This is a genomic window from Hyphomonas jannaschiana VP2 (genome assembly GCF_000685215.1).
GTDB classification, from domain to species: domain Bacteria; phylum Pseudomonadota; class Alphaproteobacteria; order Caulobacterales; family Hyphomonadaceae; genus Hyphomonas; species Hyphomonas jannaschiana.
Map to the genome: position 1 here is coordinate 113,385 of NZ_ARYJ01000007.1, position 56,658 is coordinate 170,042.

At 59.2% G+C, this 56,658-nt stretch carries 51 protein-coding genes, 1 tRNA gene and 1 pseudogene (2 of these 53 running past the window's edge); 23 read left to right on the plus strand and 30 right to left on the minus strand.

The genetic code is table 11. The features are described 5' to 3' along the window. On the minus strand, positions 1–808 hold the 5' portion of the coding sequence (locus HJA_RS18070) for a GIN domain-containing protein (RefSeq protein WP_051597632.1). 125 nt of this gene lie to the left of the window's left edge; 808 of the gene's 933 nt are visible here — the first part of the coding sequence; it begins with the start codon at positions 806–808; its stop codon lies beyond the left edge, outside the window. Positions 809–885: 77 nt separating this feature from the next. Then, positions 886–1,872, minus strand: coding sequence for a GlxA family transcriptional regulator (locus HJA_RS12065; protein WP_035582603.1), 987 nt, complete (start codon positions 1,870–1,872; stop codon positions 886–888). A 67-nt stretch (positions 1,873–1,939) separates the two neighbouring features. Here HJA_RS12065 and HJA_RS18775 point away from each other — a divergent pair, with 67 nt between their 5' ends. Beyond that, complete coding sequence (locus HJA_RS18775) at positions 1,940–2,644, plus strand: DJ-1/PfpI family protein (protein WP_035582606.1); 705 nt, start codon at positions 1,940–1,942, stop codon at positions 2,642–2,644. A gap of 61 nt (positions 2,645–2,705) precedes the next feature. Here the strand turns inward: HJA_RS18775 and rimO are convergent. After that, positions 2,706–3,974, minus strand: a pseudogene (rimO, locus tag HJA_RS12075) (30S ribosomal protein S12 methylthiotransferase RimO); the annotation flags it as partial. A gap of 53 nt (positions 3,975–4,027) precedes the next feature. Between rimO and HJA_RS12080 the strand changes: the two are divergent. Next, positions 4,028–4,432, plus strand: coding sequence for a hypothetical protein (locus HJA_RS12080; RefSeq protein WP_035582608.1), 405 nt, complete (start codon positions 4,028–4,030; stop codon positions 4,430–4,432). Between the two features lie 4 nt (positions 4,433–4,436). Here HJA_RS12080 and grxD read toward each other — a convergent pair whose 3' ends face one another. From grxD to HJA_RS12095, 3 genes are all read right to left on the minus strand, one after another. Then, positions 4,437–4,775, minus strand: coding sequence for a Grx4 family monothiol glutaredoxin (grxD, locus tag HJA_RS12085; RefSeq protein WP_035582611.1), 339 nt, complete (start codon positions 4,773–4,775; stop codon positions 4,437–4,439). 82 nt (positions 4,776–4,857) lie between these two features. Further along, entirely contained in the window at positions 4,858–6,714 is a 1,857-nt protein-coding gene (locus HJA_RS12090) for a M2 family metallopeptidase (protein ID WP_035582613.1), read from the minus strand. Positions 6,715–6,782: 68 nt separating this feature from the next. Continuing rightward, positions 6,783–7,013 carry a BolA/IbaG family iron-sulfur metabolism protein gene (locus HJA_RS12095; protein ID WP_035582615.1) on the minus strand — a complete coding sequence of 77 codons (231 nt, stop codon included), beginning with the start codon at positions 7,011–7,013 and terminating at the stop codon, positions 6,783–6,785. A gap of 126 nt (positions 7,014–7,139) precedes the next feature. Between HJA_RS12095 and HJA_RS12100 the strand changes: the two genes are divergently transcribed. Then, entirely contained in the window at positions 7,140–8,162 is a 1,023-nt protein-coding gene (locus HJA_RS12100) for a M28 family peptidase (RefSeq protein ID WP_051597633.1), read from the plus strand. Positions 8,163–8,441: 279 nt separating this feature from the next. After that, complete coding sequence (locus HJA_RS12105) at positions 8,442–9,050, plus strand: outer membrane protein (protein ID WP_035582617.1); 609 nt, start codon at positions 8,442–8,444, stop codon at positions 9,048–9,050. Positions 9,051–9,119: 69 nt separating this feature from the next. Here HJA_RS12105 and purL read toward each other — a convergent pair whose 3' ends face one another. The 7 genes from purL to gltX form a co-directional block, all read right to left on the minus strand. Further along, the gene (purL, locus tag HJA_RS12110; protein ID WP_051597634.1) at positions 9,120–11,381 is read right to left on the minus strand and encodes a phosphoribosylformylglycinamidine synthase subunit PurL; all 2,262 of its coding nucleotides are present in this window, start codon (positions 11,379–11,381) and stop codon (positions 9,120–9,122) included. 159 nt (positions 11,382–11,540) lie between these two features. After that, positions 11,541–13,961 carry a TonB-dependent receptor plug domain-containing protein gene (locus tag HJA_RS12115; RefSeq protein ID WP_035582619.1) on the minus strand — a complete coding sequence of 807 codons (2,421 nt, stop codon included), beginning with the start codon at positions 13,959–13,961 and terminating at the stop codon, positions 11,541–11,543. 238 nt (positions 13,962–14,199) lie between these two features. After that, on the minus strand, positions 14,200–15,201 hold the full coding sequence (locus tag HJA_RS12120) for an adenosine deaminase (RefSeq protein WP_035582621.1): 1,002 nt from the start codon (positions 15,199–15,201) through the stop codon (positions 14,200–14,202). Then, entirely contained in the window at positions 15,185–16,663 is a 1,479-nt protein-coding gene (locus HJA_RS12125) for a tetratricopeptide repeat-containing sulfotransferase family protein (RefSeq protein ID WP_051597635.1), read from the minus strand. Before HJA_RS12125 ends, HJA_RS12120 begins: the two co-directional genes overlap by 17 nt. Before the next feature lie 40 nt (positions 16,664–16,703). Continuing rightward, entirely contained in the window at positions 16,704–17,372 is a 669-nt protein-coding gene (gene purQ / locus HJA_RS12130; protein ID WP_035582623.1) for a phosphoribosylformylglycinamidine synthase subunit PurQ, read from the minus strand. Positions 17,373–17,492: 120 nt separating this feature from the next. Next, positions 17,493–18,797, minus strand: coding sequence for a citrate synthase (gene gltA / locus HJA_RS12135; protein ID WP_035582624.1), 1,305 nt, complete (start codon positions 18,795–18,797; stop codon positions 17,493–17,495). A gap of 30 nt (positions 18,798–18,827) precedes the next feature. Continuing rightward, positions 18,828–20,303, minus strand: a complete 1,476-nt coding sequence (gene gltX, locus HJA_RS12140; RefSeq protein WP_035582626.1) for a glutamate--tRNA ligase — start codon at positions 20,301–20,303, stop codon at positions 18,828–18,830. Between the two features lie 21 nt (positions 20,304–20,324). Between gltX and HJA_RS12145 the strand changes: the two genes are divergently transcribed. Next, on the plus strand, positions 20,325–22,403 hold the full coding sequence (locus tag HJA_RS12145; RefSeq protein WP_051597636.1) for a ComEC/Rec2 family competence protein: 2,079 nt from the start codon (positions 20,325–20,327) through the stop codon (positions 22,401–22,403). Here HJA_RS12145 and lexA read toward each other — a convergent pair. The 6 genes from lexA to HJA_RS12175 all read right to left on the minus strand — a co-directional run bounded on the left by lexA (position 22,400) and on the right by HJA_RS12175 (position 28,949). Next, complete coding sequence (gene lexA, locus HJA_RS12150) at positions 22,400–23,083, minus strand: transcriptional repressor LexA (protein WP_035582628.1); 684 nt, start codon at positions 23,081–23,083, stop codon at positions 22,400–22,402. The two genes, HJA_RS12145 and lexA, sit on opposite strands and share 4 nt — an antisense overlap. Before the next feature lie 62 nt (positions 23,084–23,145). Further along, positions 23,146–23,949 (minus strand): indole-3-glycerol phosphate synthase TrpC, encoded by an 804-nt coding sequence (gene trpC / locus HJA_RS12155; RefSeq protein WP_035582630.1) that lies wholly within the window; start codon positions 23,947–23,949, stop codon positions 23,146–23,148. Further along, the gene (gene trpD / locus HJA_RS12160) at positions 23,946–24,983 is read right to left on the minus strand and encodes an anthranilate phosphoribosyltransferase (protein WP_035582632.1); all 1,038 of its coding nucleotides are present in this window, start codon (positions 24,981–24,983) and stop codon (positions 23,946–23,948) included. Before trpD ends, trpC begins: the two co-directional genes overlap by 4 nt. 50 nt (positions 24,984–25,033) lie before the next feature. Then, on the minus strand, positions 25,034–25,612 hold the full coding sequence (locus tag HJA_RS12165; RefSeq protein ID WP_035582634.1) for an anthranilate synthase component II: 579 nt from the start codon (positions 25,610–25,612) through the stop codon (positions 25,034–25,036). After that, positions 25,609–27,036, minus strand: coding sequence for an anthranilate synthase component I (gene trpE, locus HJA_RS12170; protein WP_051597637.1), 1,428 nt, complete (start codon positions 27,034–27,036; stop codon positions 25,609–25,611). Before trpE ends, HJA_RS12165 begins: the two co-directional genes overlap by 4 nt. Further along, positions 27,033–28,949: a peptidylprolyl isomerase gene (locus HJA_RS12175; RefSeq protein ID WP_035582637.1), complete on the minus strand. Its 1,917-nt coding sequence runs from the start codon at positions 28,947–28,949 to the stop codon at positions 27,033–27,035. Before HJA_RS12175 ends, trpE begins: the two co-directional genes overlap by 4 nt. 83 nt (positions 28,950–29,032) lie before the next feature. On the opposite strand from HJA_RS12175, the gene tpiA reads away from it, so the two are divergent. From tpiA to HJA_RS12190, 3 genes are all read left to right on the plus strand, one after another. Beyond that, the gene (gene tpiA / locus HJA_RS12180) at positions 29,033–29,776 is read left to right on the plus strand and encodes a triose-phosphate isomerase (protein ID WP_035582639.1); all 744 of its coding nucleotides are present in this window, start codon (positions 29,033–29,035) and stop codon (positions 29,774–29,776) included. Between the two features lie 86 nt (positions 29,777–29,862). Then, positions 29,863–30,330, plus strand: a complete 468-nt coding sequence (gene secG, locus HJA_RS12185; protein WP_035582794.1) for a preprotein translocase subunit SecG — start codon at positions 29,863–29,865, stop codon at positions 30,328–30,330. A gap of 64 nt (positions 30,331–30,394) precedes the next feature. After that, positions 30,395–32,032 carry a CTP synthase gene (locus HJA_RS12190; protein ID WP_035582641.1) on the plus strand — a complete coding sequence of 546 codons (1,638 nt, stop codon included), beginning with the start codon at positions 30,395–30,397 and terminating at the stop codon, positions 32,030–32,032. Here the strand turns inward: HJA_RS12190 and HJA_RS12195 are convergent. The 3 genes from HJA_RS12195 to HJA_RS12205 all read right to left on the minus strand — a co-directional run bounded on the left by HJA_RS12195 (position 32,029) and on the right by HJA_RS12205 (position 35,577). After that, entirely contained in the window at positions 32,029–32,742 is a 714-nt protein-coding gene (locus tag HJA_RS12195; RefSeq protein WP_035582643.1) for an SDR family NAD(P)-dependent oxidoreductase, read from the minus strand. The genes HJA_RS12190 and HJA_RS12195 overlap by 4 nt on opposite strands. A gap of 12 nt (positions 32,743–32,754) precedes the next feature. After that, positions 32,755–33,981 carry an SAM-dependent methyltransferase gene (locus HJA_RS12200; RefSeq protein ID WP_035582645.1) on the minus strand — a complete coding sequence of 409 codons (1,227 nt, stop codon included), beginning with the start codon at positions 33,979–33,981 and terminating at the stop codon, positions 32,755–32,757. Between the two features lie 99 nt (positions 33,982–34,080). Further along, positions 34,081–35,577: a cryptochrome/photolyase family protein gene (locus tag HJA_RS12205; protein ID WP_051597639.1), complete on the minus strand. Its 1,497-nt coding sequence runs from the start codon at positions 35,575–35,577 to the stop codon at positions 34,081–34,083. Between the two features lie 133 nt (positions 35,578–35,710). On the opposite strand from HJA_RS12205, the gene rfaE2 reads away from it, so the two are divergent. After that, positions 35,711–37,177 carry a D-glycero-beta-D-manno-heptose 1-phosphate adenylyltransferase gene (rfaE2, locus tag HJA_RS12210; protein ID WP_035582647.1) on the plus strand — a complete coding sequence of 489 codons (1,467 nt, stop codon included), beginning with the start codon at positions 35,711–35,713 and terminating at the stop codon, positions 37,175–37,177. Then, complete coding sequence (locus HJA_RS12215) at positions 37,174–37,359, plus strand: hypothetical protein (RefSeq protein WP_035582649.1); 186 nt, start codon at positions 37,174–37,176, stop codon at positions 37,357–37,359. Before rfaE2 ends, HJA_RS12215 begins: the two co-directional genes overlap by 4 nt. Before the next feature lie 3 nt (positions 37,360–37,362). Here the strand turns inward: HJA_RS12215 and hspQ are convergent, their stop codons facing one another. After that, entirely contained in the window at positions 37,363–37,734 is a 372-nt protein-coding gene (gene hspQ / locus HJA_RS12220) for a heat shock protein HspQ (protein ID WP_051597656.1), read from the minus strand. 132 nt (positions 37,735–37,866) lie between these two features. Here hspQ and HJA_RS12225 point away from each other — a divergent pair, with 132 nt between their 5' ends. Together HJA_RS12225 and HJA_RS12230 are read left to right on the plus strand one after the other, a co-directional pair. Beyond that, positions 37,867–39,015, plus strand: a complete 1,149-nt coding sequence (locus HJA_RS12225; RefSeq protein WP_035582651.1) for a Ppx/GppA phosphatase family protein — start codon at positions 37,867–37,869, stop codon at positions 39,013–39,015. Next, complete coding sequence (locus HJA_RS12230) at positions 39,012–39,731, plus strand: RlmE family RNA methyltransferase (RefSeq protein WP_035582653.1); 720 nt, start codon at positions 39,012–39,014, stop codon at positions 39,729–39,731. The genes HJA_RS12225 and HJA_RS12230 overlap by 4 nt, the downstream gene beginning before the upstream one ends. Before the next feature lie 18 nt (positions 39,732–39,749). Here HJA_RS12230 and HJA_RS12235 read toward each other — a convergent pair whose 3' ends face one another. Together HJA_RS12235 and HJA_RS18075 are read right to left on the minus strand one after the other, a co-directional pair. After that, complete coding sequence (locus tag HJA_RS12235; protein ID WP_162177056.1) at positions 39,750–40,703, minus strand: sulfotransferase; 954 nt, start codon at positions 40,701–40,703, stop codon at positions 39,750–39,752. Between the two features lie 224 nt (positions 40,704–40,927). Then, complete coding sequence (locus HJA_RS18075) at positions 40,928–41,230, minus strand: dodecin family protein (RefSeq protein WP_051597640.1); 303 nt, start codon at positions 41,228–41,230, stop codon at positions 40,928–40,930. 142 nt (positions 41,231–41,372) lie between these two features. Between HJA_RS18075 and HJA_RS12245 the strand changes: the two genes are divergently transcribed. Then, positions 41,373–41,780 carry a GFA family protein gene (locus HJA_RS12245; RefSeq protein WP_035582657.1) on the plus strand — a complete coding sequence of 136 codons (408 nt, stop codon included), beginning with the start codon at positions 41,373–41,375 and terminating at the stop codon, positions 41,778–41,780. Then, complete coding sequence (locus tag HJA_RS18080) at positions 41,777–42,199, plus strand: hypothetical protein (RefSeq protein WP_155839958.1); 423 nt, start codon at positions 41,777–41,779, stop codon at positions 42,197–42,199. Before HJA_RS12245 ends, HJA_RS18080 begins: the two co-directional genes overlap by 4 nt. A 3-nt stretch (positions 42,200–42,202) precedes the next feature. On the opposite strand, the gene HJA_RS12255 is transcribed toward HJA_RS18080, so the two are convergent. Then, entirely contained in the window at positions 42,203–43,372 is a 1,170-nt protein-coding gene (locus tag HJA_RS12255) for a PrnB family protein (protein WP_051597642.1), read from the minus strand. Positions 43,373–43,533: 161 nt separating this feature from the next. On the opposite strand from HJA_RS12255, the gene guaB reads away from it, so the two are divergent. Both guaB and HJA_RS12265 read left to right on the plus strand, forming a co-directional pair. Further along, the gene (gene guaB, locus HJA_RS12260) at positions 43,534–44,991 is read left to right on the plus strand and encodes an IMP dehydrogenase (RefSeq protein WP_035582804.1); all 1,458 of its coding nucleotides are present in this window, start codon (positions 43,534–43,536) and stop codon (positions 44,989–44,991) included. Between the two features lie 360 nt (positions 44,992–45,351). Next, a complete protein-coding gene (locus HJA_RS12265; RefSeq protein WP_035582661.1) occupies positions 45,352–45,945 on the plus strand; it encodes a hypothetical protein in 594 nt (197 codons plus the stop codon). A gap of 51 nt (positions 45,946–45,996) precedes the next feature. Here HJA_RS12265 and HJA_RS12270 read toward each other — a convergent pair whose 3' ends face one another. Continuing rightward, positions 45,997–46,614 (minus strand): GNAT family N-acetyltransferase, encoded by a 618-nt coding sequence (locus HJA_RS12270; protein ID WP_035582663.1) that lies wholly within the window; start codon positions 46,612–46,614, stop codon positions 45,997–45,999. Between the two features lie 73 nt (positions 46,615–46,687). Between HJA_RS12270 and HJA_RS12275 the strand changes: the two genes are divergently transcribed. Further along, positions 46,688–47,992 carry an RsmB/NOP family class I SAM-dependent RNA methyltransferase gene (locus HJA_RS12275; protein WP_035582665.1) on the plus strand — a complete coding sequence of 435 codons (1,305 nt, stop codon included), beginning with the start codon at positions 46,688–46,690 and terminating at the stop codon, positions 47,990–47,992. Here HJA_RS12275 and HJA_RS12280 read toward each other — a convergent pair. Beyond that, positions 47,989–49,053: an aspartyl/asparaginyl beta-hydroxylase domain-containing protein gene (locus HJA_RS12280; RefSeq protein ID WP_051597643.1), complete on the minus strand. Its 1,065-nt coding sequence runs from the start codon at positions 49,051–49,053 to the stop codon at positions 47,989–47,991. The genes HJA_RS12275 and HJA_RS12280 overlap by 4 nt on opposite strands. A gap of 100 nt (positions 49,054–49,153) precedes the next feature. Here HJA_RS12280 and guaA point away from each other — a divergent pair, with 100 nt between their 5' ends. The 4 genes from guaA to HJA_RS12300 all read left to right on the plus strand — a co-directional run bounded on the left by guaA (position 49,154) and on the right by HJA_RS12300 (position 52,913). Beyond that, positions 49,154–50,716: a glutamine-hydrolyzing GMP synthase gene (guaA, locus tag HJA_RS12285; protein ID WP_035582667.1), complete on the plus strand. Its 1,563-nt coding sequence runs from the start codon at positions 49,154–49,156 to the stop codon at positions 50,714–50,716. Between the two features lie 10 nt (positions 50,717–50,726). Then, complete coding sequence (gene rpiB, locus HJA_RS12290; RefSeq protein WP_035582669.1) at positions 50,727–51,176, plus strand: ribose 5-phosphate isomerase B; 450 nt, start codon at positions 50,727–50,729, stop codon at positions 51,174–51,176. 64 nt (positions 51,177–51,240) lie between these two features. Continuing rightward, positions 51,241–52,032, plus strand: a complete 792-nt coding sequence (locus tag HJA_RS12295) for a TIGR03084 family metal-binding protein (protein WP_035582673.1) — start codon at positions 51,241–51,243, stop codon at positions 52,030–52,032. A gap of 83 nt (positions 52,033–52,115) precedes the next feature. Next, positions 52,116–52,913 carry a crotonase/enoyl-CoA hydratase family protein gene (locus HJA_RS12300; protein WP_035582675.1) on the plus strand — a complete coding sequence of 266 codons (798 nt, stop codon included), beginning with the start codon at positions 52,116–52,118 and terminating at the stop codon, positions 52,911–52,913. A gap of 3 nt (positions 52,914–52,916) precedes the next feature. On the opposite strand, the gene HJA_RS12305 is transcribed toward HJA_RS12300, so the two are convergent. Then, positions 52,917–54,116 (minus strand): CaiB/BaiF CoA transferase family protein, encoded by a 1,200-nt coding sequence (locus tag HJA_RS12305; protein WP_035582677.1) that lies wholly within the window; start codon positions 54,114–54,116, stop codon positions 52,917–52,919. Positions 54,117–54,268: 152 nt separating this feature from the next. Between HJA_RS12305 and HJA_RS12310 the strand changes: the two genes are divergently transcribed. Then, positions 54,269–54,358 (plus strand) — tRNA-Ser (locus HJA_RS12310). Positions 54,359–54,395: 37 nt separating this feature from the next. Here HJA_RS12310 and HJA_RS12315 read toward each other — a convergent pair. Next, positions 54,396–55,415, minus strand: coding sequence for a DUF2804 domain-containing protein (locus HJA_RS12315; RefSeq protein WP_035582679.1), 1,020 nt, complete (start codon positions 55,413–55,415; stop codon positions 54,396–54,398). 257 nt (positions 55,416–55,672) lie between these two features. On the opposite strand from HJA_RS12315, the gene HJA_RS18085 reads away from it, so the two are divergent. Beyond that, positions 55,673–56,658: the 5' portion of a septal ring lytic transglycosylase RlpA family protein gene (locus tag HJA_RS18085; protein ID WP_051597644.1), read on the plus strand. The gene runs 316 nt beyond the window's last position; 986 of the gene's 1,302 nt are visible here — the first part of the coding sequence; its start codon is at positions 55,673–55,675; the stop codon falls past the right edge of the window.

Here is a 56,658-nt window from a genome sequence, read left to right on the forward strand (position 1 = left end):
TGACATCTGCGCTGCTGGAGGCCGAGATGTTGGCTGTGCTGCAGAGCAGCTCATTCGCTTCGATGTCTGCGCTCGACGAGGCTTCGACCGCGATGCTGGTGCATGCGCCGGACAGTTCAATATCTGCGCTGGAAGACGCATCGATGATGAACTCCGCCGCGCCGCGGGATTCCAATTCAATATCGCCGCTCGATGAGGCTTCAATCCGGATTGGTCCGGTCCCATACGACACGGCCTCAATGTCCCCGCTGGAGGAAGCGTGCAGGTCCAACGTTTCAGCACGGAAATCCTTTGCAAAGATGTCGCCGCTGGAAGACGCGTGGAGTTTGGTTGTGGGGGCTGCGCCGGCCAGAATCAGGTCACCGCTGGAAGAGGCACGGGCGTCGAAACTCTCGCTGTCTACACCCGTCGCGGTGAGTTTGGCTGAGTTCTTGGAGGTAACCCCGGTCAGATCCGGACCGGATACGCGAACAATGTAGTAGGGCACCCGCTTGCCGTTTACCTTCACGATTTTCCGGTCGTCCTTCACACGGACCGACACATTGTTGAACCAGCCGGAACGGTCGCGCACGCTGTTGCGGGATACGATCAGCGTATCGCCATCGAAGTCGAGATAAACATCACTGAAATCACCTTCCGCCTGTTCGACGACAATTCCTGGTGTCGCGGCAGGTTCGTAAATGACATCGATCGGGCCAGCCGCTTCAATGGACGAGAAGGATTGTGCGGAATAGGTCTTGGTGTCTGCAAATGCGGCTGGTGCGGTCAGCATCGAAAAAGCAGCGAGACAGATAGCGGTGCGGGTCATGAAGGGCTCCTTGAGTTGGAGTCACTATGAATTATCGAAATACGATATGTCAATCGTCGAATTTCGATAATTTTTCTTCAGTTTTCCCGCGCAAGGTCTCCACCCCGTACTTGTCTGCGTAGAGCCATGGGGGGCTGGCCATATGCGCGGATGAAGGAGGTGCGCATCCGCTCCGTATCGCCGAAGCCAGTATCTTGTGCGACCTGAAGAAGTGAGCGCGAAGACGTTTCGACCTGCCGGCGAGCAGATTCCAGACGCAGTTTTTCGACAAACCGCGCCGGCGTGGTCCCTGTTTCCGAACGGAAAACCCGCGCAAAATTCCGGGAACTCATGCCTGCTTTGTCAGCCAGTTCCTCGACATTCAGGTCATTGGCCAGATGGGCACGGATCCAGTCGATCAGGGAATCGAATCTGCCGGAGGCCCTTTCGATGTCCTGCATCACCGAGAACTGAGATTGGCCCCCATAGCGGCGATGGTGCACGACGAGCTCGCGAGCGGAGCGGCGTGCGACCTCCTCGCCCAGATCATCTTCAACGAGTGCCAGGGCGAGGTCGATGCCAGCCGTAATTCCCGCAGACGTCCAGAACTTCCCATCCTGTACAAAGATCCGGTCCGGCTCGACGATAACGTCTGGAAAATGCCGCTGCATGTCAGCGCAACGGCGCCAGTGCGTGGTGGCACGGCGCCCGTTCAGAAGGCCGGCTGCGGCAAGCAGAAATGCACCGGAACAGACGGAAGTTGTCCGTCTGGTATTGTGCGATAACTTCCTGATTGAATTGAGGATTCTTTCATCAGTCATTGCTTGCCGTGTGCCTTCACCGCCAGACACGATCAGGGTGTCCAGCTGCAGGTCCGTAGACAATTGCTCGGAGTGCATGGAGACGCCGCAGGACGCCCGGACGGGGCCGCCCTCAAGCGAATAGACCGTCAGCCGGTAAGGCGACGGATCCAGGCCGCGAGTAGGCATTTCGAATACGGATATGGGCCCGGCCGCATCGAGCAACTGGAAGTTCTCGAAGACGAGGACACCGATTTCACGAGGAACTGGATTGGCGGAAATCATGGAAACTATGTCCTTTCTGCCAGTCGGTACTTAGGCGAGAAAGAGCAGGCCAGCAAGGAGGCCGACCATGAGCCAGCCATTCACCACCGTATTTGCCGTCTACGATAACATGACTCATCTGGACTTTACCGGACCACACCAGATCTTGTGCCGACTACCGGATGCGCAGACCGTGATCGCCAGCCGCGACGGAGGAGACGTCGTGGCCGAAGGCAACCTCGTTATTGGCCGCACTCAGAAACTCTCCGACATCGACCGATGCGATCTGCTCTGTGTTCCCGGCGGTGTGACGGCGACCCAGATTGCTCTGGACGAGGCCTTCGTCGCCGAGGTCCGCCGTCTGGGGCGGGGCGCGAGATATGTTACCTCGGTCTGCACAGGATCGCTCATCCTCGGGGCCGCCGGGCTGCTGCAGGGCAAGCGCGCAGCGTGTCACTGGGCGTGGCGGGAGTTGCTGTCGGAATTCGGCGCGAGCGTCGACGAAGGCAGGGTCGTGCGCGACGGGAACATCTTTACGGGTGGCGGCGTGACAGCAGGGATCGATTTTGCGCTCACCATGGTGGCGGAGATCGCCGGGGAGGCGTACGCCAAGGCGCTCACCCTGGGGTACGAATATGCACCCGCTCCACCTTATCCCGGCGGCCGGCCCGAACTGGCCGAGCCAGAGACACTCGAAGCCTATAACCGCATGATGGCGAAGCTGATGGATCAGCGCCGGGCCGAAGCGCGGAAGGCTGGTGAGCGGATGCGCGCTCAGGCAGGCGTCGCGTAAAGGTGTAATCGTCGGCGCCGGTGATCTTCGCCGGCACGATGTCGCCTGGCCTCAGATGGGTTGCGTTGTCGAGATAAACGACCGCGTCGACGTCTGGTGCATCGGCCTTCGTGCGCGCGATCATGATGCCGGGCTCTTCATCAGCTCCATCGACGATGACGTCCTGAACCGTGCCGACCTGCGCTTTCGCGCGAGCGGCTGAGACTTCGGCCTGGACCTGCATGAAGCGGTGCCAGCGGTCTTCTTTCACTTCGTCCGGCACGTGATCCGGCAGAGTGCGGCTGTCAGCGTGCGCGACGTTCTCGTACTGGAAGCAGCCAGCGCGATCGATCTTCGCCTCGCGAATGAAGTCGAGCAGGATTTCGAAGTCCTCCTCGGTCTCGCCCGGGAAGCCGACAATGAAGGTGGAACGGATTGCCAGCTCAGGCACATCGCGCCGCCATTGCTGGATGCGTTCCAGAACCTTGTCCTGTTTTGCCGGACGCTTCATCGCTTTCAACACATTCGCCGAGGCGTGCTGAAACGGAATGTCCAGATAGGGCGTGATCAGGCCTTCTGCCATCATGGGAATGACGGCGTCGACGTGCGGGTAGGGATAGACGTAGTGCATCCGCGTCCACACGCCGAGACTTCCGAGGCCCTTCGCCAGATCAAGGAAGCGGGTCTCGTATTCCGTGCCGCGCCACGTTTCCGGCTTGTAGCGGACATCGAGACCGTAAGCGGATGTATCCTGGCTAATGACGAGGAGCTCTTTGACGCCCGCTTTCACAAGCTGTTCGGCTTCGGTCAGCACGTGGTGGATCGGCCGGGAAACGAGATCCCCGCGGAGCTTCGGAATGATGCAGAAACTGCAGCGATTATTGCAGCCTTCAGAGATTTTGAGATAGGCATAGTGGCGCGGCGTGAGGCGCAGCCCAGCTTCTGGCACCAGGTCCAGATGCGGGTTGTGCGGCGGCGTCAGGTGCGTATGCACCGCGTCCATTACGGCTTCGTACTGGTGCGGTCCGGTGATTGCGAGCACCTTGGGATGGGCCTTTTCAATGACATCCGGTTCAGCCCCAAGGCAGCCGGTCACGATGACTTTGCCATTGGCCTCGATAGCTTCGCCGATGGCCTCAAGGCTTTCATCCCGGGCGCTGTCGAGGAAGCCGCAGGTGTTCACCAGCACAAGGTCAGCGCCAGAATAATCCGGCGCGATCTGGTAGCCTTCAGCCCGCAGGCGCGTGATGATCCGCTCAGAATCAACGAGCGCTTTGGGGCAGCCAAGCGAGACGATGCCGACTTTCGGCTGCGTCGGGCGGATCGGGGCGGGGCGGGTGGTCGTGTCCATGTCCGCTCTGCTATATTGAAAGTGTGGGACAGGAAAGCGGGAGGACGCACCGCATGACTGACAACTCAGACCAAGGGCCGGATTTCAGGCGTCTCAGGCTGATCCAGATCGCCGCCCTGATTGTGGGAGCAGGCGTCCTGATCCTGTCGCTCTGGCTGATGGGGCAATTCCGGAAGCCGGAAGTCGCACCAATCGTCATGGCCTTTGCGTTTGCGAGTATCAGCTTCAGCGGTCTCTTCTATTTCGGCGCGCTGCTGCTGGAAGGATCACTTCAGAAATACATCCTGTCGGACGATACAGTCATCAAGGGCGACAATGTCGAGATGGTCACGCGGACAGCGAAAAGCGGCGATCCGGAAATTGACAAATGGATCGGCACTTACGCCTTCACGCGTAATCTTTTCGGCATGTCACTGGTCCCGATCCTGATCCTGATCGGGCTGTACTTCTTAGCGTGACCTATCAGGCGTCTTCCAGCTCGATACCTTTTTCCTTCAGGAAATCGCGCAGTTCGCCGCTTTCGAACATCTCCTTGACGATGTCGCAGCCGCCGACGAACTCGCCCTTCACATAAAGCTGAGGGATGGTCGGCCATTCGGAATAGACCTTGATGCCTTCGCGGACGGCCTGGTTTTCCAGAACGTTCGTCGCGACATACTCAACGCCCAGATAGTCCAGCACCTGCACCACTACGGATGAGAAGCCGCACTGCGGGAAAGTCGGTGTGCCCTTCATGAAGAGGACAACATCATTGCTTTCTACGGCCGTCTTGATGGCGTCGAGTGTGGCTTGGTCGGTCATGGTCGTATCTCCGGATTTCCCGTGATGTGTGGTGGATAAGGGGCGGCGTCAAGCGCGCCGCCCCATCCCGTTCAGCTTAAACCTAGTCCCAACCGCAGGACTGGCCTTTGTTCTGTTCGTCCAGATATTCGGTCAAGGGCTCGAAATACTCGACCATGGCGCTGGCATCCATCTCACGCGTGCCGGTGAATTTCTCCAGCGTTTCCGGCCATGGGCGGGACATGCCGGCTTCCAGCATTTCGTTGAAGCGTTCCCCGACTTCCTTGTTGCCGTAGATCGAACAGCGGTGGAGCGGGCCTTCCCACCCGGCCTGCTCGCAAGCGGCCTTGTGGAACTGGAACTGCATCACGAAGGAAAGGAAATAGCGCAGGTAAGGTGTATTTCCGGGGATGTGATACTTGGCACCAGGGTCAAAGGCGTCAGCCGGGCGCGATGCGGGCGGAACGATGCCCTGGTTTTTCAGGCGCAGGTCCCACCAGGCTTTGTTATAGTCTTCAGGCGGTGTCGTGCCGTTCAGAACGTCCCATCGCCAGCTGTCGACCGTCAGCGCGAAGGGCAGGAAGGCGATCTTGTCGAGCGCGGTCTGCATCAGCAGCGCCGTATCGGCGTCCGGGCCGGGCTTCTCTTCTTCGCTGATCAGGCCAATCTGCTCCAGATATTCCGGCGTGATCGACAGGGCGATGAAATCCCCGATCGCCTCGTGGAAGCCGTCATGAGCGCCATTCTTGTAGAGGTAAGGCTGGTCCTTGTAGGCGCGCTGGTAGAAATTGTGGCCGAGCTCGTGGTGGACCGTGAAGAAGTCTTCCGAATTCACCTCGGTGCACATCTTGATGCGCACGTCTTCTTCGTCGTCCAGGTCCCAGGCAGAGGCGTGGCAGACGACTTCCTTGCCTTCCGGACGCACGATCATGGAGCGCTCCCAGAAGGTTTCCGGCAGCGGCTCCAGACCGAGTGATGTAAAGAAGCCTTCGCCGGTCTCGACCATTTTGATCGGGGTGTAACCCTGTTCGTTCAGCCGGGTCGTCAGGTCATAGCTGACCGGTGCTGTGTCCGGCTTCACGATGTCATAGATCGAAGACCATTGCTGGGCCCACATATTGCCGAGCAGGTCTGCTCGGATGGGGCCGGTCGCCGGCTGAACATCATCGCCATATTGCGCGTTCAGCTTGGTGCGGGCGTAGCAGTGCAGGTCTTTGTAAAGCGGCTCGACCTGGCTCCATAGCCGCTGGACTTCGGCTTCCATCTCTTCGGGCGGCATGTCGTAATTGGACAGCCACATCTTATCCAGCGTGGGGTAGCCGAGCTCCTGCGCGCCCTCATTGGCGAGCTCGACCATCTTGGCGTAATTATCCTTCATCGGCGGTGAGACGGTGCGCCAGCCTTCCCAGACCGCTTTCAGTTCTTCCGGATCGCGGGAGGTTTCGATGATCGTGGACGCCTGGTCCAGATTGATCATCTCGCCTTTGTATTCGAACTTGCCCTTGCCATAGGTGGAGCTGAGATCGGTTGTGATCGCAGACAGCTCTTCTGCGGCGCCTTCGCGGGACGGGGCAGGAATAGTGATACCGCTGCGCAGGATGCGGATCTTGCGGGCAACATCATAGGGCATGATGTCGACATCATATTTCTTCGACTCGTTGGCGAGCGAGACGGCGAGTTTGGTCATCTTCGCGCCGGCTTCAGCAGCAGCGGCGTCGGTCTCGTCCGTGATGTTGGTTTCGTTGGCCCAGTAGGCGAGGGCTGTGACCTTGCTGAGTGCGGCGAGTTCAGCTTCTGCACGGGCAACGAAGGCGGTTGCCTCGGCGATCTCGGCAGCCGTTTCATCTACCTCAGGTGCTGTAACGACAGTTTCTTCCCCCTCGGGCGTCGTACCTGCTGCACAGGCTGTCATGGCAGCACAAAGCGCGACGATGCTGGCGGAAAGGGTGATTCTTCTCATGGACGATCTCCTCAATTTGTGCGGAGAAGACCGTGAACCCTTCGTAAGGTCAATCTGCGGGCTGTGTGTCAGGGCGCGCGGGTCTTTAGGGCGAGCGCGTGGAGTTCGCCGCCCATCTTTCCCTTCAGCGCCGCATAGACCAGCTGGTGCTGTTTCACCCGCGGAATACCGGCGAATTGCGGGCTGACGATCTCGGCCTGCCAATGGTCATTGTCGCCCGCGAGATCGGTGAGAATGATTTCAGCCTCCGGGAAAGCTTCGGTCAGGTGCTCCATCAGAATTTCGCGCGACATGCCCATGGGGTTCTCCTCACAATCCGGGTTCACTTGGGCTGCTGAGGTCAGCCCGTCAAGCGCGACAGTGGATGCCTTGCACCTGATTGAGGGGGCTTCTAGCGTCCGGCTTCAGATTCAGCGGAGTTCTCAATGAGAAAACAGGTTTGGACGATTGCCGCGGGGCTCTTTGCCTTCCTGGCCTTAGCATTGGTCTGGTATCTGAACACGCCCAAGGATCCTCCACAGCAGACGATAGCACTCCCGCAATCTGACTATGTCGACGCGGGTGAGCTGCTGCATCTCACGGAACTCCTGTCGAATGATGCGTTGGAGGGGCGTCTGATCGGCACGCCTGGCAATGAGGCCGCGAGAGGATTTCTGCGGAAGCGGTTTGAAACGCTGCGCCTGACGAAAATCGGCAATTCCTACGAACACCCTTTCACGATCCTGCCACCACCGGAGTCCGACAGCGACCAGCCGATCCAGGGCGTGAATCTTCTGGGGCTCGTCGAGGGGCAAAATCCCGGAGACGGCAGGATGCTCGTAATCTCCGCGCACTATGACCATCTCGGCATTGTAGATGGCGAAATCTACAATGGAGCAGACGACAATGCCTCCGGCGTAGCATCGCTCATTGCGGTGGCGGACTGGTTCAGCCGGCACACGCCACAGCACGACATTCTCTTCGCCCTGGTCGATGGAGAGGAAGAGGGTCAATTAGGCGCGCGCGCTCTGATCCGGTCCGGAGAGGTCGATCTCTCCCGTATCGCGCTGAACCTCAACTTCGACATGGTAAGCCGCTCCGACAAGGACGAGCTGTATGCTTCCGGCACCTACCATTATCCGGGGCTGGCCCCGCTTGTTGAAAACGTCGCAGCCAATTCGCGTGTGACTTTGTTGATGGGCCATGACCGGCCGGAGCAGGGGCCGGACGACTGGACAAGCCTGTCGGACCAGGCGGCCTTTCATGATGCTGGTATTCCATTCATCTATTTCGGTGTGGAGGACCATTCGGACTATCATAAGCCAACGGATGATTATGATGCGATCCCTATGGGGTTCTTTGTCCATTCAGCAGAGACGCTGGTCATGGCCGCCATCGCGGCAGATCAGTCGCTGGATGAGCTCGACATGACTGCCCGGCCAGTCGAAGGGTCCCTTTCCTCCGAATAAGCATTTCAGGACTTAACCGAAGGTTTCGGTATCTTAATCTGCTTACGTATTTTCGTTATTTTATTGATTTCGACGCAGTCGCGGAAAAATCACAGCAGCAAACCACGGTAAGTACTGAATTATTTCCAATCAATGGAATGTCGATGGAACCGTGTTTTCTCCACAACAGATGTGCTTTCCCTAAATCCGAAAGGAACGCTCTCGATCCACCGCCGTTGGACCATCATCCCTGTCGTACTGGCGGGATGAACAAATCCAAATTTTCTGGAAGGAGAAATCATGCTGAAGTACATTCTGGCAGCAACAGTCGCCACAGGTATCGCAGGTGCAGCCGCCGCACAGGAAAACGGCCTCTATCTCGAAGGCGGCTACCAATATCTTGAGATTGAGCCCGATGGGGCAGACAGCGGCGTCGACACCAACGCAATTGGGGCACGCCTCGGCTATCAGTTCAATCCGGTTTTCAGCATCGAGGGTGAGCTGGCTTCCGGCATCGATGACGGGGAATTCGACTACAATGTTGACGAAGACTCATTCAATCTCGACGACAACAATGATGGCGACTTTAACGATCTGATCGCAGCTTCTGGCGACATCGGCCTGAACTACCTGGTCGGCCTGTACGGCAAAGCGGAAGTTCCGTTGACGGACCGACTTGATGTCTACGGTCGCGCCGGCTATGCCTATGTCGATCTTGATGCATCGATCCAGACGCCTGGTGGCACAACCCTGACGACGATTGAAGATGCCGAAGAAGGTCCGGCCTTCGGTGCTGGTCTCAGCTATGACCTGACGGAGAACGTCTACCTGAAAGGTGACTACACCTACTATTCGTTCGAAGATACCGATACGAATGGCGTAATGCTGGGCGTCGGCTATAAGTTCTGATCAGCACCTGATCTGAAGAGCCAGACTGCGGAACCCTCTCCGATGTAAATCGGGGAGGGTTTCTGCATTCTAGTCGACCGAATTCATATAGGCCGGAAGCCAACCTTCATACGCTTCGCGGAGCGAGGAGAGTGTAATGGAGAATTCCTTGCCATTTTCGTCCAAACCAGTTTTGAGGACGATGCTGTCGCCGCCGAACTTGCCCAGCTCGGTAAGCAGGAAGCCTTCGGATTCCCATGCACGGACCTGGTCTTCATTCGCAGCAATCAGGTAGCGGCCCTGATCTTCACCAAAAAATCCGAGGTCAGCGCGATTGTCTTCCGGCTGGCAGCCCGGCATGAGCTTGACGCCGCAGGCAGATGCCATGGCCATCTCCGCTGCCGCGCACGCAATGCCGCCATCGCTGACATCGTGAACCGCATTGGCCAGACCGCTTTGAATCAGGCTGCGGACAAATCCGCCAAGACGCACTTCTTCAGCCAGTTTCACAGGCGGAGGGGCCCCAGCTTCCTCACCTTTGAGGCCAAGGATAACGCGCGCGTACAGAGAGGCTCCAAGGGCGCCTTCGGTCGCGCCGATGACGTAGAGCGCGTCACCAGGTTGTGCGCCTTTTAGGGTGGCTGTTTTAGAGAGATCTTCGATCAGCCCGACGCCGCCGACAACAGGCGTTGGCGGAATCGCAACGCCATCGGTCTCATTGTAGAGGGAGACGTTTCCGGAGACGACCGGGAAGTCGAGTTTCCGGCAGGCCTCAGCCATGCCTTCAATGGCTTTCACGATGTAGCCCATCGTGTTCGGCTTTTCCGGGTTTCCGAAATTGAGATTGTCCGTGATCGCAATCGGTATTGCGCCGACTGCGGAAAGATTCCGGTAGGCCTCTGCCACAACAGCTTTGCCGCCTTCATACGGGTCGGCCGCGACATAGTGCGGATTACAGTCAGAGCAGATGGCGAGCGCTTTGTTCGTTTCGTGAATACGTACGATGGCTGCATCACCGCCGGATTGTGACGAGTCAATCGTATCGCCCATCACATGGCGGTCATACTGTTCCCAGACCCAGCGCTTGGAGGCCATGTCGGGGCAGGACATCAGTTGGACCAGGACAGCGCCATAATCCTCCGGCTCCGGATATTTTATTATGTCCAATGGGGCGCGTTTCGGCGGCTCGTTCCAGGGACGATCATAGTTTGGCGCATCATCTGCGAGGGGTGCGACCGGAATGTCGCAAACCACTTTGCCGAATTGCTTCAGCACGAGATGACCCGTGTCGGTGGTGACACCGATCACTTCCGCATCGAGGTCGTACTTGTCGAAAATCGCCTTGGCGACGTCCACTTTACCGGGCTTCAGCACCATGAGCATGCGCTCCTGGCTTTCCGACAGCATGATTTCGTAGGCGGTCATGCCTTCTTCGCGCTGGGGAACCTTGTCCAGGTCCATCTCCACGCCAATGCCACCCTTGTCGGCCATTTCGACGGAGGAGGAGGTAAGGCCGGCAGCCCCCATATCCTGAATGGCCTGAATGGCGTCCGTTGCCATCAGTTCGAGACAGGCCTCGATCAGTAGCTTTTCCGTAAACGGATCACCGACCTGAACAGTAGGGCGCTTTTCTTCATCGCCTTCCGAGAATTCAGCCGACGCCATCGTGGCGCCATGGATACCGTCCCGTCCGGTCTTGGAGCCAACATAAAATATCGGATTGCCAGGCGTTGCGCCGCGGGCATAGAAAATCTTGTCCTGATCTGCGAGGCCGACAGCCATCGCATTGACGAGGATGTTGCCGTTATAGCCTTCATCGAATTGGGTTTCACCCGCGACCGTCGGCACGCCGACGCAGTTACCGTATCCGCCGATGCCTGCGACAACACCTGCGACGAGACTGCGGGTCTTGGGGTGGTCCGGAGAGCCGAAGCGCAGGGCGTTCACGAGTGCGATTGGCCGCGCGCCCATCGTGAAAACATCCCGCAGAATGCCGCCGACCCCGGTCGCCGCACCCTGATAGGGTTCAATATAGGACGGGTGGTTGTGGCTCTCCATCTTGAAGATGGCTGCCTGTCCGTCACCGATGTCGATCACGCCCGCATTCTCGCCCGGCCCCTGGATCACCCGGTCGTTCTTGGTCGGGAATTTGGACAGGTGACGGCGGGACGATTTGTAGGAGCAGTGCTCCGACCACATCACCGAGTAGATGCCCAATTCAACCAGATTAGGCTTTCGGTTCAGGCGTGTGACGAGCCGGTCCCACTCGTCTGCCTTGATGCCATGTTCCAGGCCGGCAGCTTCGTCCTGCTCGGCGGTGAGATGGTCGAGGATTGCAGTCGTATCGGTCATGGCCGGGCTTTAGCGGCAAATGCCACGAGTCGCCAGCGTCTATTGCCATCAAACTGGTCGCTGACCTGAGATAAGGCCCGAATAAGAAATGGGCCCGCCCAAAAAGGCAGGCCCATCTCAAATTTAATCCGCTATCCGGCAGAACACCGGAGGCGCTGCTTACCAGTTATAGCTGGCGCGGGCGTAAACAAAGCGGCCCGAGAAGCCGTAGGGGCTGCGGCTGGAATACGGGAAGATGCCGTTGAAGTTCAGGCCATCCGGCGTCATCGTCGGATACTCGTCAAGCAGGTTGTCTGCACCGACCCCAACGCTGAACTTGTCAGTGACGTTGAAGTTCACAGACGCATCGATGATCCAGTCGGCATCCAACGTGAAGTCGTTAGACGGGGTGTTCGACGGAACCAGAACTTCACCGAAGCGCGTTGCGCGCAGGACGAAATCAGCCTGCTGGTAGGTGTAGTTACCGGCAAGGATGAACTTCGTTTCCGGGGCACTCTCTTCCAGGGTCAGCGTGTTGGAGCGGCTGAACAGGGTCAGATCCGGAATAACCGTGTTGTCTGGAACGTGCGTGACTTCCGTTTTCGAGTAGTTGAACGCTGCAGAGGCGTCGAGCGAGCCCATGTCGCCAAAGTCGAACGCATACTTCGTCACGATGTCGACACCCTTGGATTCGGTCTCGATACCGTTCTGGAAGAAACGGACGCGCTGAACGCCCGTCACACCGGCAGCAGCGAGAACGGCATCAACGTCATCACCACCCAGGTTTTCCGTCAGGAAGATCTGGTCGTCGATGTTGATCTGATAGGCATCAATCGTGACAAACCAGTCATTGGTCGGTGTCAGAACGAGACCGAGCGAGTAGCTGGTCGATTCTTCGGCGTCCAGTTGGCCGCCACCAAGTGCGACAGCGGCTGGCGACGTGGCCGGGAAGGTCCCGACTTCAAACGGCACACCATCAATGAAGTTGGTGGAGATAGCCGTGAAGTACTGCTGCTGCAGGCTTGGTGCGCGGAAGCCCGTCGAGATAGCGCCGCGAACTGCAACCTGGTCGGTGAAGTCGTAGCGGCCGGCAAGCTTGCCGGTCACGGCGTCACCAAAGTCAGAATAGTCTTCGTAACGGACAGCTGCAGATAGCAGGGTCTGTGCGTTCGGCACCCACTCGACTTCACCGTAGATGCTGGCAGCATCGCGGCTGACGTCAACTTCGGATTCCGGCGTGAAGCCCGGGAAAACCTGGCTGCCAGCAGCTGCCGGGAGCGGGCCCTGGATGTAGGAGGCTTCCTCGCCGGCCGTGATCTCAAAGCTCTCGTCGCGATATTCGGCACCAAATGCCAGCGAGGTTTCGCCCGGCAGAAGGTTGTCGAAGGTTTTGACGATGTCTGCGTTCACGGTGACCTGGTCGAAGGCCAGAGCGCCGGCATCGAACGACGTCTGGCTGGTCGGTCCGATAGACGCGTTGAGGGAGTTGTTGACCGAGTAGTCCAGCTCGTTGGAGCCATAGACAGCGCTCACGTCATAGTCCCAGCCGCCTGCGACACCACGGATCCCGCCACCGAGAGAATAGTCGGTCACATCACCGCCAATGACCGGCAGGAAGCCGCCCGGATAGATTTCCGGTACGTTGCGGGAGTCGTTTGCACGACGATAGAAGCCGGGGCTCTCACCTTCGCGATCCTGAACACCGCCAAACGCGTAGAGTTCGACACCGCTTTCCAGAGTGTAGCCGGAGTTGAAGAAGAAGTTCACGTTCTCGGAACGGCCGTTGCCGTAGCGGTGGTTCAGGCGATCGAAATTCCGTTCGACTTCGGCATAGGCCGGGTCATCCGGGAATTGCTGGCGAGGGTCGAGACCCGCGCGGTTCGTTGCCTGGCGAAGGGAATACTCACCCGACACCGTCAGGAAGCCATTGTCTCCGAGGCCAAAGCCGGACCAGCCGCCGATCGTGGTCGTCTGACCGTCGATCTCGCTGCGGTTCAGGCCTTCCGGGTCGGTGACGTTCGCGCCGTAGCGGACATTCAGGCCACCGCCATGATCGGCTTCGCGGAGGATGACGTTGATCACGCCGGCGATCGCGTCGGAACCATACTGGGCCGAAGCGCCGTCACGCAGGACCTGGACGTTGCCAATGGCACTGGTCGGGATGGAGTTGAGGTCGACTGCTGCTGAGCCGCGTCCAACGGATCCGTTGATGTTGACCAGAGAGGAGGAGTGGCGGCGCTTGCCGTTCACCAGAACGAGTGTCTGGTCAGGGGAAAGACCGCGCAGCGTGGCGGGGCGGATGATGTCCGTACCGTCATTGATGGCGGTCTGGTTGAAGTTGAAGCTCGGAACGGTCGTGCTGAGGATCTGGTTGAGCTCAACACGTCCTGTTTCCGTCAGTTCTTCGACCGGGAAGACGTCGACCGGAACGGCAGTCTCAAGCGCGGTGCGATTGGCCGTGCGGGTACCCGTAACAACCACCTGGCCCTGACGAAGTTCGCTGGCGTTGGTGTCGGTGTTCTCTTGGGCGAAAGCTGGCGAGAAGCTGGCGGCCAATGCGACGGTCGATGCCGTCAAAAGTAGTGATCTGACCTTAGTCATAATTCTACACTCCTGTCTGTTTTTTAACCTCACCGGGCCAGTTAATGCCGAATCAGCTCTGAAAACAGGGAGAGTTGGAAGAATATTGCTGCAATAACCTATATTGTTATAAAACTGTGACGGTAGGGGCACACTTAGAGTGACTCCAAAAAGAGCAGTTTCACTGCCAAATAAACCTCCAAGTGTGAGTCAGCGCACACCCAAACAGCCCATTTCGGGCGTTTTCGTGGGAAACCCCTCAGGCGTTTTCAATTTTTTGTATGAAATGTGAGCGCTTGTTTTCCGGCAGGAACGATGCCGTAAAACTATTCTTGGCCAGCTGAACCACCTGTTGAGCAGACAGGTCGAGCGCGTCACTGATCTGCTCATAGTTCCGATTGATATACCCACCGAAATAGGCTGGATCGTCTGAATTGACGGTGACGAGGAAACCGGCTTCAAGCTGCGCCTTGAGGGGGCTTTGTTTCAGATCGTCGATCACGCATAGGGCCAGGTTTGACAGCGGGCAGTTGGTCAGCGGCGTTTGTGTGTCGCGCAGAATTTCGATCAGGCCAGCATCCTCCATGGACCTGTTTCCGTGATCGATCCGGTCCGCGCCAATGTCCAGGAGCGCTTCCCTGACATAGGAAGGCGGGCCTTCTTCCCCGGCATGCAGGCAGAGTTTGAACCCGAGTTCACGGCACCGGGCAAACAGGCGCTCGAACTTCAGAGGCGGGTGTCCAACTTCCGAACTATCGAGTCCGACACCGACAAATTTGTCATGCCAGGGCTTCGATTCCTCGAGCAGGGCAAAGCCGTCCTCTTCCGAAAGGTGGCGCAGGAAGCTCATGATCAGCATCGAACTGATGCCGAGTTCCTTTTCTCCCTGCTTCAGCGCGGAGAGAATGCCCTCGGTCACGGTTCCGAACGCCACACCGCGTCCGGTATGAGCCTGCGGGTCGTAGAACATTTCGACGTGCTGGACGTTGTCGAGCTTTGCCCGCTTGAGATAAGCCCAGGTCAGGTCGTGGAAATCCTGCTCCGTGCGCAGGACGTTCATGCCCTGATAGTAAAGATCCAGGAATTCCTGAAGGTTCGAAAAATTGTAGGCTGCTTTCGCTTCTTCCAGTGTCTTGAATGGAATTTCGACCCGGTTTCGCTCCGCAATCTGCATCATCATTTCCGGTTCAAAACTGCCTTCGATGTGAAGGTGCAGTTCTGCTTTCGGCAGGCTCGCAATCAATTCAGCGTGTTTTGCCATCGAGAACCTCCATCATTGGACCGAGATGTTTTTCATAGTTCCGCCAACGACCGGAGGAGCGTGTATAAAGTGGCTCGCGCACCTGCCAGACACTGGCGGTCTTCACGGGTGCGGAGGAGGCATGAAATTCGAGACAGGCTTGCTCAAAAGGCAGCCCAAGAAAATCGAGGACTCTTCTCACTTCCTGTTCCGGTTCGTTTACAAGCGTATCATAGGGGACATCGAGAATCTGATCTGGCGCCAGTGATTTCCAATGGGCCATCAGCTCTTCATAAGCCCTGTAGTGCCGGGCGATATTCTTGAGATCCGTTGCATGCACCTGATGCAGATCAAGATGGGCAAAGAACGTCGACAGGCAAACATCCCGCGCATCCCGCACCGTGTGAAGAATTCTAGCTTCCGGAAAGAGGCGCAGGATCATCCCGACGTGAAAATAGTTGTCCGGGCGCTTATCGGTCACAATACCTGAAAGACCCGAACGGCGGTTTTCTAGACCTTTGAAGTATTCTCCCCGCGCATTCGCCAGCTCTTCCTCTGAAGCGTCTGCAAGCTTTGCAGGATAAGGAGAAAACCGCTTGGCACCGATCTGAGCCAGCAAGGGCAGCTCACCCATGGTCGAAACCTGACTGTGGCCGGAGAGGATCTGTTCCAGCAAGGTCGAGCCGGAGCGGAACTGTCCGAGGATGAATACGGGCTGTATCGGGGAAGGGGGCAGGCTTCGCGCCGATGGAGCCGGCATTGCCTTCAGCGCATCCACAATGGCTTCGCTCCGGCCTTGGTTAAATCCCGGGTAATTGGGCGGACGCACGGACTCTGAAGCCTGGTTTGCGCGCTCATAAGCGGCGAAGGCAGCATCATACTCGCCAAGGAAGTCGAGCATTCTGCCAAAGGCAAATTCAAGACTGGCGCGAGATGCTGCAGGGATGTCCTGCCGGACTCGGGCTTCGTCGACGTGTTTGACGATCGCGTCTTCCAGCGAGGTCGGCCGGCTTATATTGGCGATCCTCGCCAAAGGCTCGGCTTCCATGGGCGCAATTTCCAGGATCTTCTGATAGAGCGCGACAGCGCGTTCGACCTGTCCAAGGTCTTCATGCGTGTTTGCCAGATTGAAGAGGGCTGGAACAAAGTCTTCCTTGAGCTTCAGTGCCTGCTCATAAGCCTCAATGGCCGCATCCGGTTTCAGGAAATCATCTGCGTGTATAACGCCAATATTGAGCCAGACTTCTTCGGGGGCCGTAATGTTTCTTGCCAGTGCTTCTTCATAAGCTTTCAGGGCATCGGAAGGTTGCCCATTGCGGCGGAGCAGCCAGCCAAGATTGTACCAGCTGTCGGGAAGGTTGGGTTCCATAGCGAGGACATCGCGATATGCAGCAATCGCTTCGGGAACGCGTCCGGCATTGCGAAGCGCAGACGCTTCAGACAGGCGGGCTGACAAGGTGTTCGGATCAACAGAAGAAGTCATACCTGCCTCATACCGGGGCGGGCAGGAACTGACCAGCGCTTCAGGCTGCGCTCAACAGGCTCTCGAACATTCCGAGCCCGTCATCTCCGCCTTCATGGCCGCCAATCGCGCGCTCCGGGTGGGGCATAAGGCCAAGTACGCGCCCATTTTCACTTAGGATGCCTGCGATGTCCCGGGCTGAGCCGTTCGGGTTCTGACCAGCGGCGTAGCGGAAGGCCACATGGCCTTCACCCTCAATGCGGTCCAGCGTTTCGTTGTCTGCATAATAGTTGCCGTCATGGTGCGCGATCGGGATGATGACCTCGCTCCGCCCGTCATACGCACTGGTGAAAGCGGTGTTTGCTGTCTCCACCTTGAGCGCCTGCGGGCGGCAGACGAAGTGCAGCGAGGCGTTTCGCATCAGTGCACCAGGCAGCAGCCCCGTCTCGCAGAGGATCTGGAATCCGTTGCAGACGCCAAGAACATAGCCGCCACGCTCGGCGTGCGCCTTTAGCTGGGAAATAACCGGAGAATTTCCAGCCATCGCCCCGCAGCGCAAATAGTCGCCGTATGAGAAACCGCCCGGGACCATGACGAAATCCGTCCCGTCCGGGATGGTTCCGTCCTTGTGCCAGACCATGGCCGGGGCTTTGCCCGTCACCTTCAGCAATGCGTCGTGAGCGTCACGATCGCAGTTCGAACCGGGAAAGACGATGACAGCGGTTTTCATGGCGCAGCCTTTAGCAAGGAGTCGGGGCGAATGGGAATGGCAAATATCCGGTGGGACAGCGATAAAAGAAAACGCCACCTGTCTGAACAGGTGGCGTTCGAAAATTCAATTCAGCGCGTCCTAGCGCTTGTCGAGCGGGACATAATCCCGTTTGGCGGCGCCGGTGTAAATTTGGCGCGGACGGCCGATCCGCTGGGTCGGGTCGTCGATCATCTCATTAAGCTGAGCAACCCAGCCAACTGTGCGGGCAAGCGAGAACAGGACGGTGAACATCTGCTTCGGGAAGCCGATCGCATCGAGAATAATGCCGGAATAGAAGTCGACGTTAGGATAAAGCTTTTTCTCGATGAAATATTCATCTTCGAGCGCGATCCGTTCCAGTTCCATCGCGACTTTGAGGATCGGCGTGTCCTTTAGACCGAGCAGGTCCAGCACTTCGTGGGCCGACTCGCGCATGACTTTGGCGCGCGGATCGTAGTTCTTGTAAACGCGGTGACCGAAGCCCATCAGGCGGAAGGGGTCGTTCTTGTCCTTGGCCTTTTCGATGAATTCCGGAATCCGGTCTGCCGAGCCGATTTCGTGCAGCATGTTCAGGCAGGCCTCATTAGCGCCACCATGGCTGGGACCCCAGAGGCAGGCCACGCCAGCTGCAACGGCCGCAAACGGGTGAGCCCCCGAGGAGCCGGCAAGGCGGACGGTCGAGGTCGAGGCGTTCTGCTCGTGGTCAGCGTGCAGGATGAAGAAGCGATCCATCGCCTTGGCGATTGCCGGGTCGACTTTGTAATCCTCCGCCGAGACCGAGAAACACATATTCAGGAAGTTCTCTGCGTACGAGTACTCGTTCCGCGGATCGACGAACTTTTGGCCCAGATTGTACTTCAGTATACGCGCGCAGAGCGTCGGCATTTTGGCAAGCAGACGGATCGAGTTTAGACGGCGCTCTTCTGGATCCTCGCTGTCCATGGCGCCCGGATAGAAGGAGGCAAGACCGCCAACCGTCGCTGTCAGCATTGCCATTGGATGACTGTCGCGACGGAACCCTTCGAAGAAACGATCCATTTGGGTGTGAAGCAGGGTGTGCTGTTTGATCGTGTCGTTGAAGTCTTCAAGCTCGGACTTTGTCGGAAGTTCACCATACAGGATCAGGTGGCAGACTTCCGGGAAGGTGGATTGTTCAGCAAGCTGCCCGATCGGGTAGCCCCGGTGGAGAAGAACGCCCTCATCCCCATCGATGAAAGTAATCTGGCTTTCGCAGCTGGCCGTGGAGGTGAAGCCCGGATCGAATGTGAAATGGTTCGATTCTGCGTACACCCGGCGGATGTCGATCACGTCAGGACCATGCGTCCCGGAAAGGACCGGTAGTTCGTAGGAGTTACCAGCAACATCCAGTTTTGCGGTGCCGGTTTTTTTCGTCTTGTTTTCCATCAGCCTTAACCTTCAAACCCTTCTTGTTTCTCAGGCGCCCGGAGTATTTTCCGGCGCCAGTTGATCTTCAATTCTTCCAAGCGCTTCGTCCCGGCCGAGCCATTCCAGTACCGGCGCAATATCCGGTGCTGGCAGTCCGCCTGTGAGCGCAGCGCGCAACGGAGGGCCTATCTGCCCCATAGATAGGCCTTGTGCAGTGCAATAAGAAGCAATCGTCACAGATATCTGTTCAGCCGTCCAATCCGACAGCTGCTGCAGTTCGTTGCGCAAGCCGCGCAAACGGTCAAGTCCTTCTCCAGCAACAGCCTTTCTGGCTTTCTTGTTCATTTCCAGTGGTCTTTTGGTCAACAGGAACGCAAAAGCCTGCGCCAGTTCCGGTAAAGTTGTACCACGGTCCTTCATGTGGGGCAGGGCCGCCCGTAGACGGGATTCAGCTTCACCGATTGGTGCCTCTTCTTCCCAGTAAGGTTTCAGCAGTTCAAACAGACGCTCATCGCTGGCCAGGCGCAGGAAGTGCGAGTTGACCTGGCCGAGCTTGTCGAGGTCGAGCCGGCCGGGCGCCCGGTTGATACCGGAAACATCAAATGCGGCGACAGCTTCTTCGTCTGTGAAGATTTCCTGGTCACCGTGGCTCCAGCCAATCCGCAGCAGATAAGCCCGCATCGCCTCAGGCAGATAACCCATGTCGCGATAGGCCAGTGTCGAGAGCGCACCGTGCCTTTTTGAGAGCTTTGCGCCATCGGCCCCATGGATCATCGGAACGTGAGCCATGAACGGAATGTCCCAGCCCATGGCTTCATAAATCGGGATCTGGCGGAACGCGTTCCGTAAATGGTCATCACCGCGGATGATGTGTGTGACGCCCATGTCGTGATCGTCAACGACTACCGCCAGCATGTAAGTCGGCGTACCATCGGCGCGGAGCAGGATCAGGTCGTCGAGCTCATCTGCCTGAATGCGGACTGTGCCCTGAACGCCATCCTCCAGAATGCGTTCTCCACTCTCAGGCGCCCGCAGGCGGACGGTGTAAGGGGCATCTGGCGACGGGGGTGGGGCACCGTCGCGCCAGGGCGACCGGTAGGGGGCGAGCAGGGCATGCGCTTCTTCCAGCAAAGAAGCTTTCTCTTCCTCGGATATACCTTCCGCTTTTGCGGCTTTTCGCTTTTCCTCACCGAGGTCCCGCCGCGCCTGCAGCTCCTCCTGTGTGGCATAGCAGCGGAACGCGGTCCCGCGACGGATCATTTCTTCTGCGACTTCGGCATGCCGGGGTGCGCGCTCGAATTGCATGACCGGCGGCTCATCAGAAGTCAGCCCGAGCCACTCCATCCCTTCCAGAATGGCCGCAGTCGCCTCCGGTGTGGAACGCTCACGGTCAGTGTCTTCGATCCGGAGAAGAAACTTCCCGTTGTTGTGTTTCGCGAAAAGGTAGTTGAAAAGTGCAGTCCGGGCGCCTCCAATATGGAGCATGCCAGTGGGAGAGGGGGCAAACCGCGTGACAACGTCCATGTCTCGTGAGGGCTCCGCTTAATGCTGCAGTTCAGGCGTCCTGGCTGGCAGAAACACAAGGTTGCTGCCGAAGGCAAGGGCCTGGCGCCAGCTATTGCAGCCGTCTGGGGCAGCCTTTGGTCTATCGCGGAAATCGACTCGCGCCCCCTCCTGCTCGGCTTTTCCCTTTGCGGGGGAGTTATTGTCTATTTTTCTCTATCAAACGAGCCTTTGATCTGGCCCTGTCTGCTTGCGACGATTGGGGCGGGCTTCTTCTACGTCGCCACACGATGGATCTGGTGGATGTCAGTAATCAGTCTGCCGGCGCTGGTCCTTCTAGGCCTGATCGGAGGATTTACAGCTGCAACAATCAGAACCGCATCCGTTGAAGCACCTGTCATTAGTTCAGAGATGCGCCCCCTGATGCTGGAAGGATGGGTTCGTGAGGTGGAGACCGGCGCCAAGGGCAATCGGCTCCGCATCGAGGTTCACGCACTGTCCGGCGTCAGTGCAGAGGAGACACCGAAATATGTCCGGGTGACCCATCGCTTGGATCTCCAGGTCGCGCCGGGGCGTTTTGTCCGTTGTTTTGTGCTTCTGCGCCCACCGCCTTCGCCGTCGCTGCCCGGCGACTATGATTTCCGGCGTCAGGCCTGGTTTGAACAGTTGGGGGGTGTCGGATATGTGATGGGCCGGTGCAGGGGCGGCGCGCTTGGGGCGCCTGATAGCCGGGTGAAACAGATGGGGCTGGATGTCGCCGCATTCCGCCGCCGCCTTGCTGAACATGTGAATGAAGCAGCAGGTGCGCGGGCAGGAGGTTTTGCCGCAGCCCTCATCTCCGGAGACCGCAGCTTCATGAAAATCGAAGACCAGGAAGCGTTGCGAGCATCCGGCTTGTCTCATCTTCTCGCGATTTCCGGCTTGCATATGGCCATGGTCGGGGGACTCGTTTTCCTGCTCGTGCGGCGTGTCCTGGCCTTTATCGAACCGCTGGCGCTCCGCATTGCCGTCCAGAAGCCCGCTGCGATCGCCGCTTTGACCGCGAGTTTCGTTTACCTCGTCATTTCGGGAGCGAGTGTATCCACGCAGCGAGCCTTCATCATGTCAGCAGTCGTGTTTGGTGCCGTTCTGGCAGACCGTGCGGCGCTCAGTTTGCGCTCTTACGCCATCGCGATGATCCTGGTCGTGTTACTGCAGCCTGAAAGCGTGATGACCCCGGGGTTTCAGATGTCCTTTGCAGCCTCTGGCGCCTTGATCGCGACTTATGATGCCTGGTCGCGGCGCCGGGCAGAACAGGAGCGTATTCTGGGATCGGTAAGCTTCAGTTGGGCCTCGCTGTTTGTAACGTCATTGGTGGCGGGTGCCGCCACTGCACCTTTCGCCATCTATCATTTTGACCGGCTGGCGGGCTTTGGCCTTCTCGCAAATCTGCTGGCGATGCCCATAATTTCTTTCGTAAGTGCCCCGCTCGCGGCACTGGCCCTGATCCTGACGCCTTTTGGATTAGGGGATACGGGGTTGAGACTGTTTGGCCTGTCTCTGGAAGCCGTCCTGGCGGTGGCCCATTGGTGTTCATCTCTGCCAAACGCCGCCTACACACTTCCCAGGACGATGCCGGCCGTGACGCTTGTGCTCAGTTCCTGTGCCATTGCCAGTGCGATGGCGGCGCGAGGAAGCGCACGGGTCCTTCTTTCTGTGTTGCTGATTATTCCTGCTGCAGTGTTATGGGCTCGGTCACACGATGTCGTCGTCCATTGGGCGCCATCGGGTGACGTATTCCTGAGGAATAAGGATGGAAAAGTCGTCCGCTTTGAAATGGTCGACGGAGACGGATTGTCGCCGCTTCGATACTCCACCGCAGAGACGGAGGTCCCTTGCGACGCGCCAGCATGTACCTATCCGGTGACGGGTAGCGGCATCACCGAAGGGACAGCAACGCTCTATAAGGGCCGCGATGATTCAGAACCGGCGATAGACCTCCATCTCGATGAACATCACCTGAGACTGAACTGGGACGACGTGGTAACAACAGGCGGTATAACCATCAAATCGGGACGTGATGGCCCAAAGCGCCTGAACGCTCCAATATGTGGGAGACGGCCGTGGCGGGCTTGTAACTAGTCGTACCGGCGGACAAGCGCGACCAGACGGCCCTGAACCGCGACGCGGTCAGGCCCGAATATGCGCGTTTCGTAGGCCGGGTTTGCGGCCTCCAGTGCAACGGAAGCCCCTTTGCGGCGAAGACGCTTCAGCGTCGCTTCCTCACCATCGATCAGCGCGACAACAATGTCGCCGGTACTGGCCGATTCCGTCCGGCGGCAAATGACAATGTCGCCTTCCAGAATACCCGCATCGATCATGGAGTCGCCCTGAACCTCGAGCGCGAAATGTTCTTCGCTGTCAGACAGACCGTCGGGAGCGTTAACGTGCCCATTGTCCTGCTGAATCGCGGAAATCGGGAGGCCCGCAGCAATGCGGCCGATCAGGGGAACGGTACGCGGTGACGCTTCAGCGGCCGGACGACCGGCAGAAACAAGGGCCGGCCGGAAATCCTTGCGCCCGCGTGGCGTTGCAGAGGCCACAGCCGATTCCGGCAGTTTCAGAACCTCAAGTGCGCGCGCCCGGTGAGCGAGCCGACGGATGAAGCCGCGTTCTTCCAGAGCCGTGATGAGGCGGTGGATGCCGGATTTCGAAGCGAGATCGAGGGCTTCCTTCATCTCGTCAAAGGAGGGGGAAACACCTGTCTCCTTGATCCGCTCATTGATGAAGAGCAGGAGCTCTTTCTGCTTATTGGTCAACATGTTGGGCCGCCTCTGGTCCGAATCTTTGTTCACATGTGTTCTACATGTGTTCACTGTTCGGGTCAATTGCAGGAAGTTGTGCGCAACTCTCTGACAGCGGCTTGCCGCTCCGATCCGCGTTTCATCAGACTTTCCCCAATCAGGAAGCGGCGTGCTCCGGTCTGGCGAAGCCGATTGATATGTGCAGCGGTCGAGATTCCACTTTCGGCGACGATCTGGCGGTCGGGGGGTATGAGTGGCGCAAGGCGCTCAGTTGTCGACAGATCGGTGACCATGCGTTTCAGGTCCCGGTTGTTCACACCGATCAGCGGTGACGGCAGGCGCAGTGCGCGTTCCAGTTCGGCTTCATTGTGGGTTTCCACCAGAACGTCCATGCCATAACCGATGGCACAATCCGTCAGTTCAGCGGCCAACGTATCTTCCAGGCTAGCCATGATGACCAGAATGCAGTCCGCACCCCAAGCGCGTGCTTCAGCGACCTGGATCGGGTCGATCATGAAGTCCTTGCGCAACATCGGAATGGCGACAGCTGCCCGGATCGCCGCAAAATCCTCAAGAGAGCCACCAAAACTCGGACCATCGGTCAGTACCGAAAGGCACGCTGCGCCACCGGCCTCATATTCAGTTGCGATCTGAACTGGATCCGCGCCGGGCAGGATCTCTCCCGCCGACGGGCTTTTGCGTTTCAGCTCACAAATCAGTGCATTCTGGTCATCAGCGGCGACACGGGAGAGTGCTGAAGAGAAGCCCCGCGCAGGGGATGCGGTACGGGCCTTCTCATCCATGACCGCAAAACTGATCTGACGTTTCAGCTCAGCCACTTCGCTGTGTTTGTAGTCGATGATCTTGTCGAGCGCCGTCTTCATTCGAGTGGCTCGCCCCGCGAAAGCTCCACCAGCTTGCGTAATGTTTGCTTTGCCTTGCCGGAGTCGATCGCTTCCGCTGCCATGGCAGCGCCTTCCTTCAGGTCGGAGGCTTTGCCATGGACATGCAACCCTGCCGCGGCATTCAGAAGAACAGTTTCGCGGAACGGGTTTTCATGTCCGTCGAGAAGTTCGGTGATCGCGAGCGCATTTCCTGCAACGTCCTCACTCTCCAGCGCTGAGAGCGGATGAGTTCCTAGCCCGGCATCCGACGGGTGGATCTCAAACTTGTTGAGCGTTCCATCTTCAAGCACTTCACACACCTTGCTTGGACCCGCGATGGAAAGTTCGTCAATTCCGTCAAGACCATGAACAACCCAAGCCCGCTCTGTACCAAGCCTGCCGAGCGTCTCTGCCATCGGCTCAACCCATTCGGGCGCAAACACGCCGAGCACCTGATGGCAGGCCCCGGCCGGATTGGTCAGCGGTCCAAGAAGATTGAAGATCGTCCGGATGCCAAGCCTGGCCCGGACAGGTGCCACATGGCGCATGGCGCTGTGATGGGTGCGTGCATAGAGGAAAGCAACGCCGGCGCCATCGAGGCAGTTGGTAAACTCTCCCTCACTGATCTCCAAGTTCACTCCAAGAGATTCAAGGACATCAGCAGACCCGGTTTTCGGTGGTACGGATCGGTTGCCATGTTTGGCAACGCGTCCGCCTGCAGCCGCGATGACTATTGCGCTGGCCGTTGACGTGTTGAGGCTCTTCCATGGCAGGCCGCCAGTTCCGCACGTATCCAGCAGGGGGCCTGTCGTAGGCACCGTTCGTGCGTGCTGACGCATGATTGTCGCGCCGGCCGTAAGCTCATCTGCGGTTTCGCCTCGCACGGCGAGCCCCATCAGAAAGGCGCCGATTTCTTCTGGTGCGGCCTCTCCTGAAAGCAGCGTATCGAATGCCCCCTTCAGAACATTATCATCAAGCGGTTGTCGCCGGGCGAGCGCCAGGAGCGCATTAGAGAGGGGTGGTATGTCGGTCATTGGCGAAACCGATAGCGGTCTTGATTGGCAGGCTCAATAGCGGAAGGGGTTCAGAGTTGGTCCAACCAGTTTTTGAGCAAGGCATGGCCGTGTTCTGTCAGGATGCTTTCCGGGTGGAACTGCACGCCATACACCGGACGGGTTTTGTGATGCAGCGCCATGATCTCTCCATCATCGGTGAAGGCGTCGGCGACAAGGTCTTCCGGCAGGTCTTCGGGACGGACCGCCAGAGAGTGGTAGCGCACCACACGATACGTCTCCGGTAGCCCCTGAAAGAGAATGCCGCCGGTCTGATGGATGTCTGAAAGCTTGCCGTGGCGGATTTCACGCGCCGTGATGACCTTGCCACCGAAGGCCTGACCGATGGACTGGTGCCCGAGGCATACGCCGAGGATCGGAAGGTCATCCGGTGCGTTTCGGATCAGGTCCACGCAAATGCCGGCTTCATTCGGCGTACAGGGGCCAGGAGAGAGGAGAATGCCATCCACTCCACTTTCCAGGGCTTCCTCGACGGTCAGCTCATCATTCCGGACAACCGTTGTGTCGGCACCGAGCTCTTCCAGATAATGGACCAGGTTCCAGGTAAAGCTGTCATAATTATCGATGACGAGGATCTTCTTCCGGCTCATTGGTCGAACTCGTACGCTGCAGCCAGTTCCGCGGCCCGCTTCAGCGCGCCAGCCTTGTGCTGGGTTTCGTCATATTCGTATTGCGGATCAGAATCGAGCACGACACCACCGCCTGCCTGAATGTGCAGCTGTCCGTCTTTAAGCACCGCTGTGCGCAGGGCGATGCAGGTGTCGAGATCCCCGTTCCAGCCAAAATAGCCGACGGCACCGCCATAGATCTCGCGCGCGTTCGTCTCCATCTCGTCGATGATCTGCATGGCACGGATCTTCGGTGCGCCGGAGACCGTGCCTGCAGGGAAACCAGCAAACAGTGCGTCGACGGAGTCGAGTCCTTCGCGCAGGTCGCCCTCCACATGGCTGACGATATGCATGACGTGGCTGTAGCGCTCGACGATGAACTGTTCTGTGACCTGAACACTTCCGTAAGCGGCGACCCTGCCGACATCATTTCGGCCCAGGTCCAGAAGCATCAGGTGTTCTGCGATTTCCTTCGGATCGTTCAGCAGGCTCTCGGCGCGTTTTGCATCTTCAACCGGGTCTCCGGAACGAGGGCGGGTGCCGGCGATCGGGCGGATAGCAACCCTTCCATTCCTCACACGCACAAGTATTTCCGGGCTGGATCCGACGAGGCGGACATCGCCCAAATTCATGTGGAACATGAACGCAGACGGATTCAGGCGGCGGAGCGCGCGATAGAAGCTGATCGACTTTTTGTTGAACGGTGTCGAAAAACGCTGGCTCGGAACAACCTGGAAGATGTCACCTGCCTTGATGTAATCGCGGCACTTCTCGACAATCTCGAAATACCGTTCCTTACTGGTATTGGAGGTCAGTGTAACAGGCTCAGCAGACTGGTCTGAGGGCGGCAGAACGGGCAGGGCCTGAAGCTGTTCTTCGATTTGGTCGAGTTGCTGGTTGATCTCGTCTTCGTTGCCGTTTTCGACCCGGCCGATCAGGAGCAGTTCCTGATAGATATGGTCAAAGACGATCACCACTTTCGGGATGACCAGCAATGCTTCAGGCACATTGAGCGCATCGGGTTTGGTGATCGAGACAGGCTCCACATGCTGGATCATGTCATAGCCGACATATCCGAAAGCACCGGACGCCATCGGCGGCAGGTCGTCTTCTGTTTCTGCCCGTGCCGCCTCGACGAATGCTCTGAGAGCTTCGACCGGCGTACCTTCAACGGGAGAAGCGTCTGAGAAATCCGCTGTCGTTGCGGTTTCGGCAACACCATCATTAATCCGGAACCAGACCTGTGGCGCGCCACCAATAAAGGAATACCGGCCAAGGCGTTCACCGCCTGCAATCGATTCGAACAGGAAAGTGCCGGGTGTTTCGTCACCCAGTTTCAGCATGGCGCCTACGGGCGTTTCGACATCCCCGATCCGTCGGCGAACAATCAGTTTTGCGCGGCTCATTGGTCTGACGAAATCGATGCCTTGTAGGCGTTGTATGCTGCGCCGTTCACCTTCAGCTTCACGGCTCCCGCCATTTCGGCTTCCATCGCCGCGGCCAGATCGGAATCGAGCGAGGAGACAAGAGAGCTTGACGCGTTCGGATCTGCAGCGGCGAGCGCTTCGGCAGAGGGATCGTTCACAGCCTGAAGCTGCACGATCATGTATTTGTCACCTGTCCGGTTCGGATAGGTGAAGACATCGCCCGGCTTCCCGGAGAATATACCGCCGATCGCTGAATTCGGCAGACCGCTCTCCTCGGCCGTCATGCGGGTTATGGAAGTCGGGGGCGTTTCAACAGGGGCGCTCACCGCCCGCGCTTCGGCTTCGAGGGTGGATGCGCCACTGGTGACCCGGTCCTTGATCTCGTTGACCATGGTCTGGGCTGCTTCACCTTCATTCCGAAGGACCAAGGCCTGACGCACGTCATCTTTCACTTCATCGAACTCCGGTGTCGACGGTGGAACGATCTCGCGGGTCGAGATCACATAGGTCACGTCGTCTTTGGTGAACTGGTTGGATGTGTCATTGACGTTCATCAGGAAGGCCTGCTGGAATGCGTCGCCAGCCTCCAGAAGCCCGATCATCGGCAAACCGTCTTCCGTATAGCCATTCTTGTCGACGGGTTCGAACGAGATGACCGGAACGCCGATCTCGCCAGCGATCTGTTTCAGGTCAAAACCGGCATTGATCGAGCGGTCCAGTGCTTCGAGCTTGTCATAGAGCAGAAGCGTGGCGCGTTCCCGTGCGAGACCGGAGCGGATTTCATCACTGACACTTTCCAGCGGGAAAACAGCGCCGGGCTGAATCGAGACCAGCCGCGCGACCAGCCAGCGTCCATCGCCCATATCTTTCGGTCCAAAAAGGGCACCGCTTTGCCGGCCGGGCCCGAACATCGCATCGCGCAGCAACTGGTCTTCGACATCCGCCGCCAGCGATGTTCTCGACTCGCGGGAAACGATGCCCTGAAGCGTGGAGGGATCCGCACCGCCCGCCAGCGCCGCGAACGCATCCCGCGCCGCGTCGCGGGTGTCGAACATCAGTTCTACATAAGTGCGTTGCTCGGGCTCCGAAAAGCGCTCGGACTTGCTGGCTTCATAGATCGTCGCGATTTCCTGATCCGTTACCTCGACCTGGCTGAGGAAATCGTCTGCGGAGACCTTCAGAAGGTCAACGGCCCGGCGCTCAGGCTGTTTCAGTGCATCGAGATTCTCATTGTAGAAGGCGAGCACCTCTTCTTCAGTCGGGTCTGCAGGCACCGGAACATCGGCTGCGTCCAGAATAAACCAGGCGACATCGCGCGATTCTGCCAGATAGCGGGTCTGAATGGCTTTCAGAACGTCCGGCGGCATGAGTCCGGCGAGCGTGCCGGTCTGCAGGGCCTGAAGGGTGAGATCGCTTTTCAGCTGAGCTTCATATTCTGCCTGAGAGAAGCGATTCTGAGCCAGAACCCGTTGATAGGTCGCAAGGTCGAGTTCGCCCGTCAGCGGGTTTTTGAAGGCATCCTGTTTTCTCAGTTCCGCCAAAACGGCATCTGTCGATGGCTCAATGCCGATCTTGGACGCAAAGCCGAGCATCGTCGTTTGTGACTGCTGTAGCTGGAATACCTGATCGACCATCCCGCGTTCCATCGCCTGCTCCTTGGTAATCGGGTCATCAGACTGCTGGTTCACGTTGCGCAGCATGACTTCGATCCGCCGGTCAAATGCTTCCACGGTGACCGACGATTTGCCAGCCGCCAGCAGATCCGAGCCGAGTCCGTTGCGGACCTGATTGAAAATCTGGTCAACGCCCCAGAACGCCATGCCAGCAATGATGATCATGGCAATGAACTTGCCAAGAATCGATTGGGTCAGGCGTTTCATGAGCGCGAGCATGAGGCGTGTACTTTCAACTATTTGCAGGATGGCTCAGTGCTTGCTAGGCGACCCGGCAATGTCAATCAAGATAGGGAACGCTGATGGCACGGACACTTATTGCCGGGAACTGGAAGATGAACGGGCTGCGGAGCTCGCTTGTGGAAATAGTTGCCATCGCCGGCGGCGTCACGCCAGCCAGGGAAAATGTGGAGGCGCTGATCTGTGTTCCTGCGACACTTTTGATGCAGGCGGCAGACCAGGCGCGTGAAAGCGACCTGAAAATCGGCGGTGAGACCTGCCACGCAAACGAAAGCGGTGCTCATACGGGCGATGTTTCGGCGGAAATGCTCGCAGATGCCGGCGCGTCCTATGTCATTGTAGGGCATTCGGAGCGCCGCGCGGACCATGGTGAAACCAGCGAAGTCGTGGCCGCACAGGCGGCTGCAGCGCTCCGCGCCGGCATTACGCCGATCATTTGTGTTGGTGAAACTGCAGCAGAACGCGACAGCGGCAAGGCCATCGAGGTCGTGACCAGTATGCTTCGGGAGTCTCTGCCAACAGGAGCCGGTGCAGACAGTCTCGTGATCGCCTATGAGCCGGTTTGGGCCATCGGAACCGGCAATGTCGCGACGGTTGAGGCTGTTGATGAGATGCACAATGCCCTGCGCGAGAGTCTGTCGGACGTATTCGGCGCGGATGCAGACCTCATCCCAATTCTCTATGGTGGTAGCATGAAGCCGGGCAATGCCGCAGATCTTCTGGCGGTGAAAAACGTCAATGGCGGCCTGATCGGTGGTGCAAGCTTGAAGGCGGCGGACTTCCTCGCCATCTACGCGGCAGCCTGATTTGCCATTCTGACTGAAGGCAGGACTTGGCCTGCGCCTGCATTCCCTATATGCGGGCGCCTTGGACGAAACGTATCGGATTTGTCATGCAGAACGTTATCCTTGTGATTCACATCCTCGCCTGCCTGGTCATGATCGGCCTGGTGCTGGTCCAGAAGTCGGAAGGCGGCGGACTTGGTATCGGTGGCGGCGGTGGCGGCGCTAATTCGCTGCTGTCTGGCCGCGGTGCTGCTGGGGCTGTGGTACGTTCGACCATCATTTTCGGTGCCATTTTCTTCATCACCAGCTTGGCTCTGACCACGCTGGCCAATCGCGGCGGCGACAATCGTTCGGACATCGAACGTGTCCTCGCGCCTGAAGACGGCGCCCCTGCGCCGGGCACGCCGACAGACCTGTTCGATCCGACTGCTCCGCTCCTGTCGGGACAGGCGGGCCTGTCTGATGACGGCGTCGTTGCTCCGGAAACCGCAGCGGCAGATGAAGAAGGCGAGGGCGGGGCAGTCGCTGAGCCTGAACCGGAAACGCCTGCACCTGAAAGCGGCAATCCCCAATAATTCTCGTTCGTGTCTGTTTTTTGGCGCGCCAGCTAAAACCGAATCACGGCATCAGGGTGTTCCCATGATCCGCTATATTTTCATTACCGGCGGCGTGGTGTCCTCCCTTGGAAAGGGTATCGCTTCCGCCGCCCTCGGCGCATTGCTGCAGTCCCGCGGCTATGGCGTCCGTCTTCGCAAGCTTGACCCGTATCTGAACGTCGATCCCGGCACGATGAGTCCCCGCCAGCATGGCGAGGTGTTCGTGACAGATGATGGTGCCGAAACCGACCTGGACCTTGGCCACTATGAGCGTTTTACCGGCGTCTCGGCCCGGCAGTCCGACAACATCACCACCGGCCGGATCTACAAGCACATCATCGAGAAGGAGCGCCGCGGCGATTATCTCGGCGCGACGATCCAGGTCATTCCGCACGTCACCAATGAGATCAAGGATTTCGTCCTGTCCGATCCGGGGGAGGGCGTGGACTTTGTGCTCTGCGAAATCGGCGGCACGGTGGGGGACATTGAAGGCTTGCCGTTCTTCGAAGCAATCCGCCAGCTCGGTCAGGAACTCGGTCCGGACCGGGCCTGCTTTATCCACCTGACACTGCTGCCCTACATACCGGCAGCTGGTGAGATGAAAACGAAGCCGACGCAGCACTCCGTGAAAGAGTTGCGTTCCATTGGTATCCAGCCGCAAGTGCTCCTGTGCCGCTGCGACCGGCCAATCCCGGAGAACGAAAAAGGCAAGATCGCCAGCTTCTGTAATGTCCGTCCGTCCAGCGTCATCGAAGCGCGTGACGTCCGCCACATTTACGATGTGCCCGAGGCTTATCACGAGCAGGGGCTCGACAAGGAAGTGCTCGCGCATTTCCGCATTGATGACGCGCCAGAGCCGGATCTTTCGGGGTGGCAGAAGATCGCGACCACCATCCATAATCCGGATGGTGAAGTCTGCATCGGCCTCGTCGGCAAATACACGGATGTGCCGGATGCCTATAAATCCGTCGCCGAGGCGCTCAGCCATGGCGGTTTGGCCAATAATGTCAAAGTGTCCGTGAAGCTCATCAATTCGGAAGAATTCGATGACGAGCATCGTCCGCTCGACATTCTCGAAGGCGTGCACGGCATTATTTTGCCAGGCGGTTTCGGCGAGCGCGGTGCGCACGGCAAGATGCGGGCGGCCCGCTTTGCCCGTGAGCGCAAGGTCCCATGTTTTGGCATCTGCTACGGCATGCAGATGTCTGTGATCGAAGCGGCGCGTCATATGGCTGGCATCGAGGATGCCAACACGACCGAGAACAATCCTTTGACCCCGAACCCGCTTGTTGGCCTGATGGAAGAGTGGACACAGGGCAACGAGAAACAGGTTCGTACTGCCGATAGTGACAAGGGCGGCACGATGCGCCTCGGGGCTTATCCGGCGCGCCTGAAGGAAGGCAGCAAGGTCGCGGAAATTTACGGCACTTTGGATATATCCGAACGTCACCGGCACCGGTATGAGGTCAACGCAGCCTATATCGACGCGCTGGAAAAGGCGGGGGGGCTCTTCTCCGGCATGTCGCCGGATGGCACGCTGCCGGAAATCTTCGAAATTCCGTCGCACCCCTGGTTCATCGGTGTTCAGTACCACCCTGAACTGAAATCCCGGCCGTTCCAGCCGCATCCGCTGTTTGCAAGCTTCATCGACGCTGCAGTGAAGCAAAGCCGTCTGGTCTAGGCTGGAATTTCCTTTCCCGCCCAGTCGAAGCATTTGCCGGTATCGCCAGGTGTCAGGCCGTCGATCACTCTTAGCAGGTGCTCTGCCGCGATTTGTGGTGTCAACAGCTGCCCGTCCGGCACGTTCCTTTGGAACGGCTGCGACAGGCGTGTATCCACCGTGCCGGGATGCAGGCCTGCAACGATGAAATCCGAATTTCGGCGAGCCTGTTCGATGGCGTAGTTGCGAAGCAGCATGTTCAGGGCTGCCTTGGATGCGCGGTAGGCATGCCAACCTCCAAGACGGTTGTCTCCTATTGAGCCGACACGTGCTGACAGAGCCAGAAACAGAGCGCGACCTTTGCGCGGCATGAGCGGAAGCAGGTATCGGGCCACAAGAGCCGGACCGAACGTGTTTGCACGGAACACTTGTTCAAACGCTTGCATGGATTGTTGTCGATAGGACTTCTCCGGCTGAACGTCCTGACCGTCAGACAGCATTCCGGTCGCAATGATCACCAACCGGATATTTTGTTTCTGCGCCAAAGCGTCTGCCAATTTCGCAAGATCGGCTTCTGACGTGATGTCCGCAGCATGAGAAGCAATTTTGCTGGATGCAGGTGTTCCGTGGCGGGAAACCGCGTGAACCCGATTGAAATCTGCTCTGCGGGATAGCTGAGACACCAGCTCAGCTCCGATGCCACCAGACGCGCCGAACACTACCGCTTGCATGAGCCTGTCTTCTCAGGCCTTTGTGAGCTGAAACTGACCGACATTGATCCGGCCACCTTCGAACCCCGCCTCGCAATAGGCGAGGTAGAAATTCCACATGCGGCGGAAGGGTTCGTCGAACCCAAGCCTGGAAATCTGGTTCCAGGCGTCATTGAAGCTGCGCGACCATTCGCGGCAAGTGCGGGCATAGTCCTGTCCGAAATAGGTGACGCCATCATGGCGGAGCCCGGCCAGATGGAACTGGTCTTTCAGCGCCTTTTCGCTCGGCAGCATGCCGCCCGGGAAAATATGGCGCTGAATGAAGTCTACGCGTTTGCGGTATCTGGGGAAAAGATCATCATCGATGGTGATGATCTGCAAGGCCGCTTTGCCGCCGTCTTTCAGGGTCTCGAATATTTTTGCGAAATAACTGGGCCAGTAGGATTCCCCGACGGCTTCGAACATTTCAATGGATGCGACTCCATCGTATTTGCCCGTGTGATCGCGGTAATCCTCAAGCCGGATTTCGACGCGCTCATTGAGACCTTCCCGCTGCATCCTTGCCATCGCGTATTCGCGCTGGGAGGGGGAGATTGTCAGGCAGGTGACTTTCGCACCTCTCTGCTTGGCAGCGTATTCTGCAAAGCCACCCCAGCCGCAGCCGATCTCCAGGATCTCGCTGGAGGGACCGGCGTCAATCCGGTCACAGATATTCCTGTACTTGGCGTGCTGCCCTTGCTCGAGAGAGATATTCGGATTCTCGAAAACAGCCGAGGAATAGGTCATGGAAGGATCGAGCCAAAGGGAATAGAAATCATTCCCGAGGTCGTAATGCGCCATGATGTTTTTCTTGGCGCCTTCGCGTGTGTTGCGGCTGGAAAAAACGTGCCTCACCATGTTCACCCAACGCACGACCGCGCCACCGACGGCGAGTTTGCCGGTCGCTTCAAAGTTTGCGGAGAAGAAACGCAGAACTTCGGTCAGGTCAGGCGTCGACCATTCTCCATCCATATAGGCCTCGGCGAAGCCGACATCGCCGCCGGCCATCGCCCGCTTCACAAAATTGTAGTCGTGTACGGAAATCACCGCGTGCGGCCCGGGCAGATTGTTCCTGAATACGAGTTGCCGGTCATCCGGCAGTCTGAATTCCAACGAGCCATGCTGGGTGTTCAGAAGAGCGAGACACGCGATTCTGAAGCTCGCCGGAACGTTTTTCAGGGTCCGGATCGTGTTGGGCGAAGCTGTTATCGTACCGGTCATGGTGCCTCCCTCTGGCCATAGGGAACTGTCTTCAGTGTGCCAGAACGAGCGTTCGAATCCAATGGTTTCCGGACTATCCTGGTTCATGGTTGATCCGTTCTACTTGCTTGTGCGTTGAGATTTAAGGGTTTCGTAGGCTTCCAGGGCGCGTTCCCGCCCGGCTTTGTGGGCAACGAGCGGATGCGGATAATCCGTTCCGAGTTTTACACCGGCTCTGTTAAGCGTGGCGTCGTCGGCAGCCCAGGGCTCGTGCAACACCTTGTCTGGAAGCTTCGCCAACTCGGGACACCATCGGCGCACATAGGCGCCGTCAGCGTCAAACTTCTGTCCCTGCGTGATCGGATTGAATACACGGAAATAAGGGGTGGCATCGGCGCCAGATCCGGCCGTCCATTGCCAACTCGCCGGGTTGGAAGCGGGGTCTGCGTCCACAAGCGTGTCCCAGAACCAGTCTTCGCCATGGCGCCAATGAAGCAACAAATGCTTTGTCAGGAAGGACGCAACAATCATCCGGACCCGATTGTGCATCCAGCCCGTTTCCCACAACTGCCGCATGCCTGCGTCGACGATAGGATAGCCGGTCTGGCCGCTCTGCCATGACTTTAGGGCATCTTTATCCGTCCGCCATGGCATATGGTTGAAGTCATCATTATAGTTTTCGTCGGCGAGGTCTGGCCGATAATATAGCAGGACATAGGAAAACTCCCGCCAGGCGACCTCTGAAAGGAATTTCCATCCGCCTGCGTCTTGAATATTTTCCGCTTCCATTGCGGCGATCGTCGCGCGCCAGATCTGCGCCGGGCCGATTTCCCCGAACCTAAGGTGGGGGGACAATCCGGACGTCCCATCCTCCTTGCCCGGAAGATCTCGGTCATCGGGGTAAGTGTCGACCGGTCCCTCAAGAAAATCTTTCAACCGCGCATGCGCTCCGGCTTCACCGGGTGTCCAGACCGCATCGAAACCGGTCGACCAGTCCGGCTTGGTCGGATGCAGGCCCAGGTCACTGACTTTGAGTGTGTCGGGTTGAGGGCCTTTCACGCTACTCGGCCGGGGCAGGGCAGCCGGAGGCGAATAACAGTCGCGGAGCGCTTTCCAGAAAGGTGTAAACACCTTGTAGAACCCGCCTGATCCGGTCTTGAGCACCCAGGGCTCAACCAACAGGCGTCCATTGAAGCTCTGAACGTCAATGTCCCTGTCTTTCAGACGGGATTTGATTGCCGCGTCGATGTCCCGTTCGGCTTTGCCGTAGCGACGGTTCCAATAGACAGCCTTTGCCCCCGTCTCTTCGATCAATTCATCCAGGCAGGCGCTGCCATCGCCTGCCCGGATCGTCAGCCGTCCACCCAGCTGTTCCAGATCTTCAGAAAGCGCCCTGAGGGACTTGTCCAGCCACCAGAGTGATGCGCCGCCCAGCGGGCGCGTGCCTTCACATCCGTCCGCATGAATATACACGCAGAGTACCGGACAATCCTGCTGCACAGCGGCATGCAGGGCGGGGTTGTCTGAGAGCCGCAGGTCTTCCCGGAACCAGACGATAATGGGAGCCGATGCGCCAGACAGGGAGTGCTTCCTTCCAAAAAGTTGTTTGCCATACATACGTACCGCAGGTCGGTTTGGATCCATCGATCCTGCGGCTTTGTCTTTTACGGGCCCCGGCCAGCGGCTATATCCAATCAAAACCGGAGTAGAACATGTCCGATTCCCTTTTGGCCGGGACGGTTTGCGGCTGATGGCGCGCGCATCCCTGATTGATCTGATTGATGCGGCTGCAGGCCGTAAGATCGTCTGTGTCGGCGATGTCATGCTCGACCGGTTCGTTTACGGCGAGGTGTCCCGCATCTCACCCGAGGCCCCGGTCCCGATCATGCGCCGCACCCGGGAAGCCTCCATGCCAGGGGGGGCAGGCAATGTCGCCCGCAATCTCGCGTCTCTGGGGCTCTACACCGCGCTGATCGGTGTTGTGGGAGATGACGCTGAGGGCCGAGAACTCGCTGCCCTGATGGGGCAGGTTAAGAATGTCGAAGCCGACCTCATCGCCATGCGCGGCCGGCCGACGACTCTGAAAACCCGATTTGTGGCCGGGTCCCAGCAATTGCTTCGCGTCGATGCGGAGGAAATTGCAAACATTGGTCCGGACATAGAGGTCAAACTGGCCGGCGCGATCCATCAGGTTGCCGCGGACGCAGCCCTGATCATCCTGTCAGATTATGCAAAAGGCGCGATGACGGATGCCGTGATCAAGGCCGCATTGGATGCGGGCGAAGCCTTTGGCATTCCGGTGATCGCCGATCCGAAAGGACGGGACTTCCGTCGTTATGGCGCGGTCGACCTGATCAAGCCGAATGGTTACGAACTTGCGCATGCGTTCGGCATGCCGACAGAGACTGACCGGGATGCTGCTGCGGCACTTGTCGCTGCCGCAAAGACGCTGCCGGCTAAAGCGATTGTCGTCACACGCGCAGCCAAAGGCATGTCCTTCATCACGCAGGACGGCGAGGTCACGCACCGGGCTGGTAAGGCGCGCGAAGTCTATGATGTATCCGGAGCAGGGGACACGTCGATCGCCGCGCTGGCTCTCGGCCTTGCGGGCGGCGGAACGCTCAGCCAGGCCGTGGATCTCGCCATCGCGGCATCGGGGATTGCGGTAGGCAAGTCCGGAACCGCGACAGTCTCCGCGGCGGAATTGAAGGGCGCACTCGAAATGGGGCTCGTCAACGGCGGTGTCAGCCACATACCGCTTGAAACGGCTGTGTCTCAGGTGGCAACCTGGCGGGATGCGGGCCTCACGGTCGGTTTCACCAATGGCTGTTTCGACATCCTGCATCCCGGGCACCTCAAAGTTCTGGAAGAGGCGAAGAGCCGCTGCGGCCGCCTGATTGTGGGTCTGAATTCAGACGCTTCCGTGAAGCGGCTGAAAGGACCAACGCGGCCTGTGAACGATGCGGAATCACGGGCACGGGTGCTGTCGGGGCTGAGCGCTGTAGACGCCGTCGTCGTCTTTGATGAAGACACCCCCGCCGGCCTGATCGAAGCGCTCCAGCCAGATCTGCTGGTCAAAGGTGGTGACTATACGCTGGAAACGATCGTCGGAGCGGATATTGTCCTGGCCCGGGGCGGAACGGTTCACATCGTGCCGACGCTGGACGGCCAGTCGACGACCGCTGCGATTGCCCGGGCCAACTCAGGCAAGACATGACTGAGGCCGCCAGAATCGCAGCCCAGCTATCGGCTCAGTATGGCGAGGACGCAGCCGTAATCGCCACGCTGAGAGCTGCCGAGGTTGCGGCACAAGGTGACACCGAAGCGCTGACGCATTGGGATGAAGTGATCGCAATTCTTGAAAGCGGGAATCGCGCACCCACAGGTCCGGCCAACTGATCCTTAGTTGGCAACGCCCTTCTTGAGCTCGTAAGTGCCGCGCGCGGTCAGATTGAACCACTCCTGAATGTCAGGATGGCTCAGCGGCTGGGCAGAGTCATCCGGCACAAGGTTCTGTTCCGACACGTAGGCGATGTAGTGCGTGCGCTCATTCTCGGCGAACAGGTGATAAAAGGGCTGGTCCTTGCGGGGACGCACTTCTTCCGGAATGGCCTCATACCACTCGTCCGTGTTTGCGAACTGCGGATCCACATCGAAAATGATCCCGCGGAACGGGAAATGGCGGTGCCGGACAACCTGGCCGATCTGGTATTTTGCCGTGAAGGTGGAGACCGCATTGTAGCTGACATTCCGGTCGACGGGACGGTCGAGCACATAGGGTACATCGGCGGACGGCTTGCTCTTGCGGCCGCGTCCCCCGGTCAACCATCCAAAGAGGCTACGTCTACTAGTCATTTACGTCTCCTGTGGTAGAGATTGCCCCAAGATTTCAGTTTGGGCCACATCATGGCTGACAAAAAAGCGGCGAACCGCCGGGGTAACCGGCGAGGTTCGCGCAAGGGACGTAACGGACCGCTTTATGCGGCCGTCGACCTTGGAACAAATAATTGCCGCCTGCTCGTGGCGGAGCCGTGGGGGAAGTCCTTCCGCGTCGTTGATTCGCATTCGCAGATTGCGCGTCTCGGCGAAGGACTCCACGAAACGGGACGCCTGTCAGACGCCGCTATCGAGCGGGCGCTGGACGCGCTGAAAGCGATCCGCCGCAAACTGAAACACCACGGCGTCGGCCGGGTGCGCTGCATTGCGACCGAGGCCTGCCGGCAGGCTGAGAACGGTCCGGAATTCATCCGCCGGGTCCATGAAGAAACCGGCCTGACCTTCAAGATCATCAACGCGAAGGAAGAAGCGCGGCTCGCCACAATCGGCTGTCATGACCTGATGGCGGAAGATGCGAAAACAGTCCTCGTGGTCGATATTGGTGGGGGGGCCACGGAATTGTCCTGGGTGAATGCCAAAGTGGCGCGCGAAGGCGGCTCGCACGGCCTGGTCAAACGCGCCCCGATCCAGGACTGGACGAGCCTGCCACTCGGCGTGGTCACCCTGCACGAACGCTTCGGTCATTTGCCGGAGGAAGAGGCTTTTCCGGCCATGCTGGCCCATTGCGGCGAGGTGATCAAAGCCTGGAAGGGAACTGAACGGGTCAGCCGGGCCATGGCGACCAGGGGATCACACCTGATTGGCACGTCCGGCACGGTGACCTGCCTTGCAGGCGTACATCTGAAACTGGAGCGCTATCGCCGTGACAGGGTCGACGGCAGCTGGATGAGCCGCGACGAGGCCGACGCGGCAGTCAAGCTCCTGCGCGATCTGGGACTCGATGGCCGCGCTACCTTGCCGACGATCGGCGAGGAACGGGCCAGCCTCATGCTGTCGGGCTGCGCGATCATGCAATCGATCTGGGATGCCTTCCCGGGCGAACGCATGCGTGTCGGCGACAGGGGGCTTCGGGAGGGCCTGTTGCTGTCGATGATGTATGGCGGCAAAGGTCAGCGCAGGCGTGGCAGCCGGCGCCGCAATGGCCAGGCCAGCACCAGTGATGCGTCTCCGGCTGGGGCGAGTGACAGTAATGACCGGTCAGCGGAGGCCTCCCCATGACAGACGACGAAAAACGCCGCTGGAAAGGCCCCTCCGATAAGAAGGGATCCTCCGGCCGCCGCATGGGCGAACGCAAGATCATCGCCCACCGGGCCAAGAATGAAAGCTCCAAGCGCTGGATCGAGCGCCAGCTTCAGGACCCTTATGTTCAGAAGGCAAAGTCCGAAGGTTACCGCGCCCGGGCTGCCTACAAGCTGCTGGAAATCGATGAGAAGCTGAACCTGTTCCGGCGCGGGCAACGCGTCGTGGACCTCGGCTGTGCGCCAGGCGGCTGGATGCAGGTCGCTCAGATCAAGGGCGCAAGCGAGATCGCCGGAATCGACCTTCTGCCGGTGGAACCACTGGCAGGCGTCCATATCGTTCAGGGCGACATCAACAATCCGGAGGATGTGACGGAGCTTCTAAAAGGGCTGACCGGCGCGCCGGATTTGGTCCTGTCGGATATGGCGGCCAACACGACCGGCCACAAACAGACCGACCATTTGCGGACGGTTGCGCTGGTTGAAATGGCGGCCGCTTTCGCAGTGGAACATCTCGCGCCGGGCGGGACATTCTGCTCGAAGGTGTTTCAGGGCGGCGCGACCAAGGAAGTGCTGGACCTGCTCAAAGCGAACTTCTCCAGCGTGAAACATATCAAACCGCCGGCGAGCCGTGCCGGCAGTCCCGAAATCTTTGTTGTGGCGAAGGGCTTCAGGGGGCGTGCTCACGCAAAATGAGCAGGGAAGTCCCGTGATTTACCGGGAAAGGGTGACGGATTTCGACGCGTCGTTGTCAAAATAGCCATTGTCCGGGAAGAGTTCGTTGCACACGGACTTGATCGTATCGATTTCTTTTCTGGTCAGTCGTGTCTGCCAGTCGTTCAGACGCTGCGAGGCCGACAATTGTTCCCGGCCCGATGTTGTTACAGGGCTGGCCGTATCGTTCGACGGAATATTCACTGACGACAGTTCCAGCCGGTTCAGGATACCAGGCCCCTGGTCGACGACATCCTCATAACGCACCAGATGGGCCTTGCCAGCAATAATGCTCTTCTGGGCTGAACCTTCACTGAGGCTCCACATGGCGGCCAGTCTTTCGGCTGGCAACTGATCGTAGCGCAGCAGAATCTCGGCACGCTGCCGCTCAGGCGAGCCCTTCGGATAATCCTGAGGGCTGTAGAGTTCTCTCAGGCGAACATCCTCGAAGCGCCAGGACCAGTTGGTCTCGCTGAAACTCGCAAAGACAGCAGCAGGGTGGCGCCGGATATGGATGACCGGCACGTGGTAGGTGTCAGCCACATCGTCGAGGACAAAGCCAAGCTGGGTAAATTTGACGACGAGATCCCGTGACCAGGTATTGTCGCCAGGCTCCCTCAGGAAGTGCGTATATCCGTGGGTGCCAACGCCCTTCAGCGCGAGGTGCAGTTTGACCCGGTCGCGGGGGGTCAGACAGTTTGCCGAAAGGGGCATGTAAACATTGCAGCTGGCATCGGAGACCTTGCCGCGGAACTGGTCCCAGTGATGGCCTGCCGCGGGGGAGAAGGGCTCAAACAGCGATTTTGCGTGCAAGGCTTCGACCAGCGTCTGTTGTAGCCAGGTCGTACCGCTCCGCCAGAACCCATTGATCAGCAGGGTATTCTTCAGCCGCTGCGCGGCGATGAAATCCACCAGTCCGACAGACGTGAGTTTGAGACGACCAAGACCTCGCACGGTGTTCAACCTGCCTTTGGAATACCTAAAAAGTATACTCCGAGTGGCAATTCCCGGACCATCCTGAGTGCAGTTAGAGCAAATCTGCAGTATTTACAGCAGATTCAGAAGCACATTCATACCGGTAAGGGCATCAAGGGGCTCAGGTCAGACGCAGCTGGGACACAATGGTCTCCAGAACTGAAACATATCAGATTAAAGTCTGTGCAACTGTTGGACGAATATCAGAGGCGCGCTTCAATCGTGTGCCAGCCTGAGAAACTTCTGCCGGTACCGCAGGCGCGGCGGAAATAGTATTCGTCGCTACACATTCCGTCGCTTTGCCGGGCATTTTCATAACCGAGGTTCAGGGTCACCTGATAATGCGTGACCTGGCCGTTGGAGATGAAACCACGTGCCGTCACCACATCGAACCAGTCCGGCTCGCCAAGGCCGTCTCTCGCGACAGAAAGCGCGCGCGAGATCGCATCGTCGACGGAAATATCCGAAGTGCCGGTGATCTGGCGGGTGGTGGAGTCTACAGGCATGCGAGCGGCTATTCCCGTTCTGGCTCAACAACTCCCTCCACCTGACCTATGCGTCAGCGCCGCAAAAGGTTCCAATTAACTGTCGCTTGCCCCAAAGCGCCGGGCGTTCCACTATTCCGGGAACTCAATGGGAGGACAGAAGATGACCATCAAAGGCGGCTGTTATTGCGGTGAGATCCGCTACGAAGCGGACGGGGAGCCGGTCATGAAAGGCGAGTGTCATTGCCGGGAATGCCAGTATCTGACGGGCGGGCAGGCAAATGACTTCATGGCCATGCCGGCGGCCGGCTTCCGTTTCACAAAAGGAGAGCCGAAAGGCTTCAAGAGAGCGGATCTTGAGGGGGCAGTCACACGTGAATTCTGTCCGGATTGCGGAACGCACATCCTGACCCGGTCGCCTGCCTTGCCGGACGCTGTTATTCTGAAGGTCGGCACACTCGACGACACCAGCCTGTTCGGACAGCCGCAGGTGGTGATGCAGACGGCCGACGCGCCAAGCTTCCATCACATTCCCGAGGGTGTGCCCGCGTTTGAAAGATGGCCCGGATGACGCCTTGGCGGCTGATCTTTATCGGAGCGGCGGTCAGCATGATCGCCGCCTGTAGCGCACTGCGTGACTATCATGCGGCCAATCCGGACTTTGGTAGCCCGGCACCGCCTTATGAGCGGATTCAGTTTGCATCGCAGTTTGCGACCCCCGCCGAACGGGCGCGCTGTGAAGCGGCCGGAGGTGTGGTGCAGCAGGCAGGGCGGCTCGGCTGGCAGCTTTGTGTCCAGAGTTTTCCGGACGCCGGTCAGGCATGCCGGGGCAGCGAAGATTGTCTCGGTGAATGCCGGCTGGCGGAAACCGCCGGTTCGGTTGAAGCCGGAACGGCGGCCAAGGGCATATGCCAGGCCAGCGACGAACCCTTCGGCTGCTACACCCGTGTCGAAAACGGCAAAGCCACCCAGACGATCTGCGTCGACTAGCGCCTAGACAGGCAACAGGTGCGCCTCTGCTTCGTCGCGGTGCTTCTTCAGGTATTTCATGAAGGGCGTTCCGCCTGTGCCGACATCCGGGTCGTTGCCCGCGCTGTGGCTTGCCTGCTTGTTGATATAACTGGCCGCATATTCGAGGTGCCGGGTGCGGAAGCGGGCGAGCTTCGAGACGTTCTCGTTGTACAACATCTTCAGCTCCGCATTGTCTGATCCTTCGATATACGAGCGCACCTTGCTGGCAGCGCGGATGTCCTCGATCAGGCGGCGATGGGCCGGCGGTCGATAGGCGTGGAGCTCGTCCAGGAAACTCCGAAGCGGGTCGGCGGCATGGCCGACGCTCAGCAGCGCGTCCATCGCAGGTACGATGGAGGATTGCGAGCCTGTCTGCCCACGGAAGGCCTGTGGCGCGCCGCCGGTCTCTTCAACGCCTTCATAGATCAGGCCCGGCCCAAGGGCCGGGTTATCCTTCCAGCCATGGATCCACGGTCGCACCCGGTGGAAATAACAATAAGGATCGCAGCGCTCCGGCATCCGGTCGAAGATCGCATTCACATCGTCCCACACGGCCGACATGACAGACAGACAGCGCGCGGCTTCCCTGGTATCGCCGGCTTCGGCCGCGGCAATCAGGGACAGCGCTTCATCCAGCATCTCTCCGGCCCGCGCCTCGATGGCGACATGGACGAGGATGAACCAGGCTTCGTCCATCCCGCCGTCAAAGTGCTGGATCACCCGCACATTGGATAGATCGATGGAGCCGGCGTCATCGATGAGGGCCCAGTTCTCCAGCGTGTAGGATGAGTAAGGCAGCAGCGGCGGCTGGCCGAGGCTCTTGCTGAGCTGCCAGATCGGCACGGCAAGGCAGGCGGGCAGGGCACGCGGCGCCTCAGGCTCGCCCCAGACATAGGTCTGCACCATGAAGGAATAGTGCAGCATGGCGATCCGCTGTTCGGCCTCGCTGGCAGTTGCGCAGAAATCGGTGAGGTCGATCACCGGCAACCGTTCCAGCAAGGCCCGCACGCGGCCGGTACAGACGAGTTGAGGGATGGACAGGGCCATGTCCCGGGCCGGTTTCAGGGCAGGGGGCAGTTCCACCTTCACCGGGTCAAATGACGCAAGAAATCCTCTCTCACGGGACATCCCGTAGTCTGAAAGCCTCAACATGCGCTCCTCCCAGAGCAATTATTTTCATTTGTAACTAATTCCGCGATAGCAGGCAGCGGCAGCGGTGTCATGGGGGAAAACGGTTCTGTGAGATGAAAATGCAGCAGGGGCTTCACAAGCCCGCGCGACTCCCTTATGGGGCCGAAAAGGGAGCTCCCCACATGAAAATCCGACAAGCGATCACCTTTGACGACGTGCTTCTCCAGCCCGGCGCGAGCGAAGTTCTTCCCGCCGATGTCAACGTTTCGACCTTCCTGACGAAAACCATTCCGCTGAACATCCCGCTGATCTCCGCGGCGATGGACACGGTGACCGAGGCCCGCCTCGCCATCGCCATGGCTCAGGCTGGCGGCATCGGCGTCATCCACCGCAACCTGTCCGTCGAGGAGCAGGCCGGCGAAGTCGCCATGGTCAAGAAGTACGAAAGCGGTGTGGTGATGAACCCGATCACCATCGCGCCGACCGCCACGCTGGGCGACCTGAACGAGCTCAAGCAACGCACCGGCTTCTCCGGCATTCCGGTGGTCGAGGACAATGGCAAGGTCGTCGGCATCATCACCAACCGCGACACGCGCTTTGCCGAAGACATGAACGAGAAGGTCGCCAACCTGATGACGCGCGACGTCGTCACGGTGGAGATGGAGACCTCCTCGGAAGAGGCGCGCCGCCTGCTGCACAAGCACCGGATCGAGCGTCTTGTCATCGTCGACAAGGACAATAAATGCCTCGGCCTGTTGACCGTGAAGGACATGGACAAGGCCGCCGTGAACCCCAACGCCGCCAAGGACGCCGCGGGCCGCCTGCGTGTCGCCGCCGCGTCCACGGTTGGCGATGCAGGCTATGAGCGCACCGCCGCCCTGATCGAAGCGGGCGCAGACGCCGTCATCATCGACACCGCCCACGGCCACTCCAAGGCCGTTGCCGAGGCCGTGACCCGCGCCAAGAAGATTTCCAACGCTGTCCAGATCATCGCCGGCAATGTCGCAACAGGCGACGCCACCAAGGCGCTGATCGATGCGGGTGCGGACGCCGTGAAGGTCGGCATCGGCCCGGGCTCCATCTGCACCACGCGCATCGTCGCCGGTGTGGGCGTGCCGCAGCTCACCGCCATCGAGGCCTGCGCCAATGCCGCCCAGGCGTCCGGCGTGCCCGTCATCGCCGATGGCGGCATCAAGTTCTCGGGCGACTTCGCCAAGGCCCTCGCGGCCGGTGCGGCGACCGCCATGATGGGCTCCATGTTCGCCGGCACCGAAGAGGCGCCGGGCGAGGTGTTCCTCTATCAGGGCCGGTCGTACAAAGCCTATCGCGGTATGGGCAGCCTTGGCGCGATGGCCCGCGGCTCGGCCGACCGCTACTTCCAGAAGGACGCCGCCGCCGACAAGCTCGTGCCGGAAGGCATTGAAGGCCAGGTGCCGTTCAAGGGCCCGCTTGCCCCGATCATCCACCAGATGGTGGGCGGTTTGCGCGCGGCGATGGGCTATGTCGGCGCCAAGGACATCGACGAGCTGCACAAGAAGGCCGAGTTCGTCCAGATCACCGGCGCCGGCCTGCAGGAAAGCCACGTCCACGACGTCCAGATGACCCGCGAAAGCCCGAACTACTCGCTGTCGCGGGGGTAAGTGCAAACATTGAAAGATCCCCTCCGTGTAAAGTACTGGAGTGGAATCTCAGTCGGTTTGTTTTTTGCGCTGATTATTGGTCCGTTCTTCGCACTCTGGCTGCGGGCGTTGTGGCCAGTTTTCGTTGGATTGTCTGTCCACATCTGCGCAGGTATTTGGGCGCATTCATTGAGGTGCCGAAAATGTGGCGTCCTCTGGTGGGTACATGGGCCGGATGATCCAGATTGGGGGCAAAGAGACATTTCCCAGCTATGGGCTCTTAAATTCCCAAGAGTGAAATGCGCCCATTGCGGCGAACTGCGAACGTAAGCTATCCCCAACCCAATCCAACCGGATAAGCCCGCGCGCTAATCTCCGCGCATGAGCACAGATTACATCACCTTCGCCCTGCAGCAGGTTCGTGTGAGCCTGGCAGAGGCCACATATGATGCCGGGCTGACCCGGTCTTCAGACACCGTTCCGCAGTCCGCTGCGCGGTGGTGGAAGGCACGGGTGAAAGCATTGGTGATTATCCTCCGCCGGCTGATCATGCTGATGGCGCTCAGCCTGACGCTGGATCCACCGAAGCCGCATACCGCGAAGGCTACTCCAACGGAGGAGGACCCTGTGCTCACCAAGGCCCAGATCCCTTACAGTCTCGCGCTCAGCGGCCAGACACTGGTCTATACGCTGGAAGGGCCGCACACTTCTGAAGGGGCGCCGGGTGTTTCAGGACCCGTGCCTGTTGCCACTCTCATGCGCCGCTTCGAAGCGCTGGCGCGCATCCTGCGTGATCCGGAAAAGTACGCCGTCCGTGTTGCCCGTGTGATGGAGCGACAGCGCCGGGCAGGGGCGCCGCGTCCGTTCTGCCCGCCAATGAAGACCCATCGGCTGAAACCGGAACTCGGCGCCGTCGCAGCGGGCCTTCCCATGCTCCTCGCCGAGGCCTTCGGCCGGTGGAATGACAGCAGCTGATCCCACACCTTATCCAACATTTTTTGCCGGACGGGCCGAGGCCCGCGCCGGTCAGACGTGCTGGGCGTCACGCGGCTCCCGCCACATCGCCTCCATGGGCGGGGCGCCGGGCCCGACCTCGAACAGCTTCATCCGCTCAAATCCGTGACTCTGATAGAAGCCGGTATTCATCGGGTTCGAATTTTCGAGATAGAGGGGCAGGCGGGCCTTGTCGGCGGCGGCCTTCATCGGCGCCATCATCAGCTTGCCGAGGCCCTTGCCGCGGGCCGTTTGGCGCGTGCCAATCGTGAAGAGGTAGAGGTGCGGGTCTTTCGGGTGGTGTTCGTCCATCACCTTGCCAGCCTTGAGGGCCCGGAAGATGGAGCCTTGCGATCCCCTGAACAGCAGGGTCGGCAAAAGGCGCAGCGTCGGGACCAGCCCGAGCTCTTTCCGGTTCTGCGACTCGATCCACATCGTCGCCCCGCCATCGCCCGCCAGATGGCAGATGCCGTGTTTCAGGTAGATCGACTGCGCCAGAAGGGAGAAAGTCGGTCTCAGCGCGTGCGTGCGGCCAAAGATCCAGAGGTTCACCGGGTCCGTCTCGAAGGCTTCGCCGGTAATGTCCCCGACCTGCCGCCAGTCCGCCCCACTGGCCTGTCTTAGCCCCTCCGGCAGCTCTATCTCCAGCATCTTCCGCCCTTTCCGGTTTCATTATGTTTTTTGAGACGCTAACACAGCCCTCCCCAAAAGGAGCACCAAAATCATGCGCAACGGCGGACGTATCGCGGCAGCCATCGACGTACTTTCAGACGTCCTGACCCGTCATCAGCCGGTCAAATCGGCGGCCCGCGACTGGGGCAAACGCGCCCGCTATGCCGGCGCCAAGGACCGCGCCTGGGTCTCCGGGCTCGTTCTGGACGCGCTGCGCAAGCGAAACTCCATCGCCCACGCGATGGGGGACGACAGCCCCCGCGGCCTGATCCTCGGCGCGCTGGCCCATGCCTGGGGCTGGAACATCCGCGAGATTGACGCAGCGATGGACGAGGAACATGCGCCCTCCAAGCTGACCCTGCAGGAGCGCGAACGCCTTGTCATGGCGCCAGACCCGACCGCCCCGCCGCACGTTCAGGGCGACTATCCTGAATGGCTGGCACCGCACCTCGCGCGCGTCTTCGGAGAAGAAGCGGCTGTTGAAGCGCAGGCGATGGCCGTCCGCGCCGATGTCGACTTGCGGGTCAACACGCTGAAAGTGGACGCCGAAAAGGCCGCTGCGCCGCTGAAGAGCGCAAAGGCCGAGCCCTCGAAGCTGCTTCACAATGCCTATCACATTCCCGCCCGCGATCCGTCGCAGCGCGAGGCGAGCCTCGAAAGCATCCCGGCCTATTCCAAGGGCTGGGTCGAAGTGCAGGACGCCGGCTCCCAGATCGCGGCGGCGGCGGCCAACGCCCAGCCCGGTGAGCAGGTGCTGGACTATTGCGCCGGCGGTGGCGGCAAGACGCTCGCGCTGGCGGCCCAGATGCAGGGGAAGGGGCAGATCTTCGCCTATGACATCGACGGGCGCCGCCTCTCGGCGCTGATCCCGCGCCTGAAACGCTCCGGCGCGCACAATGTCCAGCTCGTCCATCCGTCGGAACCGACCCAGCTTGAAGACCTGACGGGCCAGATGGACCTCGTCTTCGTTGACGCGCCGTGCACCGGGACGGGGACGTGGCGCCGCCGTCCGGACGCCAAATGGCGTCTGAAACCGGGCCAGCTGGCCAAGCGCCAGCAGGAGCAGACTGACATCCTCGCCATGGCGTCGACCTTTGTGAAGCCGGGCGGGCGTCTGGTCTACGCAACCTGCAGCTTCCTGATGGAAGAGGATGAAGACCGTGTTTCGGAATTCCTCGCCGCCCATCCGGAGTTCACCGAGGAAGACGCGGCAGAAGCGGCAATCGCCTCCGGCCTGTTGACCGATGACGGCGCTGCCATGGTGCGGAATTACCGCGGGCCTTCTGGCAGTGTCCGCCTCACACCGCGCCGGGCGGAAACGGACGGCTTCTTCTTTGCGGTGCTCAGGAAGGCCTAGTTTCCGCTGACGATTTTCTCGCCGGAATAGGTGGAGATAGCGCCGAGGAATTTGGTCACTTCCTCGCGTTCTTCGAGGGTCAGTTCCGGGCGCCAGATGTCGAACAGGAGAACGACGCGGGTCTCGCTCGCCTCATTCTTCGCTTCATGTTCGACGCTGTCGTCGAAGATACAGACTTTTCCTTCCTGCCATTGGCGAGTCTCACTGCCGACCCGCAGCCAGGCAGGCCCCGGTACCAGAACCGGAAGATGGCAGATCAGGCGCGTATTGATCAGCCCGTGATGCGGCGGAATATGCGCGCCGGGTTTGAGAAGCGAAAACAGGACTGACGGTGCCTGACCGGGAAGGCGGTCCAGCGGAATGTTCTCAAACGCGGCCGCCGTGACCGGACAGCGCGCGCAGTTCTCCTCAACCCGCTCACCGTCTTTCCAGAGGTAAAAGGCGCTCCAGTCGTCATTGCCGACCAGTTTGTGGCTTTTCACATTCGGCTGGCTATCGGCCCGCTCCAGATAGGGCCGGAAAGCCTGATGATCAGACAGAACGCCCATGAGTTCGTTTTTAATCTCCGGCGTCTTTGCCTCAAGGCCCGGCACCCAGTCGAAGTCCACCGTGTCGTAGAACTGGATCTGCGGCAGGCCGGGAAAATAATACTTGGTCGGTTGCTGGAGATAGATGCCGGACTTCCCCAAAAGGATGTCCACAGACTGGTCGAAGCGTTTTGTCCGCTGTGCTTTCGGAAGTTCGCCTTCGATGAAGGCCTCATAACCCTGCGCATACTCGCCGAGACGGGCCTGTGCCCTTTGAACGCCTTGCTGAAATCCCGGCGCGACCTGACCGCCGGATAGCTGAATGGCCTGAAGCGCGCCCGAATAGGCCCGGCTTGCGTCCTGCGTCCGTCCGGCAGCGTGCTGCACATCGCCCAGCAAGAGCAGCGTCCCAATGTCTTTCGGCGTCTCGTTCAGCACGGACAGCAGAAGCGTCGCGGCGTCGTCAAACCGGCCAGCGCGCGCATGTTCGAAAGCGGCTTGTTTGCGGGTTTCCAAGGGAAGCGTGCTTGTCATGATGGCAGCAAATGCCGGTCCGCCAGCAGGGTCAAGCGCCTGCGGCGCCGCAGCCGCATCTTGATATGGACGAATCCCTCATCCTCGGCTAAGCGGCGCCATGACTGACCAGAGACACGAACGCGCCCTTATCGTCGACTTTGGAAGCCAGGTGACTCAGCTGATCGCCCGGCGTCTTCGCGAGAGCGGCGTCTATTGCGAAATCCATCCCTTCAACAAGGTCGATGCCGCCTTTCTGGCAGACTATAGCCCGCAAGCGATTATCCTCTCCGGCGGGCCGTCCAGCGTCACCTGGGACAACAGCCCCCGCGCAGACGATGCCGTTTTCACCCTTGGTGTTCCGGTCCTCGGCATCTGTTATGGCCAGCAGGTCATGATGGAACAGCTGGGCGGCAAAGTCGAAAGCGGCACCAGCCGCGAATTCGGCCGGGCTTTCATCGAGAAAGTCGTCGATGACCCGATCCTCGAAGGTCTGTTCCACGCCGGTGATCATGAGCAGGTCTGGATGAGCCATGGCGACCACGTCGCCGAAATGGCATCCGGTTTCGGTGTCATCGCAAAATCCCCCGGCGCGCCCTACGCCATCATCGCGGATCCTGAGCGCCATTTCTACGGAACCCAGTTCCATCCGGAAGTCGTGCACACCACGCACGGCCGCCAATTGCTCCGCAATTTCACGCACGGGGTCGCCGGATTGAAGGGCGACTGGACAATGGCGGCGTATCGCGCCGAAGCCATCCAGAAAATCCGCGAACAAGTCGGAGACGGTCGCGTGATCTGCGGACTCTCCGGCGGCGTTGATTCCTCCGTCGCGGCGGTTCTGATCCACGAAGCCATCGGCGACCAGCTGACTTGCGTTTATGTCGACCACGGCCTGATGCGAGCAGGGGAAAGCGACCAGGTCGTGAACCTGTTCCGCGAACACTACAATATTCCGCTCGTCCATGTGGACGCTTCGGAGCTCTTCCTTGGCAAGCTCGAAGGCGTCACCGATCCGGAACGCAAACGGAAGATCATCGGTGGCCTCTTCATCGATGTGTTCGAAGACGAGGCAAAGAAGATTGGCGGTGCGGATTTCCTGGCGCAGGGCACGCTCTATCCCGACGTGATCGAAAGCGTCTCCGCCCTTGGCGGGCCCAGTGTGACGATCAAGAGCCACCATAATGTCGGCGGCCTGCCTGAGCGTATGAACATGAAACTGGTCGAGCCGCTTCGTGAGCTATTCAAGGATGAAGTGCGGGCGCTTGGCCGCGAACTTGCCCTGACCGACGCTTTCGTCGACCGCCACCCATTCCCGGGGCCTGGCCTTGCCATCCGTATCCCGGGTGAAATTACACGCGAGAAGGCCGACACGCTCCGCAAGGCCGATGCGATCTATATCGAGGAGATCCGGAAGGCCGGGCTCTACAATGAAATCTGGCAGGCCTTCAGCGTCCTGCTGCCGGTGAACACGGTTGGCGTCATGGGTGACGAGCGGACCTACGAAGCCGTCCTCGCGCTGCGGGCTGTCACGTCAACAGATGGTATGACAGCGGATTATTATCCATTCGAGCACGATTTTCTTGGCCGCGTCGCCACGCGGATCATCAATGAGGTCAAAGGCGTCAATCGCGTTGTCTACGACGTGACATCCAAGCCGCCCGGTACGATCGAGTGGGAATAGGGTAGGCGCGATGAGCACCAATAAACGGATCGTTGTGTCGAGCGACCACGCAGACATCGAGCTTCGCAAGACCATTGCGGCGCATGTCGCGGCCCGGGGCTGGGACGTGATCGACATCGGGCCGATGACGTCAGAAAGCACCCACTATCCAATTCATGGCGAAGCTGCAGCTCAGAAAGTGGCCTCCGGCGAGTGCCAGCTCGGTATCATCGTCTGCGGCACCGGGCAGGGCATCATGATGGCGGCCAACAAGGTGAAGGGCATCCGCTGCGGTGTTTGCAGCGATACGTTCTCGGCCAGAATGATCCGCCAGCATAATGATGCCAATATGCTCTCCCTTGGTGCCCGCGTAATCGGCGAAGGCCTCGCGCTGGACATTGTGGATGCGTTCCTGACCGCCGAGTTCGAAGGCGGACGTCACGGAACACGCGTCGACATGATAAAAGCCATCGAAGGTTAGCGCCGGGGAAGTGTGGCAATTCCTGCCGACCTCGCCAATTATGGGTGAGAGACGGGAGGAATGAATGGAACAGGCAGGCGACTTCCTCGCAGAAAGCCGCGCGCTTTATGGTCTGCTGGTCAATCGGCCGGACGCAGACTTCGGCAGAGTGACCCAGTTCAAAGGCTGGAAAGTGGATGATGTACTCCGGCACCTCCACTTCTGGAACTGGATGGCAGAGCTCCAACTCGCAGACGAAGCGCGACTGGAAGCTGAACTGACAGCCGTCGCGAACGAAGGCATGCGCGATCGGGAGCAGGCGCATGTCGGAGGTGTTTCAGGACGCGAATTGCTTTCCGCCTGGTGGGACCAGGCCCAGGCAACCGCAGAGGTCTTCGAGAAGGCCGATCCGAAAGCCCGCCTGAAATGGGCTGGCCCATCGATGAGCGCCAGATCCTCTATCACGGCCCGTCTGATGGAAACCTGGGCACACGGACAGGAAATCTATGACGTATTGGGAGCGGAACGAGTCGATGAGGACCGGATCCGCAATATCGTTGTGCTCGGTGTGAACACCTATGGCTGGACCTATCAGGTTCGCAACCAGACGCCTCCCGGGCAGATGCCTTTCATCAGCCTGACCGCGCCTTCCGGTGACACCTGGACGTATGGAGAAGACAACGGGAAAGACCGTATTGAAGGCCGTGCAACCGAGTTCTGTCAGGTCGTCACACAAACCCGGAATATCAAAGACACCGCCTTGCATGTCTCAGGTCCTGTCGCAGAGGAATGGATGTCTAAGGCGCAGTGTTTCGCGGGCGGTCAGAACGATCCCCCTGCGCCGGGAACACGCTTTCGCGCAGACATCACCGTCTGAGACGAAATCACCGCACGCACGGACATGGACAAGCCGGGCAGGGCCTGTCAGTTCTCCTGCCAGCATAATTGGAGGCAAACCGGATGTCGGTCATCACACTCGAAAAACAGGGTCCAATCGTCGTCATGACACTCAACCGGCCGGACGCGATGAATGCGCTCGGCCAGGATGGCGATGGAAAGGCGATTGCTGCGGCTTGTGCGGAGATCACGGCTGATCCCGAAATCCGCTGCGCCATTCTCACAGGCGCTGGCCGCGCTTTTTCTGCTGGCGGCGATGTGAAGGCGATGCAGAACAAGACCGGTGCGTTTGGCGGAAAGCCGCATGACATCCGCGAAGGCTACCGCCGGAATATTCACGTGATCGTCCGGTCGCTCTACAATCTGGAAGTGCCGCTGATTTCCGCGATCAATGGCCCGGCGATCGGCCTCGGCTGTGACGTCGCCTGCATGGCTGACATTCGTATCGCATCCGAGAAAGCCAAGATGGGCGTGACCTTCCTGAAGCTCGGCCTGATCCCTGGTGATGGCGGCGCCTGGCTGCTTCCGCGCCTGATCGGATCGTCGCGGGCGGCGCAATTGCTGTTCACCGGGGATGTTATCGATGCTCAGACCGCTTGCGAGTGGGGCCTTGTTTCCCAAGTGGTTCCGGCAGATTCGTTGATGGACGAAGCCATGGCACTCGCCAAACGGATCGCTGGCCAGCCGCCACAGGCTTTGCGCCTCGCCAAGACACTGATGCGCCAGGGCGCGACAACCTCCTATGACACAATCATGGAAATGTCGGCTGCTGCTCAGGCCCTGATGCACGAGACCGACGATCACATGGAAGGCGTCAACGCCATCCTCGAGAAGCGGACGCCGGACTTCAAAGGCCAATAGGGGCTACTTCACCACCCCATCGCCATAGAGCGTATCGATGTCGCTGGCTTTCAAGCCGAGGTCTTCGAGCACAGCGCGCGTATGTTCTCCCAGTTTCGGTGACGGTCCTTTCGGGCCGTCATCGGCACCCGGGAAACGCACTGGAGAAGCTGGCGAAGGAAAGGTGGAACCATCACCCTTGCTGCTCGGCACGTCGACGATTGCGCCAGCGGCCTTTATCTGAGGGTCTTCCGCGACTTCAGCGAGGGTCTGAACCGGTGCCCAGGCAATCGATTGCTCATCAAGGCGGGCGGAGATTTCCTCCTTGGTGAATTTTGCAAAGCCCGCATCAATGATGTCGACGAGTTCGGCGCCATTCTTCCTTCGGGCCTTGGAGCTTGTAAAACGCGGATCTTCCATCAAGTCTTCGCGTCCGATCACCTTGCACATTGGAACCCAGTCCACGTCCCCCTGACGCTGAACGATACAGATCCAGCTGTTGTCCTTCGTTTTGAAGAAATTGGTCATCGGCACGTTCTGCTCATGCCGGCTCTTCGTCGAGGCGACCCGGTTGAAGAAGAGCTGGATCGCGAAATCGGAGCCGAGGGCATAGAGCCCCGCCCGGAACAGGGACGATTCCACCAGGCGCCCCTTGCCGGTCCGGGTCGCTTCGACCAGTGCTGCGCAGATACCAGCAGCGGTGGCCATGGAGGTCGTGTGATCACCAAAGGCTGTGCGGAGCGGGAAGGGTTCTTGCCCTTTTGGGACCGTCAGGGCGCCAACGCCTGTGCGGCTCCAGAAGCTGGCAACGTCAAAGCCTGGCCGGTCAGCGTCCGGGCCTTCGAGGCCGTAGCCAGTGAGCGAGCAATAGACGAGCTTCGGATTGATCTTGCTGAGTTCTTCGTAGCTGAGCCCAGACCGCTCAAGTCCGCCGGGGCGCACATTGGTCAGAAAGACGTCCGCTTCTTCCACCATTTTGCGGAGAAGCTTCTGCCCCTCGGGCTTTGACGTGTCGATCGCGATGGATTTCTTGCCGCGATTGTCGAAGTCGAAAACGGGATTGTCCTGAATATCCGTGCCGAGTGTGCGGAAGAAGATACGGATCGGGTCACCACCGGGGGGTTCGACTTTGACAACGTCGGCGCCCCAATCGCATAGGATGGATCCCGCCCCCGGTGCCGCCATATAAGTCGCGTATTCAATGACCTTGATGCCCTCAAGCATGGGCTCTTTCCTCCGGAAGTCTTATCGTTTTCCCGGGAACTTTCGGACACTCCGGACGGATTGGCCAGACCTTCCGCAAAGAGAGCCGGACAGGTGAGCGCATATCAGGGCTTGCCTGCCGGGCCCGGATCGTGAAAACAGCCGTTTGCTGCGGAGGAGTGGCAGAGTGGTTGAATGCGGCGGTCTTGAAAACCGTTGAGCCTTTACGGGTTCCGGGGGTTCGAATCCCTCCTCCTCCGCCAGCAGAACAGATTTGTTCCAGGAACCAGCTGTTTCGCGTTACCAGCGGTTCCGCACTTCTTCCGCAAAACCGGGCAGGGCGTCGATCTTCAGTGTTGAGCCATCGTCCAGTTTCACGTCGCCGGAAAACAAGCCGAACACCTGGTCCTGAGATGTCTTGAACAGGCCGAGGTCTGTCGTGTGATGGCGATTGACGATCGGCTCGAAGTGTAGCTCGAACCGGCCATCATTACTGGTGAAGCGCCAAGGCGCCGAATCCGGAGGACCGTTCGGCATGAGGAACGTCACCTGGTCCAGCTTGTGCGCCTTGCCGTCCACAAACACCATGTTTTCGGACGCCGCAGACGTATCACCGAAGCCGTAACCGATATTGAAGCCGACGCAGCGTTCCCCGCACATGCCGGAGGCTGATCCCCAGTACCAGACATTACTGTAGGTCCACACGCCTCGCCCCCAGTCCAGGACCCCGAAGGCGGCGCTCGGCGAGAATTGGTGAACCTCGCTACCGATCCTGATTTCTCCGGTGGCAGGCAGACAGTTGATCTTTTGATTGTAGTAGAATGCCTTGGGCGCATTGGCGAAGGGCGTGGCAATGACCATGCGGTCCATCTGAGGCTGCGCCAGCCACAATTCTCCCTTCAGGCCGCGGCCGCCATCAAAGCGCGGCGCATCCACAATCAGGCGGCGTCCGCCTGGCTCGTGCAGAAAGCTCAGCGACATGTCTTTGTGGTTCTGGACGATGTCACCGCTATCGGCAGACTCGGGCAGGTCCATCCGGCCCATCGGAAAAGGGATCACCGCACCATCATTCACTGCTGTCCCGCTCTTGAGATCCATCCAGGACGTGCCGAGGAAACCAAGATAGCTATTATCAGCAACGGTGAGGGCAAGACCGAATTCCGGTGTGAGGATACAGTAATAGTCCCATTCCTTGATCCGGAGGCCATGCGCCCGGATGGCGGACCTCTCATATTGGCGAACTTCCTCGGTGGCCCAACCACGCTCAACCAAACGGCCGCGCGCATCGAGCAGGGGGCCTTTTCCAAGTCTTTGCTGCATTCCGTTCACTCCCCCTGGTGGTGCCGATAGCGGTCTTCGCTCGCTCTGATTGATGTTCTATCTCTTCACCTGTGTTTCCGGGATCCGGCAAGAGCGCGGCTTGAAAAGATGTAAACAACCGGTAACCGTAATCTCCGGATCCTTCAGGTGAGGTTCATAAGGCCTGCACCACACTATGCTACAGAGGGTTCGCTGGAGGGCAGAAAAGCCGTCCCAAAGGGTCATCAAATGACCCGCAGCTCAGAATGAGGTGAACCTTGAAGACCGTTTCTTCCGCTTCGAAATCTCTGCACCTGACGTCGCTGGTCATGGCTGGCGCAGTCGCAATTTCTGTGGTGGCACCCGCACATGCTGATCGCCGGAACCCGGCTCCGATCGTTTACGCGACTGGCACATCACCTTATCCAGCCGGGAAGCCGCAGTATATTGAGCCAAGCCGGTCTGCAGATGCTTCCGCGAAGAAACAGGCCCGGATACAGTTCCGGTATCCTGGTTCACCCGTTTCGCCTCAGCCGCAAACCCAACCGGCAGAGCAGGGGGCGGCTCGTGAATATGCGAGCATTAAGGCCCCGTCCCCGAACTATTCCAACCAGCCCGTGTCGGCAGGCAACAGTTTCGACGCCCGCGCTGCAGCAGCCCGTATCGAAGCCGAGCGCTCCATCTCTGCAATCGAAAGCGAAGCCTTGCCGAGCCTGCAGGAAGTTGCTGCGCCGGCGCCTGCACCTGTTCAGATCCAGCCGGTTCCTGCTCCTGCGCCCCAGCAATTTCAGCAGGGGCCTCGCCAGCTGACACCAGCCGCAGCGTATTCCGTTTCTGCCGAACCGGTACCGGTTTTTGATGAGACTGCCGTGGCGATTGTATATGGCAACGAATTCAACGGCCTGCCGACGGCCAATGGTGAAACCTTTGCACCAGACGCCATGACGGCCGCTCACCCGACATTGCCTCTACCGAGCCTGATTCAGGTTGTGAATACCGAGACCGGAAAAGAGGTCGTCCTTCGGGTAAATGATCGCGGTCCGTTTGAAGATGGCGCTTCGCTTCAGGTTTCTCCCCGCGCCGCCGATGAGCTCGGCATGAACGGGGCAGGGAAGGCTACGCTCAGAGTTCGCTATCTGGGGGCTGCGCCTGTCGTTGCAGCGCCCGCACCGGCTCAGCAGGAATTGGAATATGCTCAAGCTGAAACGCTTCCGGCTGAAGCTGAAACGCAGCTGGCCGCGACCAACGACTTCATGACGCCGGT

Bases quoted from the DNA above. Each gene is read 5' to 3' on its own strand.
- HJA_RS12065 (WP_035582603.1), bottom strand. From the start codon at position 1,872: ATGATTTCCGCCAATCCAGTTCCTCGTGAAATCGGTGTCCTCGTCTTC.
- HJA_RS18775 (WP_035582606.1), top strand. From the start codon at position 1,940: ATGAGCCAGCCATTCACCACCGTATTTGCCGTCTACGATAACATGACT.
- HJA_RS12080 (WP_035582608.1), top strand. From the start codon at position 4,028: ATGACTGACAACTCAGACCAAGGGCCGGATTTCAGGCGTCTCAGGCTG.
- grxD (WP_035582611.1), bottom strand. From the start codon at position 4,775: ATGACCGACCAAGCCACACTCGACGCCATCAAGACGGCCGTAGAAAGC.
- HJA_RS12090 (WP_035582613.1), bottom strand. From the start codon at position 6,714: ATGAGAAGAATCACCCTTTCCGCCAGCATCGTCGCGCTTTGTGCTGCC.
- HJA_RS12095 (WP_035582615.1), bottom strand. From the start codon at position 7,013: ATGGGCATGTCGCGCGAAATTCTGATGGAGCACCTGACCGAAGCTTTC.
- HJA_RS12100 (WP_051597633.1), top strand. From the start codon at position 7,140: ATGAGAAAACAGGTTTGGACGATTGCCGCGGGGCTCTTTGCCTTCCTG.
- HJA_RS12105 (WP_035582617.1), top strand. From the start codon at position 8,442: ATGCTGAAGTACATTCTGGCAGCAACAGTCGCCACAGGTATCGCAGGT.
- purL (WP_051597634.1), bottom strand. From the start codon at position 11,381: ATGACCGATACGACTGCAATCCTCGACCATCTCACCGCCGAGCAGGAC.
- HJA_RS12115 (WP_035582619.1), bottom strand. From the start codon at position 13,961: ATGACTAAGGTCAGATCACTACTTTTGACGGCATCGACCGTCGCATTG.
- HJA_RS12120 (WP_035582621.1), bottom strand. From the start codon at position 15,201: ATGGCAAAACACGCTGAATTGATTGCGAGCCTGCCGAAAGCAGAACTG.
- HJA_RS12125 (WP_051597635.1), bottom strand. From the start codon at position 16,663: ATGACTTCTTCTGTTGATCCGAACACCTTGTCAGCCCGCCTGTCTGAA.
- purQ (WP_035582623.1), bottom strand. From the start codon at position 17,372: ATGAAAACCGCTGTCATCGTCTTTCCCGGTTCGAACTGCGATCGTGAC.
- gltA (WP_035582624.1), bottom strand. From the start codon at position 18,797: ATGGAAAACAAGACGAAAAAAACCGGCACCGCAAAACTGGATGTTGCT.
- gltX (WP_035582626.1), bottom strand. From the start codon at position 20,303: ATGGACGTTGTCACGCGGTTTGCCCCCTCTCCCACTGGCATGCTCCAT.
- HJA_RS12145 (WP_051597636.1), top strand. From the start codon at position 20,325: ATGCTGCAGTTCAGGCGTCCTGGCTGGCAGAAACACAAGGTTGCTGCC.
- lexA (WP_035582628.1), bottom strand. From the start codon at position 23,083: ATGTTGACCAATAAGCAGAAAGAGCTCCTGCTCTTCATCAATGAGCGG.
- trpC (WP_035582630.1), bottom strand. From the start codon at position 23,949: ATGAAGACGGCGCTCGACAAGATCATCGACTACAAACACAGCGAAGTG.
- trpD (WP_035582632.1), bottom strand. From the start codon at position 24,983: ATGACCGACATACCACCCCTCTCTAATGCGCTCCTGGCGCTCGCCCGG.
- HJA_RS12165 (WP_035582634.1), bottom strand. From the start codon at position 25,612: ATGAGCCGGAAGAAGATCCTCGTCATCGATAATTATGACAGCTTTACC.
- trpE (WP_051597637.1), bottom strand. From the start codon at position 27,036: ATGAGCCGCGCAAAACTGATTGTTCGCCGACGGATCGGGGATGTCGAA.
- HJA_RS12175 (WP_035582637.1), bottom strand. From the start codon at position 28,949: ATGCTCGCGCTCATGAAACGCCTGACCCAATCGATTCTTGGCAAGTTC.
- tpiA (WP_035582639.1), top strand. From the start codon at position 29,033: ATGGCACGGACACTTATTGCCGGGAACTGGAAGATGAACGGGCTGCGG.
- secG (WP_035582794.1), top strand. From the start codon at position 29,863: ATGCAGAACGTTATCCTTGTGATTCACATCCTCGCCTGCCTGGTCATG.
- HJA_RS12190 (WP_035582641.1), top strand. From the start codon at position 30,395: ATGATCCGCTATATTTTCATTACCGGCGGCGTGGTGTCCTCCCTTGGA.
- HJA_RS12195 (WP_035582643.1), bottom strand. From the start codon at position 32,742: ATGCAAGCGGTAGTGTTCGGCGCGTCTGGTGGCATCGGAGCTGAGCTG.
- HJA_RS12200 (WP_035582645.1), bottom strand. From the start codon at position 33,981: ATGACCGGTACGATAACAGCTTCGCCCAACACGATCCGGACCCTGAAA.
- HJA_RS12205 (WP_051597639.1), bottom strand. From the start codon at position 35,577: ATGTATGGCAAACAACTTTTTGGAAGGAAGCACTCCCTGTCTGGCGCA.
- rfaE2 (WP_035582647.1), top strand. From the start codon at position 35,711: ATGGCGCGCGCATCCCTGATTGATCTGATTGATGCGGCTGCAGGCCGT.
- HJA_RS12215 (WP_035582649.1), top strand. From the start codon at position 37,174: ATGACTGAGGCCGCCAGAATCGCAGCCCAGCTATCGGCTCAGTATGGC.
- HJA_RS12225 (WP_035582651.1), top strand. From the start codon at position 37,867: ATGGCTGACAAAAAAGCGGCGAACCGCCGGGGTAACCGGCGAGGTTCG.
- HJA_RS12230 (WP_035582653.1), top strand. From the start codon at position 39,012: ATGACAGACGACGAAAAACGCCGCTGGAAAGGCCCCTCCGATAAGAAG.
- HJA_RS18075 (WP_051597640.1), bottom strand. From the start codon at position 41,230: ATGCCTGTAGACTCCACCACCCGCCAGATCACCGGCACTTCGGATATT.
- HJA_RS12245 (WP_035582657.1), top strand. From the start codon at position 41,373: ATGACCATCAAAGGCGGCTGTTATTGCGGTGAGATCCGCTACGAAGCG.
- HJA_RS18080 (WP_155839958.1), top strand. From the start codon at position 41,777: ATGACGCCTTGGCGGCTGATCTTTATCGGAGCGGCGGTCAGCATGATC.
- HJA_RS12255 (WP_051597642.1), bottom strand. From the start codon at position 43,372: ATGTTGAGGCTTTCAGACTACGGGATGTCCCGTGAGAGAGGATTTCTT.
- guaB (WP_035582804.1), top strand. From the start codon at position 43,534: ATGAAAATCCGACAAGCGATCACCTTTGACGACGTGCTTCTCCAGCCC.
- HJA_RS12265 (WP_035582661.1), top strand. From the start codon at position 45,352: ATGAGCACAGATTACATCACCTTCGCCCTGCAGCAGGTTCGTGTGAGC.
- HJA_RS12270 (WP_035582663.1), bottom strand. From the start codon at position 46,614: ATGCTGGAGATAGAGCTGCCGGAGGGGCTAAGACAGGCCAGTGGGGCG.
- HJA_RS12275 (WP_035582665.1), top strand. From the start codon at position 46,688: ATGCGCAACGGCGGACGTATCGCGGCAGCCATCGACGTACTTTCAGAC.
- HJA_RS12280 (WP_051597643.1), bottom strand. From the start codon at position 49,053: ATGACAAGCACGCTTCCCTTGGAAACCCGCAAACAAGCCGCTTTCGAA.
- guaA (WP_035582667.1), top strand. From the start codon at position 49,154: ATGACTGACCAGAGACACGAACGCGCCCTTATCGTCGACTTTGGAAGC.
- rpiB (WP_035582669.1), top strand. From the start codon at position 50,727: ATGAGCACCAATAAACGGATCGTTGTGTCGAGCGACCACGCAGACATC.
- HJA_RS12295 (WP_035582673.1), top strand. From the start codon at position 51,241: ATGGAACAGGCAGGCGACTTCCTCGCAGAAAGCCGCGCGCTTTATGGT.
- HJA_RS12300 (WP_035582675.1), top strand. From the start codon at position 52,116: ATGTCGGTCATCACACTCGAAAAACAGGGTCCAATCGTCGTCATGACA.
- HJA_RS12305 (WP_035582677.1), bottom strand. From the start codon at position 54,116: ATGCTTGAGGGCATCAAGGTCATTGAATACGCGACTTATATGGCGGCA.
- HJA_RS12315 (WP_035582679.1), bottom strand. From the start codon at position 55,415: ATGCAGCAAAGACTTGGAAAAGGCCCCCTGCTCGATGCGCGCGGCCGT.